The sequence below is a fragment of the Actinopolymorpha sp. NPDC004070 genome (assembly GCF_040610475.1).
In the GTDB taxonomy this organism is placed as follows: Bacteria; Actinomycetota; Actinomycetes; order Propionibacteriales; family Actinopolymorphaceae; genus Actinopolymorpha.
The window spans coordinates 113530-171200 of the sequence record NZ_JBEXMJ010000007.1 but is presented as its reverse complement, the minus strand read 5'-3'; the positions used below and the strand labels follow the sequence as shown (position 1 = coordinate 171200).

The window sequence follows — 57671 nt, the reverse complement described above, 5'->3', positions numbered from 1 at the left end:
GCCCAGCGGCAACCAGGAGTAGATGCCCGGGGCGACCCGGCGGATGTAGCCCGCGCGGACGAGCAACCGGTGACTCGGGACCTCCGCGTCGGCCGGATCCTCGCGCAGCGTGCGCAGGAACAACGTCGACATCCGCAGGATCACGGGAAATCTCCTCCGATGGCGGTGCGGGACGGCGGCGTCACCACCGCCGGGACCGAGCCGAGGATACCGGCTGGGTGCGGCCGGACCGGCGCACGGCCCGCCGCACGGCGTTCGGCGAGGAGGAGCTCCGGACAGAAGCGATGCCAGGCAGGCAGTGCCCCGCCAGGTTTCTGTCCACAGGTAGCGGATCGGCGTGTTTTCGGGGTCGCGTTGTGGACAACGGGTGAGCTGCCGGTGGCAGCCGGTAGAGTTCGAACATGTATTCGACGACGCAGGACCTTCCCGGTGCAGGCGGCAATGGCGCCGCTGCCCGGTTGAGGGCTGCGGTCGCCCTGTTCCGCGCCGGGCTCGACGAGGCCCTGGCCACCCCCACCACCAGCCTGGAGGCCCGCGAGCTCGGTGAGCTGATCAGCGAACTGACCGTCGAGGAATCCCGGGCGGCCGCGCTGAAACTGTCCTGGATACGCCAGGCCGAAGCCCGCGACATCGGCAAAACGACCGGTGCGGCGACCACGGCGGCCTGGCTGCGCAACGCCCAGCGGATGGGCAAGAAGGACTCCTACGCCACCGTCGCCCTGGCACGGGACCTGGACCGCACCATCACCCTGACCGCCCGTGCGCTGGCGCGTGGGGAACTGTCGTTCCGGCACGCGCAGGTGATCGCGGGGGCGATCAAGGACCTCCCGAAGTGGGTCGGCCTCGAACAACGCGTCAAGGCCGAGGAGTACCTGATCGAGGAGTCCAAGCGGCGTAACCCCGACGACGTGCGCCTGCTGGGCCGGGCGTTGCTGCACTACCTGGCACCGGAGGAATCCGAACGCCGGCTGGGTAAGGAACTCGACGATGCCGAACGCGCCGCGGAACGCTCCCGTTCCCTGAAATACGCGCCGAACGGGATCCCCGGTTCGGAGACGGTGGTGATCAAGCTGCCGGTGCTGGAGATGGAAGTCCTCCGCAAGCTGGTCGAAGCGCTGGTTGCCCGTGACACCCGTCCCGAGCCCGACGACCGTCCCCTGGACCAAAAACGCGGCGACGCGTTCGCGGAGCTGGTCGCCCAGTGGGCGCAGCACCAGGCCTCACCCAACCGCGGCAGAGGACGCGACTGCGTCACCGTCCTGATCGATCTGCAGAACCTGATGAACGGCGTCGGGTACGGCACCATCGACGACCTCAACCCCGTCCGCCCCATGCCGTGCGGCTGCCAAACCCCCGACGCCCAACGCCAAGCCCAACGCAAGACCAAGCGCAAGGCCAAGGGCCAGGCCCAGGACGAGACCGCCAAGCGCACCGAGGGTTCTGAGGCGGGACAGCCCGGGTCGGGAGAGTCCGGGCCAGACAAGACCCGCCCCGGCACCGCAGAGGCCAAGCCCGCCAACTCCAATCCCAGCAAGCAGAGCGACGACGCCGGAGACACCGCCAGCGAGATGGCCGAGCCCAGCAAACAGACCTGCGACACCGACGTCACCGGGGACGTCAAGCCGCGCGACAACGCCGGGCCGAGCACCAATGCCACCGCGGGCTCCCCGTCGCAATCCGACGTTGACGAAGAAGTCGGCGACCCGGACCTGACGAGGGGCCCGGGCGAGGCAGCCCGGCCAGCAGACACCGGCGCCCCACATCCGGGCGCTGATCCGGGCGGGACGGCAGACCTGCGCGAAACGACCGGGGGCGACGCCGACGACCTGTGCCGGTCCGGTGGCCCGCGGACGACGAGCAGCCGGAATGGTCAACCGGGCAAGGCGAAACTGTCACCGGCCCCGTTCCGCGCACACGACCCACTCGATGCACCCAGCCCACCCGGCCCGGGCATCGCCGCGGACCGAATACCCGGACCGCGAGAACCCGGCCAACCCCCACAACCGAACACCGCAACCGGAACCCGCCCCGATACCGGAACTGACCCCGACGCCGAAAGGGAAGCTGGAACAGGACTCGGATCCGATCCGGAAACAGATACCGGACCCGAGGACTGCGACCTCGGGGCACAAGACGACGCCGACACCGAAACTCAAGGGGGTACGGCGGGGTCGAAGGCTGCTTCCGATCCTGGCGACCCCGATGACGCCACTGATACCGAGGACGCCACTGATCGCGATGACCTCATCGACCCGGACGGCCGCATCGACCCACACGACGGCTGCAGCAAGTGCGGAGGCGGCGGATCAGCCAGGATCCTCGGCCTACGCGGAGAACCCATCTCCGTCGCCACCATCCGCAGGATGGCCTGCGACGCGAACATCATCCCCGTCGTCCTCGGCGGCAACGGCGAAGTCCTCGACGTCGGCATGGCCGACCGCTTCTTCACCGAAGCACAACGCCGCGCCCTCGCCGTCCGCGACGGCAGCCACTGCCACTTCCCCGAATGCCAGGTCCCCGAACGCCGCTGCGTCGCCCACCACATGAACCCCTGGGACAGCTTCGGGCCGACGGACCTGGCGAACGGAGTCCTGCTCTGCAAGGCCCATCACACCTTCGTCCACCACCGCGGCTGGCAGGTCCGCATGGGCGCACACGGCCACCCGGAGTACATCCCGCCGGAGTGGGTGGACCCGCAGCAGAAGGTGCAACGACCGTGACAGGCAGAGTCGGCGCCGAAGTGCGGGCGCCGGGCGATGGTCCAGCCCCCTGGCGCAGTTGGTCGAGCGGGAGAAACGGAGATGCCGCGGGAGGCGTGAAGGGGTCCGCCCTCCCACCGGTGCGTACGAGGGTGCCGCGAAACTCCGCCACGATGTCGACCATGTGCCCTCGCCCGCACGGCCGCTCGGCGAACACGAGCCCGCACCCGGATCGATCGAACCGTACGGGAGCCGCGCGGTCGCATGCGGAAGTTGTCCACAGCCTGCCGATCATGCCGCGCCGGACATCGGGGTGGTGGGCTACAGTCGCTCAGCAGCGAGGATCACCGCGTGCTTTGGGGCACCGGCACCGGGCAGGACGACACCAGGGGGCGGCCGTGCCAGACGTCAGCGCCAACGACTTCGACCGGCTTTTCGACGACGCCATGGCGGCTCTGCGTCCGCTGGCCCAGAAGCCGGATCCCAACGCTGACAGCGATCCCGGCGGCAATCCAGCGGCCGAGCCGGGCACCGCCGGAAGGCCCGCCGACGGCACCGAGGACGCCGAACCCGTCCGCGGCGTGGGTGAGGCACTCGACGGCTACGTCCGGGTGACTGCCAAGCCGGGTGGAGAGCTGGAGACGGTCGAGCTCAACCCGAGGCTGCTGCGTTCTGACTCGGCGACAGTGGCGGAGGCGTTCCGGGAGGCGGCCAACGTCGCGCTCGCCGACCTGCAGGGCAAGCTCACCAGCGCCCTGCCCGCGCTGGCCGACCAGCAGCAGATGCTGGAACGCCTGCAGGAGTTCCAGCAGCAGTCGGTGGTGCAGATGCGGCGCTACCTGCAGGCCATCACCGACGTCCAGGATCGACTCGACAGGGACTGAACGACGAACAGGGACTGAACGACGAACAGGGACTGAACGACGATGGGTGACGAGAACGTCAAGCTCGGGTGGAACCAGCTCAACCTCGCCTCGGGTGACCTCGACAAGGTGGCCCAGGACCTCGCCCGGGACCTGAAGGGCATCAAGGCCGAGCTCGCCGGCTTCGGTGAGCCGTGGGGCGGAGACGAGATCGGGATGCTGATCGGCGTCACCCACCAGGTCGTGTCGGGGTTCGCCTTCGACCAGCTCGAAGGAATCCTCGGTGACCTGACCGCCCACTCCGAGGCCGCCCACCACGTGGCGCGCACCGCGCGCGACAACGAGGAGGGCGGCGGGCAGCTGTTCAGCCAGGTCGGCAACGACGTCGAGGCGGTCTGAGACGACATGGGGCTCCAACTTCCCGGCGAACTCGTCACCGTGCTCGGCATGATCGGCATCAACTGGCCGGAGGGCGACGAGGAGAAGCTGTTCGGGATGGGTCGGACCTGGGTGGACTTCGCCGACCGGCTGAGCACCGTGTCCGGCGGCGCGCAGGGTGCGGCGACCAAGGTCTCCGAAGGACACGAGGGGCCCACCGTCGAGGCTTTCACGAAACTGTGGAACGAACACGGCGGCACCAAGAACCTCGACATCGCCTCCACCGCCGGCACCGGCTTCGGCCTCGGGTTGTTCGTCTACGCCGGGGTGGTGCTGGTCCTGAAGATCAACGCCATGGTCCAGCTGGTGATCCTGGCCTTCCAGATCGCCCAGGCGATCGCGACCGCCGCGGTGACGTTCGGCGGCTCGCTGCTGGAGATCCCGATCTTCCGGCAGATCACCAAGACCATCATCGAGAACCTCCTCTGGATGGCGATCGGCGAGATCATCGGCTGAGGGTACGGCTCAGATCCGGATCCGCCGTCCCGGTCGGCCGACCGCCTTCTGCAGCATCAGGGTCGCCACACCGGCCAGCACGATGGCGGCCATGTTGATGCCGAGCTGGGCCCCGGAGCCGGCGAGTTCGGTGAGGTCACCGAGGGCCAGGGCCGCGGCGAGGTTGCCGGCCGCCGGCACGGTGGTGACCGAGATGAAGACGCCGACGAGCGTGCCGGACTTCGACGCGGTGAGGGACAGTACGCCGGCGATCCCCGCGATGAAGGCGACCACGAACGACCACCGGTCCGGCGTCCAGATGAACCCGGTCAGCGGCCTGGGCCGGTCGATCTGCGCGAGGGTGATCCACCCCGCTGCCCGGGCGAGCAGGCACAGCACCGTGGTGCCCGCGATCGCCACGGCGAAGCCGACGGCCAATGTGAACAGTCCCCGGCGCAGCAGACGGGCCCGGTGATGCACGATCCCGACCGCGATCGCGGCCAGCGCCACGAACTCCGGACCCACCACCATCGCGCCGATCACCAGGATCGAGGAGTCGAGGACGACCGCGATCGCGGCGAGGGTGGTGGCGAGGAAGAGGAACGACAGGAACGTCCACGACAGCGCGGCGTCGTCGGAGGTGTGGCGTACGACCTCCTCCCAGATGACCGCGTCCGCGCCCTCGCCGGGTGCGGCCCGCTCGGCGCGTTCGGCGGCGTCGGAGACGGCGGTGTCGACGGTCTCCATCGCGATCGTCCCGTCGGCCTCCAGGCCGAGGTCTCGCAGCCCGCCCAGGACCCCTTCGACCGATTCGCGGGCGATGTCCGCGTACACCAGGTCACCGGGTGGGCGGATCGACGCACCCGGCACGACGGCGAGGCTGGCGACTCCCACGCAGTCCTCGAGGAGCGCGACGACCTTCTCGGTCCGCTCCGGCGGCGAGGTCACCCGCAGATGCAGCACGCCGGACATGGTAGGTCGCCCACCTACCGTGCTCGGCTCGGGCCGATCAGGTGCACCCCGCCAAGCGCCTCAGGCGGGACCAACCGGCCCGTATCCCCCGCCGCCCGGTGTCTCCACGACCAGCACGTCGCCCGGACCCACCTCCGCCGAGTCGGCGCCGGCCAACTCCACGACGCTGCCGTCGGCGCGTTCGATCCGGTTGTGCCCGAGCGCGCCGGGCTGTCCGCCGGCCATGCCGTACGGCGCGACCCGGCGGTGGCCCGACAGCGTGCTCACCGTCGCCGGCTCCAGGAACCGCAGCCGGCGCACCGCCCCGTCACCACCGCGCCAGCGCCCGGCGCCGCCGCTCCCCCGCCGGATCGCGAAGCTGTCCAGCAGCACCGGCAGCCGCCACTCCAGCACCTCCGGGTCGGTCAGCCGGGAGTTCGTCATGTGCGTCTGCACCACGGCCGCGCCGTCGAAGCCCTCGCCCGCGCCCGACCCGGACGCGACCGTCTCGTAGTACTGGTGCCGCGCGTTCCCGAACGTCACGTTGTTCATCGTCCCCGAGCCCTCGGCCTGCACGCCGAGCGCGGCGTACAGCGCACCGGTCACCGCCTGCGAGGTCTCGACGTTGCCGGCCACCACGGCCGCCGGGAACCTCGGCGCGAGCATGCTGCCCTCGGGTACGACGATGCGCAACGGCCGCAGGCACCCGTCGTTGAGGGGGATGTCGTCGTCGACCAGGGTGCGGAAGACGTACAGCGCGGCCGCCGTCGCCACCGACGCCGGGGCGTTGAAGTTGGTGTCGAGCTGGGCCGAGGTGCCGGTGAAGTCGATGGTGGCGGTACGCGCCGAGCGGTCCACCTCGACCCGCACCTCGATCCGGGCGCCGGAGTCCATCTCGTAGCTGTACGACCCGCCCTCGAGTGTGGCGAGCACCCGGCGTACTGCCTCCTCGGCGTTGTCCTGCACGTGCCGCATGTACGCCTGTACGACGTCCAGCCCGAAGTGGTCGATCATCTTCGCGACCTCCTCCACACCCTTCTCGCTGGCGGCGATCTGGGCGAGCAGGTCGGCGAGGTTGGTGTCGGGGTTGCGGGAGGGGTACGCCGCCTCGGTGAGGAGCCGCCGCGTCTCGTCCTCACGCAGCCGGGCGTTCTCCACCAGCAGCCAGTTGTCGAACAGCACCCCCTCCTCCTCGACCGAGCGGCTGGTCGCCGGCATCGAGCCGGGGGTGAGGCCGCCGATCTCGGCGTGGTGTCCGCGGGAGGCGACGAAGAACAGCACCGTCTCCCCCGCCTGGTCGTACACCGGCGTCACCACGGTCACGTCGGGCAGGTGGGTGCCGCCGTGGTAGGGGTCGTTGACCGCGTAGACGTCGCCGCGTTTCATCGCGTTCCCGCGCCGGCGGATCACCTCCTGCACGCTCGCGCCCATCGAGCCCAGGTGCACCGGCATGTGCGGCGCGTTGGCGATGAGGTTGCCGTCGGGGTCGAACAACGCGCAGGAGAAGTCCAGTCGCTCCTTGATGTTCACCGACTGCGCGGTCGAGGACAGCCGGGCACCCATCTGCTCCGCGATCGACATGAAGAGGTTGTTGAAGATCTCCAGCAGGACCGGGTCGACCTCGGTGCCGACGTTGTCCACGTCGGCGCGGGCGCTGACGCGTTCGATCCGCAGGTGGCCGGTCGCGGCGACGGTGGCCGCCCAGCCGGGTTCGACCACGGTGGTGGCGTTCGCCTCGGTGACGACGGCCGGTCCCGTGACGGTGGTGCCGGCGGCGAGCCGGTCGCGGCGCAGGAGGGGCACGTCGTGCCAGCCCTCACCGGCGTACATCCGTACCGTCGGCTCCTCGACTTCGGGAGCGGTCCCCGCGGCCGGGTCGGCCGGTGCCAGGGCGTCCAGGTCGGGCGGATCGGTGGCGCCGACCGCCTCGACCGACACCGCCTCCACGACCAGCGGCCGGTCCATCAGGAAGGAGTACGTACGCCGGTAGGCCGCCTCGAACTCGGCCACCATCGCCGCCGGGTCGGCCGGCTCGGCCAGCGCCACCGGCACCGCGGTGTCGGTCCCGTCGTAACGCAGGTGCGCGCGGCGAACCACCTCGATGCGTTCGGCCGGCACGTCCTCGGCGAGGAGTTCCTCGCGCGCGGTGCGGGCGAGATCGGCCGCCACCGCCTCGACCCGCTCGATGCCGTCGGCGTCCAGCCCGCACTCGACGGACTGCTCGCGCATGGTGGTGGTGTCGGCCAGGCCGATGCCGAGAGCGGAGAGCACGCCCGCCATCGGCGGCACCAGGACCGTGCGGATGCCGAGCGCGTCGGCCACCGCACAGGCGTGCTGGCCGCCCGCGCCGCCGAAGGTGGTGAGGGCGTACTCGGTGACGTCGTGGCCCTTCTGCACCGAGATCTTCTTCACCGCGTTGGCCATGTTGGCGACCGCGATCGCCACGAACCCGGCGGCGACCTGTTCGGGCGTACGGTCGTCACCGGTCGCGGCGGCGATCCGCTCGGCCAGGTCCGCGAACCCGTCCCGCACGACGGAGACGTCCAGCGGCTGGTCGCCGCCCGGTCCGAAGACGTGCGGGAAGTACGCCGGCTGCACCCGGCCCAGCATCACGTTGGCGTCGGTGACGGTGAGCGGGCCGCCGCCCCGGTAGCAGGCCGGCCCGGGATCCGCACCCGCGGAGTCGGGTCCGACGCGGTAGCGGCTGCCGTCGAAGTGCAGGACCGACCCGCCGCCGGCCGCGACGGTGTGGATGTCGAGCATCGGCGCGCGCAGCCGCACCCCCGCCACCTGGGTGTCGAAGACGCGTTCGTATTCACCGGCGTAGTGCGACACGTCGGTGGACGTCCCGCCCATGTCGAAGCCGATCACCTTGTCGAACCCGGCCAGCCGCGACATCCGCACCATGCCGACGATCCCGCCCGCCGGTCCGGACAGGATGGCGTCCTTGCCGCGGAAGTGGCCCGCCTCGGCCAGCCCGCCGTTGGACTGCATGAACATCAGGCGTACGCCGGACAGCTCGGCGGCCACGTGCTCGACGTAGCGCCGCAGCACCGGGGAGAGGTAGGCGTCGACCACCGTGGTGTCACCGCGAGGGACCACCCGCATCAGCGGGCTGGCCTCACTCGACAGCGAGACCTGTGGGAAACCGATCCGTGCGGCCAGTTCGCCGACCTGCCGCTCGTGCGCGGGGTGGAGGTAGCTGTGCAGGCAGACCACCGCGACCGCGCGGATGCCGTCGGCGTACACCTCGCGCAGCTTCTCCTCCAGCGCGTCGAGGTCCGGAGGGCGCAAAACGGTGCCGTCGGCGGTGACACGTTCGGCCACCTCGACGACCCGCTCGAACAGCATGTCCGGAAGCACGATGTGCCGGTCGAAGATGCGCGGGCGGTTCTGGTAGCCGATCCGCAGCGCGTCGGCGAACCCCTGGGTGATCACCAGCGCGGTCCGCTCGCCGCGGCGTTCGAGCAGCGCGTTGGTGGCCACCGTGGTGCCCATGCGTACCGCCTCGATCACCTCGGCGATCGGCCTCGCATCCGGTTCCTCACCGGCCGCCTCACCAGCTTGGTCGAGCAGCGCCCGGATGCCGGCCACCGCGGCGTCGGCGTAGCGGGCGGGATTGTCGGAGAGCAGCTTGTGGGTCAGCAGCGCACCGGTGGGGGTGCGGGCCACCACGTCGGTGAACGTGCCGCCCCGGTCGATCCAGAACTGCCAGCCTGCGCCCACTGTCCCGCGTGCCACACCGCTCCCTACCGCTTCGTGGAGGACGGCCTCCGGAACAGCACGGGTCCGTAGGGTCCGTCTAGAACAGCACCGTCATGAAGGTGTCGGCGTGGCTGAAGCCGACGCGTGCGTAGGTGTGCCGTGCCGCGTGGTTGAAGTCGTTGACGTACAACGTAGCCACCGGCGCCACGTCGCGCAGACCGGCCGCCGTCACGGCCGCGACCCCGGGCGCGGCCAGCCCTTCGCCCCGCCGGTCCGGGCGCACCCACACACCCTGGATCTGGAACGCCCGCGGGGTCGCCACCCCGATCTCGGCCTTGAAGACGACCTCGCCGTTCTCGAACCGCGCGAACGCATGCCCCCGGGCGATCAGCTCCGCGACCCGGGCGCGGTAGTAGGCCCCGCCGTCGCGCTCCTCCGGGCTCACCCCGAGCTCCTCGCGGAAGAACGCCACGCTGGCGCGGTAGAGCGCGTCGAGCTCGTCGATGCGGACCCTGCGCACGGCCGGGTCGGCCGGCACCGCGGGCTGGTCACGGGTGGTGAGGAACGGCTGCTCGCCGCGCACGCCGCGGGCCGGTCCCCAGGTCGGCTCGAGCGCGTCCCACAGTGGCGCCACCGCGTCGCGCGGACCCCACACCGAGGAGCAGTTACGGCCGTACCGCAGGGCCAGCTCGGCGAACGCCGCGACCGCGGACGGTGTGGCGGCGACGGGTACGAGGTTGGCGCCGGCGAAGCACAGCGAGGTGAGCCGGCCGCCCTCGCCGTACCCCCACAACTGGCCACCCATCCGGCGCAGGTCGCTGCCGGCGGCGCGCACCCGGGCGTCGATGAACACGTTGGTCACCGGGTCCGCGTCCAGCAGCCGCCGGACCGCGCGCAGGTCGGACGTGCGCAGGAGCCGGACCCGCTCGGTGGTGTCGAGCATCCCCCGCCTCCTCGCGATCGTCACCGGCCGGCTTCGCAAAGCACCGGCTGCGCCCCGGCCGGTCCCGACGATCATCGTTCCCGGCCTAGCGCACCGAGACCTCGGGTGCACCGGATGCTACTCCGGCGCCCTTCATCTCCTCACCGATGCGCATGGCCTCGTCGATGAGGGTCTCCACGATCTCACTCTCGGGAACGGTTCGCACGACCTCGCCCTTGACGAAGATCTGGCCCTTGCCGTTGCCGGACGCCACGCCGAGGTCCGCCTCGCGCGCCTCGCCGGGGCCGTTCACCACGCAGCCCATCACGGCGACGCGCAGCGGCACCTCCATGCCCTCAAGGCCCGCGGTCACCTCGTCGGCGAGCTTGTAGACGTCGACCTGGGCGCGTCCGCACGAGGGGCAGGACACGATCTCCAGCTTGCGCGGGCGGAGGTTCAGCGACTCCAGGATCTTGATGCCGACCTTGACCTCCTCCGCCGGCGGGGCCGACAGGGACACCCGGATCGTGTCGCCGATCCCCTTCGACAGCAGGGCGCCGAACGCCACCGCGGACTTGATCGTGCCCTGGAACGCCGGGCCGGCCTCGGTCACGCCGAGGTGCAGCGGGTAGTCGCACTGCTCCGAGAGGAGTTCGTACGCCCGCACCATCACCACCGGGTCGTGGTGCTTCACCGAGATCTTGAAGTCGTGGAAGCCGTGCTCCTCGAACAGGCTCGCCTCCCACAGCGCCGACTCGACCAGCGCCTCCGGGGTCGGCTTGCCGTACTTCTCCAGCAGCCTGGGGTCCAGCGAGCCGGCGTTGACGCCGATCCGGATGGACACGCCCGCGTCGGCGGCGGTGCGGGCGATCTCCTTCACCTGGTCGTCGAACTTGCGGATGTTGCCGGGGTTGACCCGCACCGCGGCACAACCGGCCTCGATGGCGGCGAAGACGTACTTCGGCTGGAAGTGGATGTCGGCGATCACCGGGATCTGCGACTTTGCGGCGATGGCCGGCAGCGCGTCGGCGTCGTCCTGGCTGGGTACCGCTACCCGCACGATGTCGCACCCGGTCGCCGTCAGCTCCGCGATCTGCTGCAGCGTCGCGTTGATGTCGGTGGTCGGCGTCGTCGTCATCGACTGCACCGAGACCGGCGCGTCACCGCCCACCAGCACCTTGCCGACGCGGATCTGCCGGGTCTTGCGGCGTTCGGCGAGGACGGGCGGGGGTGCTGCGGGCATGCCGAGGTCGATGCTGGTCACGAGTTGTCCTTCGCTGCTCGTCGCACGGCTTCCCGTGCGTACGTCTGGATCATTACCCGGCTGGCCGCCCGGATCACTTCTCCGGAGGCGTCGCGGGCCGCTTGCTGGATCACTGGGTACGGCACCTCAGTTCGATATCCGTACCGGATTGACAATGTCGGCGTACAACAGCAGGACGCCCATCACGATGAGCACGCTCGCCACCGCGTACGCCACCGGCAGCGCCCGCGCGACGTCGACGTAGCCGGGGTCGGGGCGCCGCCGCAGCCGCGCCACGGCGCGCCGCAGCGCTTCGTACAACGCGCCCGCGATGTGGCCGCCGTCCATGGGCAGCAGTGGGACGAGGTTGAACAGCGCGACGAAGAGGTTCAGCGCGCCGAGCCACTGCAGGAACGTGGCGATCCGGTCGCCGACCGACACCTGCGACGCGGAGGCGATCTCGCCCGCGACGCGGCTGGCGCCGATCACGCTCATCGGGCTGTCCATCGCCCGCTTCTCCCCGAACGCCGCCTTGGCCACTCCGACCATGCGTTCGGGGATGTGCACCATGGCCTGCGCGGTCGCGGCCGTGAGCCGGCCCATCTCACCGACCACCGCGGCCGGCCCCTGGCGCTCGCGGACCACGGTCGGGCTCACTCCGAGGAAGCCGACGCGCTCCAGCTTCGCGGGGTTGTTCGGGTCGGGCCGGTCGGCCGCGATCAGCGTCGTGTGCAGGGTGCGGCGCGCGCCGTCGCGTTCCACCGTGATCGTGACCGGCCCCGCGCCGGCGTCGCGGATCAGCGCGGACGTCTTGTTCCAGGAGTCGACCGGAGTGCCGTCGAAGGCGACGATCTCGTCGCCGGGCCGCAGGCCGGCCTTCTTCGCCGGCGACAGCGGGTCGGCGGGCGTGCACTTGCGGGCGCCGTCGGCGGCCGGGACCACGCAGTCGGGCACCGCGCTGATCGTCGGCTTGGGCACGTCGGTGCCGAAGCCCATCAGCACGACCCCGAACAACAGGACCGCCAGGATGATGTTCATGAGCGGGCCGCCGCTCATGATGATCAGCTTCTGCCACCACTTCTTGGTGTAGAAGAGGCGGTGCTCCTCACCGGGCGGCGTCTCCTCGGCCGAGGAGTTGCGGGCCTCCTCGATCAGCGTCTGGAACGGCCCGGTGCTGGCCTTGCGCATCCGCCCGTCGGGAGCGGGAGGGAACATCCCGATCATCCGGACGTAGCCGCCGAACGGGATGAGCTTCAGGCCGTACTCCGTCTCGCCGCGCCGGCGCGACCAGACGGTGCGGCCGAACCCGACCATGTACTGCGTGACGCGGACGTCGAACCACTTGGCCGGGGCGAAGTGTCCGACCTCGTGCAGGGCGACCGAGGCCAGGACGCCGACGAAGAAGACGACGGCACCGATGATCGCGATCAGGTCCATGGCACGTCCATGTCAGGTCGATCCCAGGTCGATCGGAGGTTCATGCGGAGGAGCCCTCCCGGTCAGGCGATGCGGCGTGGCCCTCGATGAGTTCGGCGGCGCGGGCACGTGCCCAGGTCTCCGCCTCCAGAACCTCCGGGAGCGTACGGGGGTTCCCGCCGGCTCCGGGGCCCGCCTGGTGAGCGTACTCCCCGACGATCGCGGCCACGGTGTCCACGATGCCGAGGAACGGCAGCCGACCCGCCGTGAACGCCGCGACGCACTCCTCGTTGGACGCGTTGTAGACGGCCGGTGCGAGGCCGCCCCGCTCCCCCGCCTCCCGGGCGAGGCGCACGGACGGGAACGCCTCGTCGTCCAGCGGCTCGAACTCCCAGCTGGCTGCCTTGGTCCAGTCGCAGGCGGGCGCGGCGTCGGGCACGCGGTCCGGCCAGCCGAGCGCGAGCGCGATCGGCAGCCGCATGTCGGGCGGGCTGGCCTGGGCGATCGTGGACCCGTCGGCGAACTCCACCATCGAGTGCACGATCGACTGCGGGTGCACGACCACCTCGATGTCGGCGTACGGGACGTCGAAGAGCTCGTGCGCCTCGATCACCTCCAGCCCCTTGTTGACCAGGGTGGCGGAGTTGATCGTGACCACCGGGCCCATGTTCCAGGTGGGGTGGGCCAGCGCCTGCTCGAGCGTGACGTCGGCAAGCGAGGCTCGGGTGCGGCCACGGAACGGGCCGCCACTGGCGGTGACCACCAGCTTGCGCACCTCCGCCCGGCTGCCGGAGCGCAGGCACTGCGCCAGCGCGGTGTGCTCGGAGTCGACCGGGACGATCTGGCCGGGCTTGGCCGCCGCCCGCACCAGCGGGCCGCCCGCGATCAGGGACTCCTTGTTGGCCAGCGCGAGCGTGCGGCCGGCGTTCAGGGCGGCGAGGGTGGGCGCCAGCCCGACGGAGCCGGTCATGCCGTTCAGAACGGTGTCACAGGGCCAGGTGGCGACCTCCGCGGCCGCGTCCGGGCCGGCGAGGATCTTCGGCACGCTGAACTCGCCGCGGGAGTAGCCCTGCCGCTGGGCCTCGGCGTAGAACGCCAGCTGGAGGTCCTGGACGACGGTCGAGCGGGCCACCGCCACCACGTCGACCCCGAGGTCGAGCGCCTGCCGGGCGAGCAGGTCCACCTGCCCGCCGCCGGCGGCGAGGCCGACGACGCGGAACCGGTCCGGGTTGCGGCGTACGACGTCGATCGCCTGGGTTCCGATCGAGCCGGTCGAGCCGAGGAGCACCACCTCACGCATGAGCACCAGTGTCCCCTATCGGAGTGGGCGGGTGGCGTACGGTCGCGTCTCGGTGGGTTTTTGACCGATCGGTCATATACTCATACCCGTGTCCGTCATCGCCCTCGCTCCGCCGAGCACACGTAGCAGGCCGCCCGGCCGGCCGCGCTGCTTCGACCCGGGCACCGCCCTGGACGCAGCTGTCGAGGCGTTCCTCGCCCGGGGCTACCACGCGACGTCGCTGACCGACCTCACCACCGCCACCGGGCTCCACCGGGGCAGCCTGTACGCCGCGTTCGGCGACAAGCACAGTCTGTTCCTGGCGGCACTGCGCCGGCACGCCGAGCGCAGCCTGGCCGCGCTCGACGCCACGATCACCACCGCGCCCTCGCCGCTGGAGGGCGTCCGGAGGTTCGTCCGCGACCACGCCGAACGCGTTGCCGGGCATCTGGACGGGCAGAGCGAGGGGCAGAGCGAGAAGCGCGGCTGCCTGGTCGCCAACACCACGCTCGAACTACTGCCCGGCGATCAGGAGGTGGCGCGGGAGATCGAGGCCTACCAGCAGCGGATGGCGGCCCGGGTCGCACAGGCTCTGGACCAGGCGCGGGCGGCCGGCGAGCTCACCGCACCGGGCTCGACGACGGCGCTGGCGCGCTACCTCTTCGCGGTGGTCGAGGGGATGTGGCAGCTCGGGCGTACGACGAGCGGCGCCGCCACGCTGCCCGACGTCGCGGAGGTCGCCCTCGCCGCCCTCACCGGGCCGGCCCCCGAAACACAGACACACCGAGACACCGACATCCACCTACCCACGAAAGGTCTCTTCTGATGGCACCCCTGTCCGGCAATGCGGCCCGGCCCGACACCTGGAAGGAGCGGCTGGGCTCCGTCGGCGTCTGGAGCAGCGCCCTGAACTGGGCGTCCGCGGCCTCCGCCCGCGAGGCCGCGGCCGAGATCGAGGAACTTGGCTACGGCTCCCTGTGGGTCTCCGACACCCCGCTGTCGAAGGAGCCGTTCGCCAACGCGGCGGTCCTGCTCGGGGCGACCGCGCGCATCCCGATGGGCACCGGGATCGCCAACGTGTGGGCCCGCGACGCGACGGCCTCCCGGGCCGCCGCGCTCACGCTGGCGGAGTCGTTTCCAGGCCGGTTCGTCCTCGGGCTCGGCGTGAGCCACCCGCCCGCGGTCAAGGCCAGAGGCGGAGAGTACGAACGTCCGCTGGCCAAGATGCGCGACTACCTCGAGCAGATGGAGGACGGTGTCCCCTACGAGGCGGCCCGCCCCTCTGACGACCCGCCGGTGGTGCTCGCCGCCCTGCGCCAGAAGATGCTGGAGCTCGCCCGCGACCGTACGCAGGGCGCGCACCCCTACTTCGTACCGCCCGAGCACACCGCTCGTGCGCGCGAGGTGCTGGGTGCCGGCCCGCTGCTCATCCCCGAACAGGCGGTCCTGGTCGAGAGCGACCCCGAGCGGGCGCGTGCCCTGGGCCGGGAGCACACGTCCTACTACCTCGGGTTGCCCAACTACACGAACAATCTCCGGGCGCTCGGCTTCGCCGACGAGGACTTCGACAAGGGCGGCAGCGACCGGCTGGTCGACGCGATCGTGGCGTGGGGTGACGTCGACGCGGTACACGCGCGGGTGCGCGCACACCTGGACGCCGGCGCCGACCACGTGCTGCTGCAGGCGGTCGCGCCCGAACACGGCCTCGGGCTCGACCAGCTGCGCGAGCTCGCGCCGGCCCTGCTCGGCTGATCGAGGCGGCCGGCCGCTCCGACCGGTCAGCGGGAGGCGGCCGCCGCTTCCGCTGCTTCGACCACGTTGGTGAGCAGCATCGCCCGTGTCATCGGGCCTACCCCGCCGGGCATCGGCGCCAGCCAGCCGGCCACTTCGCGCACACCCGGGTCGACGTCGCCGACCAGGCCGGCGTCGGTCCGGGTGATGCCCACGTCGAGCACCGCCGCGCCGGGCCGCACCATGTCGGCACGGATCAGCCCGGGCACCCCGGCCGCCGCCACCACGATGTCCGCGGCGCCCACGTGCGCGGCCAGGTCCTTCGTCCGGGTGTGGCACAACGTCACGGTGGCGTTCTCCGACCGCCGGGTGAGAATCAGCCCGAGCGGACGGCCGACGGTGATGCCGCGGCCGATCACGCAGACCTCCGCACCGGCCAGCTCCACGTCGTAACGCCGCAGCAGTTCGACGATGCCGCGCGGCGTGCACGGCAGCGGCGCCGGGTTGCCGTGCACCAGCCAGCCGAGGTTCGCCGGGTGCAGCCCGTCGGCGTCCTTGGCCGGATCCATCAGGGCGAGCACGCGGTTGGCGTCCAGCCCCTTCGGCAGCGGCAGCTGGACGATGAACCCGGTGCAGGCAGGGTCGGCGTTCAGCCGGCGTACCTCCGCCTCGACCTCCTCCTGGGTGGCGTCGGCGGGCAGCTCGACCTGGATGCTCTCGATCCCGACCTGCGCGCAGTCGCGGTGCTTGCCGCGGACGTACGCGTGACTGCCGGGGTCGTCACCGACGATCACCGTGCCCAGTCCGGGTGCGGCACCCTGCGCGCGCAGCCGGGCCACGCGTTCGGTCAGCTCGGCGCGGATGGCCGCCGCCGTCGCCTTGCCGTCCAGGATCCGTGCGCTGCTCATCGCTCTCCTCGTTCGGGGCCTGTCGGTCACGTCTGTGCGCACTCGCGTACGCCCGTACGTCGTTCCTACTAGGTGGGCGCCGCCCGGCGGCAGGCGGGGCTCACCGGAAGATGACCGTCCGCATGCCGTTCAGGATCACCCGGTGCTCCAGGTGCCAGGTGACCGCCCGGGCCAGGGCGAGGCTTTCGAGGTCGCGGCCCACGGCGGCGAGCTTGGCCGGGGTCAGCGAGTGGTCGACCCGGGCCACCTCCTGCTCGATGATCGGGCCCTCGTCCAGCACCTCGGTGACGTAGTGGGCGGTCGCGCCGATCAGCTTGACGCCGCGCTCGTACGCCTGGTGGTACGGCTTGGCGCCCTTGAAGCTCGGCAGGAACGAGTGGTGGATGTTGATCGCCCGGCCGACCAGCTTCTCGCACAGGTCGTGGGACAGCACCTGCATGTAACGGGCCAGGACCACCAGGTCGACCCGCAGGGCGGACACCAGGTCGAGGATCGCCTGCTCCTGCGCCTGCTTGCTGTCCGGCGTCACCGGCAGGTGGTGGAACGGCAGCCCGGTCTTCTCCACCATCGGGCCCACGTCGGGGTGGTTGGACACCACGGCGGCGATGTCGGCCGGGATCGCGCCGACCCGGCAGCGGTACAGCAGGTCGTTGAGGCAGTGGTCCTGCTTGGAGACCAGCACCAGCAGTCGCTGGCGGGCGCCGAGGTCGCGCAGCTGCCAGTCCATCCCGAAGGTGGCGCCGATCGGGGCGAAGCCGACCTGCAGGTCCTCCAGCGTCGTCTGCGCGGACTCCGCCTGGACGTGCACCCGCATGAAGAAGCCGCCGTCCAGCCGGTCGCTGAACTGCTGGCTGTCGACGATGTTGCAGCCGCGCTCGGCGAGGAACCCGGCCACGGCCTGCACGATGCCGAGGCGGTCGGCACAGGAGAGGGTGAGGACGTACTCCGGCCGGTCGGTGGTGTTGCTCATGGGTCCGATTGTCCCGGGCACCGGCTGCCGGCACGGCCCGACCCCGTCAGCTGCCGGTCACACCGCCCGGCTACGTGGCCGAGACGTGGCCGGCTCCGTGGCCGAAACCTGCCCGGTCAGCCCCGGCGAACCAGACGAACGGGAAATTCCCACCCCTCGGGTCTGGCGTGCCTGATCGGCTGGGTGCTGCTCGTCGGCACCTGGTGGGACGCGTTCCTGTGGCTGCCGCTGATCGCCGTACCGATCATGGTCGCCCAGCTCGTCCTCGGCCGCCGGGTCAACCTCGAGCGGGTGATCGCCTGGATCGAGCTCTCCCTGGCGATCATCTGCGTCGGCTGGACGGTTACGGTGCTGGCGATGATCTGGATCAGCTCACCGGCCTCGGCCTGGGCGGTGCTCATCGCCTGGGGGCTGTTCCGCAACTCGCCGTTCCCCGTGGCGTACGCGCTGGTCGTCGACTCCACGCCGCGGGCCGCGTCGTCGGGGATGGGCCTGGTGGTCGGGATCGCCCTCGGCGTCTCCGGCATCATCGTGCCCACGGTGTCCGGGTGGATCATCGACCACTACGGCTTCACCTGGGACTACGTGATGCTGGCGGCCGCGTGCCTGCTGGCGTTGCTGCCGATCGTGGCGATGCGGGAGACGGTACGCCAGAAGGCGGCGGGGCCGGCCGGGCAACCCGTCGCCGGCTGACTCACGCCCCTCCGTCTCGCGGCCGCGTGTCCCCGCCGGTACCTACTCGTCGAAGGCGGTGGTGTCGAACATCTCCGCCTGGGTCATTGCCCACCAGTCGGTGGCGAGCTCGCGCCGGACGTACTCGTACGGCAGCCAGCCGTAGCCGCCGTCGCCCCAGCTGTCCCCCCACGAGTTGCGGATGAGGAACGCGCCGGTCTGCGTGGTGTTGTCGCCCGGGTTGGTCACCTTGCGCTTGTCGTCGTACCCGACGGCGGCGATCGCGTGACCGCCCAGGACGTTCTCCTTGGCGCTCGGGAACGGGATGTCGCCCGCGCTCGCGGGCTTCTGGATCGACTCGTAGACGGTGAAGCCGAACATTGCCGGGATCCCGGCGGCGAGGTGGCTGCGCACCTCCGCGAGGGCGTCCTCACCGTTCGTGCCGGCCGGGTCGAGCCGGAAGTACTGCAGCGCCTGGTAGCTCTGCGCGAAGGCGAACGCGAACGCGGGCGGGTCCTCGTCGAACTTCTCCACGTCGTAGGGCCAGTACTTCTCCGGCGGGGAGCCGAATGCCGCCAGCGCACCCATCACCGAACGCAGGTAGGCACCCGTGTCGCCTTTCACCCCGAGGAAGTCCCGGGTGACCTTGTAGAGGAACAGCCGGGACAGGTCGATGTACTTTCCACTGGCCCGGCGCTGGTAGTACTCCATGATTCCGCACGCGGCGTTCGCCGTGCACGACCCGAGCTCACCCTGGTCCTCCACCGACGAGCACCACGGCCGCAGGTCGACCTTGGCCGGGAGCTTGTTGGTGGCCCGGCCACCGCCGGCGGTCGTCATCCGGTCCGCCAGCCCGCGCAGGCTGGCCGAGGAGGAGTTCTTCAGCTTGTCCAGCACCGGCGTGGACCGGCTGGTCAGGTCGCGGACGTCGGGGCGGTCGGGCAGCCAGCCCGTGCCGACCGGCCGGGACCGGCCGGGCAGGACGATCGTCTCCATGGCGGTGTCTCCCTGGCGATGCTCTCGTGGCTCTCGTGGAGCGAGAACGGGGCGAACGCGGCCGGGATGACCGCGAACCACCCCGTCACCAGGTGTCTTCCCAGGACGGACCGCGGATATGTCGCCCAGTGGTCCGCCCGCGTCTCCTGGTTGTGCCCGCGCCCGCGGATGCCCGGGCTGCGCGGTGCAGGCGGTCCCGGGCATGATGCGGACATGGGCAGCATGGACAGCACGGACAGTTCCGGACCGGGCCGCCCCGGGCCCCGCCGTCCCCTGCGGCCGGGTGAGACCCGGGTCCAGCGGGCGGACCGGAACTTCGCCGAGATCCTCGGCGAACTGCGGGTGCTGCAGACCGGTGTGCAGATCCTCTTCGGTTTCCTGCTGATCCTCGCGGTGCAGCCGAGGTTCGCCGAGACCTCGAGCTTCAGCCGGGTCACCTACGTCGTCACGTTGCTGCTGTGCTGCGTCGCGACCGCGTTGCTGATGGGACCGGTCGCCTACCACCGCGCGCTGTTCGCGAAGGGCCTCAAGCCGGAGATCGTACGGGTGTCCAACCGGTTCGCGCGGGCGGGCATGCTCGTGCTGCTCCTCGCCATCGACGGTGCCGTGCTGCTGGTGATGGACTTCGTGTTCGGCCTGCCCGTCGCGCTGGCGCCCGCGGCGTTCGTCCTGGTGATGTTCGCGGTGGCGTGGTACGTCCTTCCCACCAGGCGGCTGGCGGCCCTGGACCGGAAGTTGCGCGCGCAACGGAAACTACCCGAGCAGGGGTCCGGGGACGCCGACCATGGCTGACCCGACTCCTGGGCCGACTCGTGGGCTCCGGGTGGCCGTCGTCGCCGACGACCTCACCGGCGCGGCCGACACCGGTGCCGGCTTCCTGCGGGCCCGGATGACCACCACCGTGACCTGGGCCGAGGAGCTTCTCGCCGGCGGGGTCACCGAGTCCTCCCATGGCCACACCGACGTGCTCGCCATCGACGCCGGTACGCGCCGGGTGGCCGCCGGCCGGGCCGCGTCCACGACGGGGCGGGTGGTCGAGGCGCTTCGCGTCGCCGGGACCCGCGTGCTCTACCAGAAGGTCGACTCGATGGCCCGCGGTCATCTCGGGACCGAGGTCGCCGCCGCGTTGCGGGCCTGGCATCCGGACGCGGTGGCGGTGGTGGCGCCGGCGTTCCCGGCCGCGGGCCGCAGCACGGTCGGGGGCGTCCAGCGGGTGCACGGCGTCCCTGCCGAAGGGGGCGATCTCGCGGTCCGGCTGGAAGGCGCCGGCGTGCGCACGGGGCGCGTCGGTCTGGCGGCCGTACGAAGCACCGACCCGCGGACGGTCCTCGAACGCTCCCTGCGGTCCGGCGTTCGGGCCCTGCTGTGCGACGCCGAGACCGACGCCGACCTGGCCGCGATCGCCGGGGCCGCGGCCGCGCTGGCGCGTCCGGTGGTGTGGGTGGGCTCGGCCGGCCTCGCCCACCTACTCCCCACCGCGCTGGAGCTCACCGACGTCCATGACGCCGACGGCACCGATCCGGCTGACAAGCCCGGCTTGACAGGACCAGGCAAGGATGGATTGACAGTCGATCCCGAGCTGAGCGGGTACGGACGCGACGTCCACCCGGCCGGGCCGGTTCTGGTCGCCGTGGGCAGCGTGCACGCGTCGGCCCGCGAGCAGGCTCACCACCTGCTGGCCGACGGGGCCGGCCACGTGGAGGTGCCGGTCCCCACTCTCGACTACCACGTCGAGGTGACCCTCGCGGCGATCCGGCGGCACCTGCACGCGGGCACCGACGTCGTCCTCACCCTCGCCGACGACCTCGGCGCCGCCGGGCCGGACGACCACCGGCTGACCGCCCGGCTCGGTGAGCTCACCAGGCCGTGCGCCGACCTGGTGGCCGGGCTCGTCCTCACCGGCGGGGACACCGCCACGGGTCTGCTGCGCGCCTGGGGTGTACCCGGACTGCGCCTGTACGCCGAGGTCGAACCCGGCGTACCCCTGTCGGTGACGACCGGACCACGGCGGCTGCCGGTCGTCACCAAGGCCGGCGCGTTCGGCGATCCGGCGACGCTGCGGCGCGCCCGGGCCCGGCTCGCCGCGTTCACCGCCTCGCACGTCCCCTCGTCCACCCACTCGTCCGCCCACTCGCCATCCGCCGAAGGAGAACGATGAACCGTCCTGTCATCGCGATCACCATGGGAGACGCCGCGGGCATCGGCCCCGAGGTGGTCGTCAAGGCCCTCGCCCACCGGGAGACCTACGACCTCCTCCGCCCGGTCGTCGTCGGGGATGCCGGCCGGCTGCGGCGCGCGGTCGAGCTCACCGGCACCGGCCTGGACGTACGCGAGGTCGCCTCCCCCGCCGACGCGGCGTACACCGCGGGCACTGTCGACTGCATCGACCTCGGGCTGATCCCGGCCGACCTGGAGTTCGGCAAGCTGTCCGAGGTCGCCGGAAACGCCGCGTTCCGCTACATCGAGCGGGCAGTCGAGCTCGCCACGACCGGCGACGTGGACGCCATCTGCACCGCACCGCTGAACAAGGAGGCACTGCACGCGGCCGGGCACCGCTACCCCGGGCACACCGAGATCCTCGCCGCGCTGACCGGCACGCCCGAGGTGTCGATGATGCTGAGCGCGCCGAAGCTGCGCGTGGTGCACTGCACCACCCACATCGGCCTGGTGGACGCGGTGGAGCGGATCGAGCCCGGGCTGGTCGAGCGTACGATCCGGCGCGGCCACGAGACGCTGGTGCGGTCCGGGGTCGAGGCGCCGCGGATCGCGGTCTGCGGCATCAACCCGCACGCGGGTGAGAACGGCCTGTTCGGCAACGGCGAGGAGGAGACGAAGGTCGCACCCGGCATCGCCGCCGCGCGGGCCGACGGGATCGACGCGCGTGGTCCGCTGCCCGCCGACACGGTGTTCTTCCGGGCCGTACGCGGCGACTTCGACCTGGTGGTCGCGATGTACCACGACCAGGGACACTGCCCGGTCAAGGTGCTCGGCCTGGACTCGGGCGTCAACATCACCGTCGGGCTTCCGGTGGTGCGGACCTCGGTCGACCACGGTACGGCGTTCGACATCGCCGGCACCGGGGACGCGGACGAACGCAGCATGTTGGAGGCGCTGCGGCAGGCGGCCGAACTCGCACCCGAACGCCACGCCGCCTGAGGGTTCGTACGGCTGGCGTCGGCGGCCGTACCGTCCGGTCACCGGCCGGATGGGGTCTGTTCACGGCCGTTCACCGCCTTACCCGCGCGCGATGTCGGCGGTAGCCGCTAGCGTTCCGGCGAAGATCGTTTCCGGCCGGAAGGACGCCCGATGTCGCCTCGCCCCGACCTGGTTGTGCGCGCGTCCCTGGCACCCGCCCTGCGGCGGCGGCGGTTCCTCACCATGGCCGGTGCTCTCGGCGGCGCGGCAGCGGGGTGGGGCGGGCTGGGCGCTTCCGGCACCGCCTGGGCAGCGGCGTCCGGAGCGGGTGTGACCGGTCCGGCGGCTTCGGGCGCAGGTGCCGCCGCCGGATCCGGCGCGCCGCTGTCGTTCGCGGTCCTCACCGACACCCACGCCAACGTCGACGCGACCGCAGGGCTCGCCACCCTGCGCCGCACCTTCGCCTCCGTCGAGGCGGCCGACCCGACGTTCGTCCTCAACTGCGGCGACATCACCGACTACGGCGCCGACGACGAGTTCGAGGCCTACTTGTCCACGATCCCGGCGGGGCTGCGCGACCGGCTCCACCACGTGCCCGGCAACCACGAGGTGCGCTGGGACGTGCACGGCCGCGAGCTCTACCACCGGCTGTTCGGTCCGGCGCCGTACTCCTTCGACGTCGGCGGGCTGCACGTCGTCGGCCTGGACCCGACGCAGCTGCTGCAGGAGCCGGGCCACTTCGGTCGCGACGGCCTGCGCCGGCTCGCCGACGACCTGGCCGCGGCCGGGCCGAGTGTGCTCTTCCTGCACTACCCGATGGGTGGTGAGCACTACTACGTCAACGACCAGGACGCGTTCTTCGAGACGGTGGCCGACCTGCCGGTGCGGGCGATCTTCGCCGGGCACATCCACCGCGAGCAGGTCGTACGCACCAACGGCCTGACCCAGGTCGCGGCCAACGCGGTGAAGAACGGCGCCTACTACTACTGGGTCGACCGGGTGGCCGAGGCCGGGCACACCGTGCTGAAGGTCTCCGCCGTGGCCGTCGCCGCCGACGGCACCGAGACCCGGCGCGACCTCACCACGATCCCGCTGGAGGAGGACCGCGCCACCCGGCAGCTCCGGCCGGTACGCATCGACGTCGGCGCGCCCTCCGGCGGCCGGGTGCGGGTCGACGTCCGGGTGCCCTCGACCGGCTCGACGGGCACCCAGGCACAGGTCTATCCGCAGGAGATCTTCGGCGGTGGCTCGGCCGGCACCTGGGCCGACCTGACCCGCAGCCGCGGCGGCTGGTCCGGCTCGGTCGACGTGGCCGCGCTGGCCGCCGGCGTGCACCGGCTGCAGGTAAGGGTGCTCGGTGCCGGCGGTGCCCGCTGGGACGCGACCCGGCCGTTCACCGTCCCCGCCGACGGCGACGCACCCCGCGACCGGTGGCAGGCGCGGCTACCCGGCAGCATCCAGGGCGCGCTGGCCGAGCATGACGGCCTGGTCGTGGCCGCGACCACCAGCGGCGCGGTCGAGGCGTTCCGTCCCACCCGCGCGGGTCGCGAGGTGGCCTGGCGGAGCACCGTCGGCGCGGTCCACCGGGGTCCGGCGTTCACCGCGGACGGCGGCACCGTCCTGGTGCCGTCCGCCGACCATCACCTGTACGCCCTGGACACGGCGGACGGCAGCGTGCGCTGGCGCTTCGGCGTGCCCGACCCAGTGCTCAGCTCGCCCCTGGTGACGTCGGTGGGAGACGTCGCGACCGTGGTCTTCTCCGCCGGCACGACGTTGTACGCCGTGCACGCCGAGACCGGCGAGCAACGCTGGAAGGCCGACCTGCACGGCTTCTTCGCCGGCCGCGCGGCCTGCGACGGCGAGCGCGTCTACGTCGGCGGCGGGGACGGCCGTGCGTACGCCTTCGACGCCGCGACCGGGACCCAGGCGTGGTCCTACGACACCACCACCCGGCAGGACTCCTACGGCCGTCTGCTCTACGGGCCGTGGGACGACACGGTCGAACTGCTGCCCGGCGGCGGGGTCCTGGTGTCCACCGTGTCCTCGGCCGCCGCACTCGACCGCGCGTCGGGCGAGCGGCGGTGGAGCGTGCCGGGCAGCTACGTCTACTCCCCCTCGCCGGTCACCGAGCGCGGCGTGGTGCTGATCGACGAGTGGGGCCGGGTGCAGCTGGTCGACCCGGCGACGGGGACGCCGGTGTGGAAGGCCGAGATCGGTGCCCGGGCGCTGAACGCCGGGCCGGTCGTCGTCGACGGCCTGATGTGGAACGTCGCGGTGACCGGGTTGCTGGCCTGCGTCGACCTCGCCGACGGGACCGTGCGGCACCGCCGCCAACTCGGACCCGCCAACACCTTCAGCACACCCGTGCTCGTGGACGGCGTACTCGTCACCGGCGACCAGGACGGCACCCTGCGCGGCATCGACCTTCCGTAGACCTGAACGAAGTCGCGGGGGTGTACGGCTCGACAGCGTGGGTCATCGTCCGCCTTCCTGCCTCAGTCGATGCGGGTGCCGGCGAAGTCGAGCATGAGGTCGACCTCGGCGGCGGAGTAGTGCCGGATCACCCAGTCGACCATGCGCAGGCTCATCGACGCCCAGTAGAGGCGCAGGGTCGCGGGCTCGATGGTCCGGTCGATCACGTCGTCCAGCCAGCGCGCGGCGTCCGGGTCGCCGTTCCGGGACGCGACACCGAACCGCAACGTCACCAGGTCGAACCTCCGGTCGCCCCGGCCGATGCCGTCCCAGTCGACGATGCCGCTGATCGCGCCGGTCTCGTCGACCAGCACGTTGCCGGCGTGGAAGTCGAGGTGCACGAGGTCGTCGCCGGTCATCCGGGCGTCGTCGTCGGCGCCGACCTCGCGGATCCACGACAGCAGCCCCCGGGTCCGGGCGTCGTAACGCGCGAGGGGTTCGTGCAGGCAGAAGCCCGGACCGCTGTGCCGGAGGTACAGATCGGGTGGCTCCAGGTCGGTGCAGCCGGCCAACAGGCCGGCGAAGCGTTCGTTGAGCTCGACCATCGCCTGCACGGTGCGGAGATCGTCCCGGGCGGGCGGGGAACCCGGCAGCCGTTCCTGCACGATCGCCACCGCATCGGGCACCTCCGCGATCAGGTCGTACGCCGGAACAGGCACGCCCCGCGCCCGCGCCGCCGCGAGGATCTCCGCGGTGGTGCGGAGTTGGTCGGCACTGGTCCCGGGACCGATGGTGAGTACGCCGTCCCGGCCGTCGGGCCAGCGGACGTACGCGGCGCCGACCTCCCCTCCGGGTGCCGCGCCGAGCAGGGTCAGCCGGGCGTCGGTGTGCTCGTTGACCAGGGCGACGAGGTGGGCGGGGTCGAGGCGGCGTACGGGCGCCAGATCGGGGTGATCATCGGGCATGACCGCAGACGTTACCCTGCGGCCGTACGGATGCCGGCGAGCGCGACGTCGACACCGCGCCGAGCGGCCGCCCGCACCTCCGCCAGCGACTCGCCGTCGGCGATGGCGGTCAGCGCCGCCGCCTGCGCGGCACCCGTGAGCGCGCCCACGAACGCCGCGGCGCTCACCCGGTCGAGCCGGCCGGCGTATGCCTGGCACAGGGCGTCGGTCAGCTGCCGCTGGGCGTCGAAGAGCACGTGCAGCGCCCGGGCCTGAAGCGCCGGCACCGACATCACCAGACGCGCGCGCACCGTGTAGATCAACTCGGCGTGCGCCTCGTCGGCCGGATCACCCGAACCGTCGGCGGCGCCCATCAGGGCCATCAACCCCTCGGCCGCCCGGGCCAGCAGGTCGCCGACGTCCTCCTCGCCCGCGTGGTCGGTGATGATCGAGACGGCGAGGCCGATCCGCTCCCCGGCGTCGGCGAACAGGACCGCTTCCTTGCTCGGGAAGTAGTTGAAGAACGTCTTGGTGGAAACGTCCGCGGCGGCAGCGACCGCGGCGACGGTGGTCTCGTCGTACCCCTGCTCGTCGAACAACCTGAGAGCGGTCTCGATCAGGGTCCGGCGGGTCTGCCGCTTCTTCCGTTCCCGCAGTCCGGCGCCGTCCGACATGCGGACACGTTACCCCAGCTGTATTCCTACACTCGCTGTAATCCTGCGGCCGGCGGAGGTCGGTCGAAGCCCGCCGTCAGGACTCCTTCGCGGCCAGCTGCCCGCAGGCTCCGTCGATCTCCTGGCCGCGGGTGTCGCGGACGGTGACGGGCACGCCGTGCGCCTCCAGCCGGCGGACGAACTCCCGCTCGTCCTCGGGCCGGGAGGCGGTCCACTTCGACCCGGGCGTGGGGTTGAGCGGGATGAGGTTGACGTGCACCAGATGTCCGGCCAGCAGCCGGCCCAGCAGGTCGGCGCGGAACGCCTGGTCGTTGACGTCCTTGATCAGGGCGTACTCGATCGAGACCCGGCGCTTCGTGCGGTCGGCGTACTCCCACGCGGCGTCCAGCACCTCGCCGACCTTCCACCGCGTGTTGACCGGCACCAGCTCGTCGCGCAGCTCGTCGTCGGGCGCGTGCAGCGACAGGGCCAGCGTCACCGCCAGCCCCTCCTCGGTGAGCTGCCGGATCCGCGGGACCAGCCCGACGGTGGAGACGGTGACGCCGCGCTGGGACATCCCGAGACCGTCCGGAACCGCCTCGGTGAGCCGGCGTACGGTGGAGATCACCGTCTTGTAGTTGGCCAGCGGCTCGCCCATGCCCATGAACACGACGTTGGAGACCCGGCCGGGACCGCCGGCCACGGCACCACTGGCGAGCAGTCGCGCACCGGCGACCACCTGCCCGACGATCTCCGCGGCGGAGAGGTTGCGGGTCAGACCCGCCTGGCCGGTGGCGCAGAACGGGCAGGCCATCCCGCATCCGGCCTGGCTGGACACGCACATGGTGACCCGGCCCGGGTACCGCATCAGGACGCTCTCCACCAGTGCGCCGTCGAACAGCCGCCACACCGTCTTGACCGTCGCCCCGCCGTCGCAGGTGAGCGTGCGTACGGGCGTCAACAGGTCCGGCAGCAAACCGGCACCGATGCGTTCGCGGCTGCCCAGCGGCAGGTCGGTCATCTCCTCGGCGGAGTCGAGGAACCGGCCGAAGTAGTGCTTCGACAGCTGGCGGGCGCGGTAGGCCGGCTCGCCGAGCTCGACCAGCGCCTCCCGGCGTTCGGCCGGAGTGAGGTCGGCGAGGTGGCGGGGCGGGCGGCCGCGGCGCGGCGGGGCGAAGACGAGATCAACAGGAGCAGCCATGACGGCTCCCAGTGTCACACAGGGCGCCAACCGGGCCGGTCACTCGCTCGTCGTACGCCTCTCCGGCGCCTGCTTCCTGGCTGCCGCTCCACCGGGTGCCGCTCCACCGGGTGCCTCTCCCCCGGCCGGCTCTCCTGGGAGAGGTACGTCCGGAACGCCCCGCCACGTCCCGCAGGTAGCCCAGGATGATCTCGCGTTCGTCCGGCGAGCGCTCCTCGGTGACCGAGAGCACCTGCCGGCGCCGGTCGGCGGTTCTGGTGGCCCGGCCGCCGCGAAGCACACCGGGCCTGAGCGGACGCGGGATCGACGGGTGAAAATTGGGGTCGGCGGCGAATTCTCGCCGAATTCCCGCCGACTTTCCGGCAAGGCGATTTCCGAGAATTCAATGAATGCCCCGAATTCCCGGGCCGGAGCTCCGGGTCCGGCCGCGGTCGGCAATTAGCGGGCCGTGACCTCCCGCCGCAGCTCTCATTTCCGTACGGCAGTACGGAGTTCCCCCTTGCCGGCGGCCGGACGGGATACGCTCCGGCGGAGAAGCTACCGGCAGGAGGAGGGGCACCGATGCGGCTGACCGGCGAGGAGGCGCGACGGCGGTTCGCGGCGAGCCGCACCGCCGCCCTGGCCATGGTGGACGCGGACAGCCGACCCCACGTGGTGGTGGTGACGTTCGCCGTGGCAGGCGATCTGGTCCTCACCGCCGTCGACCACAAGCCGAAGACGACGCCGCGCCTGCACCGGCTTCGCCTGGTGACGGAGAATCCGCAGGTGTCGCTGCTCGCCGACCACTACGACGACGCCGACTGGACCCGTCTGTGGTGGGCACGGGCGGATGGCCGGGCGCAGGTGGTGACCGAAGCCGCCGAACGCGCCGAGCCGGTCCGGTTGCTCAGCGGGAAGTACGCGCAGTACGCCGAGACGCCGCCGGCCGGCCCGGTGATCCGGGTACAGGTCGACCGCTGGACCGGCTGGGCCTACACCGATGGATCCGAATAAGCCGAACGAGCCAAGAATGAGCCGGCCCGGGTTCGACACCGACGAGATTCGGGCGTCACCGCGGGGGTTCCCCGGGGCACGTTCCGGACGAATTCAGCAGCGGTTGGAATTCGCTCTTCCGGCGGGCAGAGAATTCGTGTCGGGCACCTTACCAGCGACCACCGACAACTCGACTTTCTCGTGAAATCCCCTTGGCGGGCAGCCCAGGTTTCGTGCTAGAAAGTCCTGGTCTCACGCGCGGCGCCGGCACCGGACACGATCGTGCGACCATCCACCCCGTTGGTTCGTCGGAGGAAGCTCGTGCCCACGCCCAGATCGGAGTTCACCGTCGCCGACCAGCGCCGGTCCGACCTACGCGGTCCGGTTCGCTGGATCCTGTCCCACCCCCTGCGGCACCGCCGCTACGCCACCGGGTTCCTGCTCGGTTCGCTGCTCATGGTGGTGCTCAACTCCGCGATCCCGGGGCTGACCGGTTCGGCGTTCGACGCAGTGGTGACCGGCGGCGACGAGGGGCGGCGCAAGCTCGCCGGCGTCGTGGTCGCTCTCGTGGGCCTCGTCCTCCTGCGCGGGGTCTTCGACCTCATCGCCCGGCTGTGCACCGAGGTGCTCGCCAAGCGCATGGAGCGCGACGCGCGCGAGGAGCTCTACACCAGCCTGCTCGGCAAGAGCCAGACGTTCCACAACCGGCAGCGGGTGGGCGACCTGATGGCCCGCGCCGCCAACGACGTCCGCCAGCTCAGCACGATGATCTCCCCCGGCTTCGACCTGATCGTCGACTCGATGCTGCAGGGGCTCGTCCCGATCGTCTTCATCGCGTTCATCGACCCCCGGCTACTGCTGGCACCAGTGCTGTTCGCGGTGTCGTTCTACTTCGCGATCCGGCACTACATGCGCCGGCTCAACCCCGTCTCCACCGCGATGCGCGACCAGTTCGGCAATCTCAACGCCGGCCTGAACGAGGCCGTACGCGGCATCGAGGTGGTCAAGGTCACCGCGCAGGAGGAGCAGGAGAGCCGCCGGTTCGAGAGCAACGCCCGCAGCTACCGCGACTCCTTCGTCAAGCAGGGCATGATCCAGGCGCGCTATCTCCCGACGCTGCTACTCGCGGTCGCCACCGGCGGCGCGCTCCTGCACGGGCTGGTTCTCTACCGTGCGGGCGACCTCTCACTGGGTGATCTGGTCGCCTACCTCGGCCTGATGGGTCTGCTCGGGTTCCCGACCGGCATCTCCATCTTCTCGTTCTCCCTGGTCCAGATCGGGGTCGTCAGCGCGCGGCGCATCCTCACCCTGATCCAGGAGGAGACCGAGCTCGACCAGAACACCGCCGGTCACCAGGGCACGATGCGAGGCGAGATCGTCTTCGAGAATGTCTCCTTCGGCTACGGCGGTGAGCCGGTCGTACGCGACCTCAGCTTCCGCGCCGAGCCCGGCCAGACGGTGGCGATCGTGGGCGAGACCGGCTCGGGCAAGAGCACCCTCACCAAGCTGGTCAACCGGATCTACGACGCCGACCAGGGCCGGGTGCTGATCGACGGGGTGGACCTGCGCGACTGGAACCTCGACTCGCTGCGGTCCCAGATCTCCACGATCGAGCAGGACATCGTGCTGTTCTCCCGGCCGATCGCGGAGAACATCGCGTTCAGCCTCGGCCAGCGCGCGCACCGCGACGAGGTGATCCGGGCGGCCAAGGACGCCCAGGCGCACGCGTTCATCGAGGAGCTCGAGGACGGCTACGACACGGTGATCGGCGAGCGCGGTGTCACCCTGTCCGGCGGTCAGCGCCAGCGGCTGGCCATCGCCCGGGCGCTGCTCACCGACCCCGCGGTCCTCATCCTCGACGATTCAACCAGCGCCATCGACAGTGCCACCGAGGACGAGATCCAGCAGGCGATCCGGCGGATCCTGCAGGGCCGCACCACGCTGCTCATCACCCACCGGCTGTCCCAGATCCGCTGGGCCGACAAGGTGCTGCTGATCCAGCGCGGCGCCCTCGTCGACCAGGGGACCCACGACGAACTCCTCCAGCGGTGCGGGCTGTATCGCCGGATCTTCGCCCACTACGACGAGGTGGCCCATCCCGAGGCACTGCCCGCCGAGGTCGAGTCCGACGGGTCTCTTACGACCGACGGGGCCGTGGAGCTCCACGGCCTCGGGGGGCGCGACGAGGCGTTCACGGACGGAGTCCTGCAACCGGCACCCGCGGGCGTCCCCGGGCGCACGGCCGGTCTGGACCACGATGGCGAGGAACTGTAATGGGCTTCTTGATGGACGGCCTCTCGGCCGAGGACTACGACCGCACCTACTCCGACCGCGATCTCGTCGGGCGCATCCTCGGCTACTTCCGGCCCAAGCTGGCGGCCATGGGGGTGGTCGCGGCGATGCTCGTCCTGACCTCGCTGCTGCAGGCGGTGCTACCGCTGGTGATCAGCTGGGGCCTGGACCGGGTGGTCAAGGACGACTCCGCCAACTTCATCGCGGTCCTGGTCGGGCTCATCCTGCTCTCCGGCGTCTTCGCCTGGGTCACCAACTTCGTCCGGCAGGCGTTCAGCGCCCGGGTCGTCGGTGACGTGGTGCTGCAGCTGCGGGAAGACGCGTTCGCCGCGATCCTCAAGCGCGACCTGTCCTTCTACGACGAGAACCCCTCCGGCAAGATCGTCAGCCGGGTCACCTCCGACACCGACGACTTCGCCAACGTCGTCACCCTGACGATGAACCTCCTGAGCCAGCTGCTGCTGGTCGGGGTCATCACCGGCCTGCTGTTCTCCCGCGACGTCGGCCTCGCGCTGCTCACCCTCGCGCTCACCCCGGTGGTCATCGCGCTCGCGCTCGCGTTCCGGCGGATCGCCCGCGACACCACGCGAAAGGCGCAGCGCTCCCTGGCCAGGGTCAACTCCAACGTCCAGGAAACGATGGGCGGCATCGCGGTCGCCAAGAACTTCCGCCAGGAACAGACCATCTACGACGAGTTCCGGCCGATCAACGAGCAGAACTACCGCGTGACCCTGCGCCAGGGAATGGTCTTCGGGGCGATCTTCCCGCTGCTGTTCCTGGTCGCCGGGCTGGGCACGGTCATGCTCGTGCACGTCGGTGGCCACAGCGTGCTCGACGGCAGGGTGTCGGCCGGTGACTGGTACCTCTTCCTGCAGGCCGTGGCGCTGTTCTGGTTCCCGCTGACCAGCATCGCGTCGTTCTGGTCGCAGTTCCAGCAGGGCCTGGCCGCCGCCGAGCGCGTCTTCGCCCTGATCGACGCCACCCCGCGGGTGCTGCAGTCCAACCCCGGTCCGGTGGGCCGGCTCAGCGGCGATATCGAGTTCACCGACGTGACGTTCGGCTACGTGCCCACCCAGCCCGTGCTCAAGCACTTCTCCCTGCACATCCGGGCCGGGGAGATGATCGCCCTGGTCGGGCACACCGGGGCGGGCAAGTCCACGCTCGGCAAGCTGATCACCCGCTTCTACGAGTTCCAGGGCGGCCACATCTACCTCGACGGTCGCGACATCCGATCGCTCGACCTGCACGACTACCGCCGTCAGCTCGGTGTGGTCCCGCAGGTGCCGTTCCTGTTCGGCGGCACCGTGGCCGACAACATCCGCTACCCCCGGCCTGAGGCCAGCGACGAGGAGGTCCTCCAGGCGGCACGGCACATCGGCAACGGCGACTGGCTGGCCGCGCTGCCGAACGGCCTGGCCACCGAGGTGGGCGAACACGGGCAGGCCCTGTCCATGGGGCAACGCCAACTGGTCGCGCTCGCACGGCTGCTGATCCAGGACCCCGCCATCGTCATTCTCGACGAGGCGACTGCGAGCGTCGATCCGCTCACCGAGGCGCAGATCCAGGAGGGACTCGACGTCGTCCTCGAAGGGCGTACGTCGATCGTGATCGCCCACCGGCTGTCCACGATTCAGCACGCCGACCGGATCGTCGTGCTCCGTGACGGTGGGATCGTCGAGGAAGGCGACCACGCGTCGCTGATGCGTCGGGGCGGGCAGTACTGCGAGGTCTACAACACGTACTTCCGCCACCAGTCACCGAACTACCGGCCGGGCACCGGGTTCGTACCCGTCGGCGCCTAGCGTCTGTCCAGCGGGTCACGATCGGTTCCCATGCCCTTGCGCGCCGGGGACCGGTCCTGATCCGCTCAGGACGGCCGGTAGGGGCCAGGCCCGGGAGAAGTCGGGACGGGCTCGTCGACTCCCCAAGGCGCGATGATCTCGGCGTCCTCGCCGTCGAGCCGGAGGACGCAGTGGTCCGGCATCCTCAGCCGTTCCCACGCCTGCAGGTCGGGCGGGCGCCGCGTCAGCGCGGCGACCACCAGAGTCCAGGCCGTCCCGTGACCGACCAGCACCACGTCGTCGTCGGGGCAACTGTCGACGATCCGCCGGACGGCGCCCACCACACGCTCGGTGGTGTCGACGGCTGCCTCCCACCCCGGCGCCGCCGGGACGTCCGGCTCGGTCATGCAACGCCGGACCAGGGCCGACCACGCCGCCGCGTCCAGCCACGGCCCCGCCGGCCGCGTCATCTCCCGCAGCCCGTCGACGAAGCCGACGGAGGTATCCGTCAGCGCCCGGGCGGTGGCCCGTGCCTTCGGCTCCGGCGAGGAGAACCACCGCGCCCGCACCGGAAGCCTCCCCGACTCGAGCAGGGCCGTCAGTCCCGCGCCGGCGTCGGGATGCAGCGGCCACTCCTCCGCCGGACGGGACTCCTCCGGCGCGGACCGGCCGTGGCGTACCAGATGGATCGTCTGGGCCACGGTCAGCTCACCACCGGAACCAGCAGGCTCAGCACCAGCCAGCTCACCAACGCGGTCGGCAGCAGCGAATCCAGCCGGTCCATCACCCCGCCGTGCCCGGGCAGCAGGCTGCCCATGTCCTTGATGCCGACGTCCCGCTTCAGCATGGACTCCACCAAGTCTCCCAAGGTGGCGGTGACCGTCGCGGCCGCTCCGAGGATCAGCCCGGCCCACCACGATCCCTCCAGCAGGACCATCACGCCGGCGACGCCGATGGCCAGGCAGAAGACGGCCGAACCGGCCAGCCCCTCGTAGGTCTTCGCCGGACTGATCGAGGGCGCCAGCGGATGGCGGCCGAAGAGTACGCCCGCGGTGTAGCCGCCGACGTCGCTGGCGACGGTGACGGCGACGAAGACGACGACCCGGAGCGGACCGTCCTCGGGCCGGAGCATCAGCATCGCGAAGCCGGCGAGGAACGGAACGTACATCGCCACGAAGACACCGGCGGTGACGTCGCGAACGAAGCCGTCACGTCCCCCGGTCAACCGGCCCATACAGAGGGCGAGCGCCGTCAGCCCGAACGCGCCGGCGAGCGCCGGGGTCTGCCCGACGTAGGCACCGACCAGCATCCCGACCACCCCCGCCAGGAGCGGCACCAAGGGAAGGCGCACACCGGCGGGCTGGAGAGCACGGGAAAGCTCGATGACGGCGACGCAGACGGCGACCACCACGAAGCCGACGAACACGGCCTTGACGATGAACAGGGAGGCGAGCACCACGACGCCCAGCAGCAAACCGACACCGATCGCGGCCACCAGGTTGCGGCCCGGACGGGGCCGCGGACGCGCCGGAACGGCGTCCGGCCCGGGGTCGGTGTGGGACGCGTCGCCGCCGGAGGAGGGATGGGTCACGATGTCCTGCACCGGCAGCTTCCTCGCAGGTCTTGCGGATGTGGAGCCACGACTAGACCTCGAGGATCTCTTCTTCCTTGTGCTTGAGAACACCGTCGACCTGCTCGACGTACTTGCGCGTCAGCGAGTCGAGGTGCTTCTCCGCGCGAGCCACGTCGTCCTCGCCGGCCTCGCCGTCGCGGGACAGGCGGTCCAGCGCCTCCTTCGCGTGCCGGCGGACGCCGCGGACCGAGACCCGCGCCTCCTCCGCCTTCTGCCTGGCGAGCTTGACGTACTCCTTGCGGCGCTCCTGGGTCAGCTCAGGCAGCGCGATCCGGATCACACTGCCGTCGTTGGCGGGGTTGACGCCGAGGTCGGAGTCGCGGATCGACTTCTCGATCGCCGCCATGGAGTTCTTGTCGTACGGAGAGATCACAACAAGCCGGGCCTCCGGAATCTGGAAGGAGGCAAGCTGCTGGATCGGCGTGGGCGTGCCGTAGTACTCCGCCTGGATCTTCGCGAACATGGCCGGATGCGCACGGCCGGTCCGAATCGCGGCGAACTCGTCTTTGGCAAAGTCAACGGCCTTGCCCATCTTCTGTTCCGCGTCGCGGAGAGTCTGGTCGATGGTCACGGTCGCGGTCTCCTTCGTCCTCGGTTGCCCGGCCTGCGGCCCCGGGGGCGCTCCGGCTGGGGTTTGGCCTTCACGAGTGCTTTCTGCGGGTGGCGCGTTCGGCACGTCGTTCGCTTCGTGGCCGGAACCGCGCACGCGCCGCGAGGCCGACCACTTCGCTCACTGCGACCCGAACTGCTCCGTCAGGAGTCGGCCGAGACGAGTGTTCCGATCCTCTCACCCCGGACGACCCGAGCGATGTTGCCGTCCTCGAGCAGGTTGAAGACGATGATCGGCAAGCGGTGCTCCATACACAGGCTGAACGCGGTCGCGTCCGCGACCCGCAGCCGCCTGCGCAGGCACTCGCCGAAGCTGATCTGCTCGAATTTCGTCGCTTCGGGCACCTGCTTGGGGTCGGCGTCGTAGACCCCGTCGACGGAGGTGGCTTTCATCAGCACCTCGGCACCGACCTCGAGTGCGCGTTGCGCGGCCACCGTGTCGGTGGAGAAGTACGGCATCCCGGATCCGGCGCCGAAGATGACGACCCGGCCCTTCTCCATGTGGCGGATCGCCCGCCTCGGGATGTAGGGCTCGGCGATCTGTCCCATGGTGATCGCCGTCTGCACGCGGGTGTCGACGTGCTCCTTCTCCAGGAAGTCCTGGAGCGCGAGGCAGTTCATCACCGTGCCCAGCATGCCCATGTAGTCGGCGCGGACCCGGTCCATGCCGCCCTGCTGAAGCTCGGCGCCGCGGAAGAAGTTGCCGCCGCCCACCACGACCGCGACCTGGACGCCGCTGCGCACGACGTCGGCGAGCTGCTTGGCGATGCTCGCCACGACGTTCGGGTCGACTCCGAGCCGCCCGCCACCGAAGACCTCGCCGGACAACTTCAGGAGTACGCGGTCGAAGGGGCGCTCCTGGGGGGCGGAGGGCGGGATGGCTGCGGCCGTCATCGGCAGGTTTCCTTCGGTACGGCCTTCACGATCCCGCCTCCAGTGAGGGTTGAGGTCAGTCGCACCGGCGGGGTACGGGGCGCGCACCCCGCCGGTGCGACTGGACGGCTCAGGACTGGCCGACCTCGAAGCGCACGAAGCGCTTCACGGTGACCCCGGCGTCGCTGAGGAGCTGGCCGACCGTCTTGTGCTGGTCGTGGACGGAGGGCTGCTCCACCAGAACCGCGTCCTTGAAGAAGCCGTTGACCCGGCCCTCGACGATGCGCGGGAGCGCCTGCTCGGGCTTGCCCTCGGAGCGGGCGGTCTCCTCGGCGATCCGCCGCTCGCTCTCGACGACCTCTGCGGGTACGTCGTCGCGGATGGCGTACTGCGGGCGCATCGCGGCAACCTGCATCGCCGCGCTCTTCGCGGCCTCCTCGTCGGCACCTTCGTACTCGAGGAGAACGCCGACCTGCGGCGGCAGGTCGGTGGCGCGCCGGTGGAGGTAGACGGCGGTCGGCCCGTCGAAGACCGCAACGCGGCCGATCGCGAGCTTCTCACCGATCACCGCGGCGAGGGCGTCGACCGCCTCGTTGGCGGTCTTGCCGTCGGGAAGCGTCGCCGCGGCCAGCGCCGGAGCGGAGTCGGCCTTCGAGCCGGCAGCGGCAGCGGCGAGCTCGGCGCCCAGCGCCTGGAACTGTTCGTTCTTGGCCACGAAGTCGGTCTCGCAGTTGAGCTCGACCAGGGCGCCGTCCTTGGCGACGACGATGCCGTTGGCGGCGGTGCGCTCGGCTCCGCGCTTGGCGGCCTTGGCCGCGCCCTTGACCCGCAGAACCTCGACGGCGCGCTCGAAGTCGCCGTCGGCTTCCTGAAGGGCGTTCTTGCAGTCCATCATCCCGGCCCCGGTGGCTTCCCGGAGCCGCTTCACGTCGGCTGCTGTGATGGTGCTCATCTGAAGTGGATCGCTCTCTTGCTCAGTGGGCGTCAGTGGATGCCTCGAACTCGGGCGGCTTGCGCTGCCGAGCTCAGGCGTTGCCGTCGGACTCGCCGGCCGGAGCGTCGGCGGTGGCCGTGGCCTGCGCCGGAGCGGCCTGCTCGGTGCTGGCGGCCTCGGTGCTCGCAGCCTCGGGGGTCGCAGCCTCGGGGGTCGCCGACTCGGTGCTCGCGGCAGCCTGCCCGCCGTTCACGGCCTTCTCACCCTCGCCACCTGCGGCGGCCTCGGCCTCCGAGCGCGCCAAGAGCTCCCGCTCCCACTCCGGCAGCGGCTCCTCGGCACCGAGCTCGGCGCCGACCTGCGTCTCCTCGCCACCACCGGCACGGGCCATCAGCCCGTCGGCGACCGCGTCGGAGATGATCCGGGTGAGCAGCGAGACCGAACGGATCGCGTCGTCGTTGCCCGGGATCGGGAAGTCGACTTCGTCGGGGTCGCAGTTGGTGTCCAGGATCGCGATGACCGGGATGCCGAGCTTCTTGGCCTCGTCGACGGCGAGGTGCTCCTTCTTGGTGTCGACGATCCACACCGCGCTGGGCAGCCGCTGCATCCGGCGGATACCGCCGAGGGTGCGGTCGAGTTTGTCCCGCTCGCGGCGAAGCTGCAGGAGCTCCTTCTTGGTCATGCCCGAGCCGGCCACGTCGTCGAAGTCGAGCTCCTCGAGCTCCTTGAGGCGCTGCAGCCGCTTGTAGACGGTCTGGAAGTTGGTGAGCATGCCGCCCAGCCAGCGCTGGTTGACATAGGGCATCCCGACCCGGGTCGCCTGCTCGGCGATGGCCTCCTGGGCCTGCTTCTTCGTACCCACGAAAAGGATCGAGCCGCCGTGCTCCACGGTGTCCTTGACGTACTGGTACGCACGATCGATGTACGACAGCGACTGCTGCAGGTCGATGATGTAGATGCCGTTGCGCTCGGTGAAGATGTAGCGCTTCATCTTCGGGTTCCAGCGCCGGGTCTGGTGTCCGAAGTGAACGCCGCTCTCGAGCAGCTGCCTCATCGTGACGACGGCCATGGCCGTATGTCCTCCTCTGCGCTCCGTGGGAGCGCGCTCTCGGTTCGGTGGCCTCGACCCGGTTGGTCGTGCCCCTGACGCCCGCGCACACCCAAGCCCCGCCTGGCTTCATGCCCGCAGGGACCGAGAGGTGTGCCCGCGTCGTCGGAACGACTTGGAGAGCGGGCGTGCGTAATGTGTTGGTCTGATATCGGTGATGTCGCTGATATCGAATTGTGGTGCTTCGTCGTGCTTGCTGTGCCGTGCAACCCGTTCGGACCGGCAGGCCCAGCACCGGCCCGGGCTACGCGGTGGCGTACTCCGAGACGGCGGGTAGACGGATTGCCCGGTGAAGTGTACTCGATCGCCGGAGTTGGTCCCGGCGCCGCGTCCGGGCGGCCGATTTCGTCCACAGCCTCCCGACCGGCGGCCCCGTCCACAGTGGCTGCGTTCCTTCGGGCAGGGCCTCCCGCCGCCCGAAACGATCAGCCCATGACTCCCTCCCACCTCTTTTCCGCACGTCCGGCGGTCCCACGCCGCACCGCCCTGTTGATCACGGCCGGCCTGGCGCTCGTGGTGCTTCTGGCGGACGCGGCAGCCGCGTCCGCGGTGGCGTTCGCGACGTCTTCCACTCATGCGTCTGCGGCGGCCTCGGCCGCGGCCCCGTCACGCTGGGTGTGGCCGCTGTCACCGCGCCCGGAGATCGTCCGTCGCTTCGATCCGCCCGACGCACCGTGGGGCCGGGGGCACCGCGGTGTCGATCTGCTGGGCTCTGACGGTCAGCCGGTCCGCGCCGCCGGTGCGGGCGTGGTCACCTACGCCGGTCTCCTCGCCGGGCGCGGAATGGTCACGGTCCGGCACGGAGACCTCCGTACGACCTACCAACCGGTGACCCCGGAGGTCTCGGTCGGTGCCCACGTCGACGCGGGCACCGAGGTGGGCCTGCTGCGTACGGCCGGCGGTCACTGTGCGCCGCGAACGTGCCTGCACTGGGGGCTACTTCGCGGCGACGACTACCTCGACCCGCTGTCGCTGCTCGGTACCGGCCCGCCGCGCCTGCTCCCCCTCGACGGGCACCGGTCCACCGAGGCGGTGGCGCCGGCCCTGCGGCCACACCGAGCCGGTCGCGGGGACCGCCGAGATCTAGGCCCTGCGTCGGCAGCACCGACCACGACGGCCACGCTGGTAGCCGGCCCGTCGGGCCCCTCGGCTTCGTCGAGCTCGTCGGGTCCGGCGGCAGCATCGTTGCTGACGAACGTGCGCTGGACCCCGTTCACCCTTCCGCCACCTTCCGCCATCCGGCCGGCGGCGAACTCGCCGAGCGTGCCCTCCCCACCGGACGAGCCCGCCCGAAGGGGCGAGTCAGCCCCGGGGACCGGGGCCACGCGGCCGAAGTACGTCCGAGGGGCCGAGTTCTCTCCAGCAGCGATACCGATGGCGCTGTCCTCGCTCGCGACACCGTCCCCGCGTGCCGATGACACGGCCGGCCAGGACCGCCGGCTCGGCGCCTCGAGGACCGGGATGCCGACGCTGCTCACCACTGTCATGGCTCCCGCGGCAGGTGCCCTCGCCGGTGCGGTCGCGGCGGGTCTGCTGGTCCGTCGCAGCGGCGCCCCGATGGTCCGGCCACCGCTGCCGCCCCGGCCGCCCTCTGCGCCGCCCGCCCCGGCGTTCGGCTCCGCGCTCGGGCCGGCACCGTCCCGGAGACGACGGCCGGCACCGGTCGTGGACCTCGCCTCGATGCGCCGCCGGTCCGGGCGAGCCGCCTGACCAGGCAGGGTCCGGCGGTGCTCAGCCCAGGAGGTGGGCGAGGCCGGTCGCGAGGCGTTCGTACTCCTCGGCCGCGTTGTACGCCTGGGCCGAGACCCGCACGAAGCCGCGTTCACGCCAGCAGGTGACCGCCACCTCGATGCGCAGGTCCTTCGCGATGCGGCCGGACAGTGCGTGCGCGCCTTCCTGGTCGGTGGCCACTCCCGCCGGCAACGGAATGATCCGCATGGACAACTCGGGCGCACCTCCGCCGGCTTCCGGTGCGACGCCGAGGGCGGCGCCCACCACCTGCTGTCCGTACGCCGCGAGCGCGTTGTTGTGGTCGCGCAGCCGCTGCGGCTGCCAGGCGGTGAAGAAGTCGAGGGCGTCGGGAACGGCCAGCCAGGCAGAGTCGTCCGCGGTCCCCTGCTGGTCGAACGCGGCCGGGAACTCGTGTTCCTCGCTCCAGGACGCGACCAGCGGACGGATCCGGTCGCGCCACGGCTGGGCGATCCACAGGCCGGCCACCCCGCGCGGGGCGAATGCCCACTTGTGGAAGTTGCCCACCCAGAAGTCGGCTCCGAGCCGCTCGACCTGGACCGGCAGCATCCCCGGTACGTGCGCGCCGTCGACCAGGGTCGCGACGCCTCGTTCCGTCGCGGCGGCGGCGAGAGCCGCGACCGGGAACAGCCGCGCTGTCTGGGACGTGATGTGGTCGATGATCAGCAGGCGCGTCCGGCTGGTGAACGCGGCGAGGACGGCGCTGGTCACCTCCTCGTCGGAGGCGAGCAGATCCACCGGGGCCGTCACGACGCGTGCGCCCGCCGAACGTGCCCAGCGGTGAGCGGCGAGGGTCACCGCTCCGTAGCTGTGGTCGGTCAGGATCACCTCGTCGTCCGGTCCGAGCGGGAACGACGCGAGCACCGTGCTCACACCCGCGGTCGCGTTGCCGACCAGCCCCAGGGAGTCCGGCGCGGCACCGAGGAAGGCCGCGGCGCGCACCCGAGCGGCCTGGACGGCAGGGATGCGGATCTCGCGGTAGTAGTTCATCGGGTTCGCGTCGGACAGGTCGCGCCACCGGGCCTGGGCGGCTCGAACCGTCCGCGGGACGGCGCCGAAGGACCCGTGGTTGAGGTGCGCGACCTCGGGATCGAGGTCCCATGCCGCCCGGGTGTCTCCCCAGTCGGGCGAGCCTGCCGGATCTGACTTCGCCGTCGGCGCCTCACCGGTCATCGCCGTCACGTCCCAGGTCACGACGGGCGATTGTGCCACGCTCACCAGGGCGGACGTACGTCCCACGCTCAGTTGCCTCCGGCACACCCGAGTCGCCGGGGGCTGGACCCCGGTGGACAGAACACCTACGCGCGTGGATGTGCTTGTTGGTAGACCTTACGCAGCCGATCCGCGGAGACGTGGGTGTAGATCTGCGTGGTCGCCATCGAGGCGTGCCCGAGGAGTTCCTGCACGCTGCGCAGGTCGGCGCCACCCTCGAGCAGGTGGGTCGCGACGGAGTGGCGCAGGCCGTGGGGCGCGAGGTCGGGCGCGTCGGGAACGTCACCGAGCCGGGCGTGCACCAGTCTGCGGACCGCCCGCTGGTCGAGCCGGCCACCACGCGCCCCGAGGAACAACGCGGGCCCGCTCCTGTCGCTGCACAGCTTTCCGCGGGCGGTCCGCAGGTAGTCGCTCAGCGCCTCGGCCGCCGGGACGCCGAACGGCACCGACCGCTCCTTCCGCCCCTTGCCGAGCACTCGCACCAGCCGGCGTCCCTGGTCTACGTCGTCCACGTCCAGGGCGACGAGCTCACCCACCCGGACGCCCGTCGCGTAGAGAACTTCGAGGACGGCGCGGTCACGGCAGCCGACCGGCGACCCGTCGTCACTGGCGACGGCGGCGACCCGCAGCAGTTGGCCGGCCTCTTCCTGGCGCAGCACGCCGGGCAGCGTGCGGTGTGGTTTGGGCGAGCCAAGAAGCAGCCCGGGATCCTCGGCCAGCAGTCCGGTGCGGTGTGCCCAGGCGGTGAAGGTCCGGGCCGCTGCCGCGCGGCGGGCGAGGGTGGTTCGAGCTCGTCCGCCGGCCTGGATCCCGGCCAGCCAGTCGCGCAGCAGGTGGATGTCGACCAGGCCGAGCGGGCCGTCCATGCCGTCCATGCCGTCCATGCCGTCCATGCCGTCCATGCCGTCCATGCCGTCCATGCCGTCCATGCCGTCCACGTCTTCCGGGTCGTCCCGGACCGACTGCACGTGGTCGAGCAGACTCCGGATGTCCCCCAGGTAGGCACGAACCGAGTGCTCGGACAGGTCACGCTCGGCCCGGAGGTGGCGGGCGAAGGCAGCGAGGGTGGGCTCGGCCCACCGGGGGGCGGGCCCACCGGAGGTGCGTTCGGCGTTCACGACTACGACCATGCCGCATTCGACGGCTTCACGGGTGAGCGACCGGCCGGGCAGGCGCGGCGTCATGGTCCGCTCGACTGGTGCCGGCGGGTGTCGCGCTCCCGGGACGACAGCCGCCAGCCGGTGCCCTGGCGTTCGACGAACCCGAGCAGGAACAGCTCCCCGAGTGCGGCGAGGACTTCGTCGGCTGCCACCCCGGCTGATTGGGCGATGGACGCCACTCCCCCCGCCCGCAGGACCGGCACCGCCTCCAGGACCTGGCGCGCCCGTGCGTCCAGACCGTCCCGTGACCGGCTGACCCCGGTCTTCGGTGGCGCCAGGTCGACACCCAGTCGGCCGATCTGCTCCACCACCTCCTCGGCGTCGGTCACCAGGACGGCACCGCCCTCGCGGACCAGCCGGTGCACTCCTGCCGAGGCCACGGAAGTCACCGGCCCCGGCACGCCCATCACCTCCCGATGACAACGGTCGGCCCAGCTCGCGGTGTTGAGCGCCCCACTGCGCAGTGCCGCCTCCACCACGACGGTGCCGAGGGTCATCGCCGCGATCAGGCGGTTGCGGATGAGGAACCGCGGCCGGCGCGGTGTCGATCCGGGTGGCACCTCGCTGACCACCAGTCCGGCGTCGGCGATCCAGCCCAGGAGCTGTTCGTGCGCGCGGGGATAAGGAACATCGACGCCGGAGGCGAGTACGGCGACCGTGCAGCCGCCTGCGGCGAGCGCACCGCGGTGCGCGGCCGCGTCGATCCCGAACGCGCCGCCGGACACGATCGTCACGGCGTGGTCGGCCGCGCCGGAGGCGAGTTCGGCCGCGACGTAGAGGCCGTATTCGGTGGCCGCCCGGGCTCCCACGAACGCACAGGACCGATCGGTCACGACCCGCAGGTCCGCGCGGCCGCGCACCCACAGCGCCAGCGGCGGACCACCGCGTCCGTCGATGGTGCCGGCCACGTCGAGCACGTCCAGCGACGGCGGCCACTCGGCGTCGCCAGGACACACCAGCCGGGCGCCGACGGCGGCGGCGGTCTCCAGGTCGCGGTCGGGGTCGACGGACGCCAGCCGGGACTGGTAGTCGCCGAGCCTGCGGCCCGGGAATCGGCTCGTGCGGATGGCGTCGTAGGCGGCCTCGGGTCCGTGCTCGGCGACGAAACGAGCGAGGGCCAGGTCACCGGGTTCACCGAGGCGGGTCAGAGCGGCCCGGGCCCGGCGTTCGGCCAGGGAGACCTCGCCTCCGCCTTCCTGTGTGGAGTAGTCGACAGCGCCCGCTCCGGGAGAACCCGGCGAATCCGGAGAGCCCGGAGGGCACGGGAAGCCTGAAGAGCCAGAGGGCCCCGCGGAGCCGGGTTCACCTACGCCGTCCAGGCCGAGTTGGCCGGACGCGTCGCCAGCTGGGTGGGTCACGTCACCGGCTCCATCGTTTCGTCGTGGGTTCCCCCGCCTCCACGGACGGCACCGGTGCGGCAGGGGATGCCGCGCCGCGCCGTCCGGTGTCCCGGCGGAAGGGCTCCCTGCCCAGCCGCAGGGTCAGCGCCGCGAACACGTCCTGCCGTCCGGGGCGGTCACGTCCGGCCAGGTCCGCCAGTGTCCAGGCCAACCGGAGCACCCGGTCGGCACCCCGGGCGGTGATCCACCCGGAGCTGAGCTGACTCTCCACGGCGGGCAACGCGTCCGGCTCGGGCGGCCAGTGCCGCCGCAGCTCGTAGCCGGGCACGTGGGCGTTCAGCGACCACGGATCGTGCACGAAGCGGTGGGCCTGGCGTTGTCGAGCCGTTCGTACCCGCTCCGCGACGACGGTGCTGGGCTCGACCAGGCTCTGGTCGGCGACCATCTCGGCCCGGGCGACCGGCTCGACGAGCTGCATGATGTCGATCCGGTCCTTGATCGGACCGGACAGCCGATGCTGGTAACGGCTCCTCGCCTGGGGAGTGCAGGTGCAGTAGAGGCCCTTGCCGTAGGCGCGTCCGCACGGGCACGGGTTGGACGCGATCACCAGCTGGAAGCGGGCCGGGAACCTTGCCGTCCCGGCAGCCCTGGCGATGACCACCTCGCCGTGCTCGAGCGGCTGGCGCAGCGCGTCCAGAACCGTGGGCCGGAATTCGGGAGCTTCGTCCAGAAACAAAATGCCCCGATGTGCCAGCGACACCGCGCCGGGCCTGGCCATCCGGGCACCTCCACCGACGATCGCCGGCAGGGAGGCGGAGTGGTGGGGATCGCAGAACGGCGGGCGCACCACCAGCGGAGCGCTCGAGGGCAACAGCCCGGCCACGGAGTGGATGGCGGTCACCTCCAGCGCCTCACGCTGGTCGAGGTCGGGGAGCAACCCGGGCATCCGCTCGGCCAGCATCGTCTTGCCCGCGCCGGGCGGCCCGGACATCGCGAGGTGATGTCCACCCGCGGCGGCCACCTCGACCGCCCTCCGGGCGCCGGCCTGCCCGAGCACCTCGCCGAGGTCGAGACCGGCCAGCCGGTCCGAACGCGGCAGCACGCTGTTCTCGGCGGCCGCGGGATCGTCCTCGGCGAGATAGGGCGGCTCGTCGGGCAACTCCTCCCCGCACAGCAGAGCCAGCGTCTGCCGCAGCGACCGCACACCGAAGACCTCCACCCCGGCCACCAACCTGGCCTCACCGACGTTGGGCTCGGGTACGACGAACCTCGTCCGGCCCACCGTGGCCGCGGCCAGCACGGACGGCAACGTGCCCCGGATGGGCTTGAGGCGGCCGTCGAGTCCGAGCTCACCGAGCAGCACCACGTCGTCGAGCCGGTCCTGCGGAACCGCCTGGGTCGCCCCCAGCACCGCCATCGCGATGGCCAGGTCGAAATGGGCGCCGGCCTTGGGCAACGTCGCCGGTGACAGGGCCACCGTCAGCTTGCGCTGCGGCCAGCCCTGCCCGGAGTTGGCGACGGCGGCCCGCACCCGCGAACGCGCCTCGGCCAGGGCGGCGTCGGGCAGGCCCACCAGGCTGAACCCGGGCAGGCCGTTGCCGATGTGGGCCTCCACGTCGACGACGTGTCCCTCGACCCCGGACAGGGACACCGATCGTGCTCGGGCGAGCGTCATCCGTCGATCCCCCGTACGTGCTCGATGTGGGCGGGAGCGGATCCGCGGCGCAGCACGCCGACCACGTCGATCCGGACCGACCGCGGCCGAAGGTCGTGGTCGGCGAGGAAACGCGCGGCGAGCCGGCGCAGCCGCGCGGCCTTGTCCGCCGTCACCGCCTCCAGCGGGGTCCCGAACATCACGCCGGACCTCGTCTTGACCTCACACACCACCAGGGTCTGCTCGTCCCGCGCGACGATGTCGATCTCGCCGATGTCGCAGCGCCAGTTGCGGGCCAGGACGACGAACCCTGCGTCTTGCAGATGCCGGGCAGCCAGCTCCTCGCCGTGGCGCCCGACCAGGTCTTTCACTCGCATCGGTGCTCACCTCCGCGACCACTGTGGCCGGGCGGGCGGGCTGGTTTCGGGGCGGCGAGGCGGGCTGTGGACAAGACCGCCGGCGTACCGACTGTGGACAGAAACCGGTCGCCGCCCGGGTGTTGTGGGTGAGGGCTGATATGACGGGACTCCGCGCAGGAGGGAGGCGCCGATGGCCCAGACCGTCGCCGGGGCGGCCGTTCGCCAGCTGGTCGAGGCCGGCGTCCGGACCGCGTACACCGTTCCGGGGGAGTCCTTTCTCCCCCTGCTCGACGCCTGGGAGGCCGAGCCCGGTGTCCGCCTGGTCTCCACCCGGCACGAGGCCGGCGCGGCGTTCATGGCGGAGGCGGAGGGCAAGCTGACCGGGCGGCCCGCCCTCGCGCTGGCCAGCCGCGGCCCCGGTGCGGCCAACCTCGCCATCGGCGTACACACCGCGCGGCAGGACCAGACGCCGCTGGTCGCGATCCTCGGCCAGGTGGAGTCCGGGGCGCTGGGCCGGGAGTCGTTCCAGGAGGTCGACCTCGCCGCCATGTACGCCCCGCTCACCGGATGGGCGCGGGAGGCACGCACCGCCGAGGAGGTCCCCGGCCTGCTGGCCGAGGCCCACCGGGCGGCGACCGGCCCATGCCCCGGACCGGTGGCGCTCGCCGTGCCCGCGGACTTCTGGACCGCGGCGTACGACGGCGCGGTCCGGCTCACCACCGGACACGACCGGCACGGCGACACCGGCGACTCCACCGCCACATCGGCTGACCGGTTCGCCGAACACCTCGCCGGCCTGTTGTCCTCGGCTCACCGGCCGGTGGCGATCTGCGGTCCCGGCGACCGGGTGGGCCGGGACACCCTGCGGGCCGCCGGCGAGGTCGCCGGCTTCGGGGTCTACTCGGCGTTCCGGCGGCAGGACTGCTTCGACGAGGACCACCCACACTTCCTCGGCCACCTCGGCCTCGGCGTACCCGACGACGTACGCGAGGCGCTGGAGAACGCCGACTTGGTGATGGTCCTCGGCACCCGCCTGGACGCGATCACCTCCCAGGACCACCGCTACCCGCTACCCCACCAGCACCTGGTCCTGGTGGGCATCGGCCTGCCCAGGCCCCGGCATCCGGGCCTCACCACCGTCCTGGAAGCCGACCCGCACGCCGTCCTGAATGCTCTCGTCCGGCGCGCTACCGAGCCGACCTCGGCCGGCCCGCGCACCCAATGGGCGTCGGTCTGGGAACGCCACCACACCGCCGCGGTCAGGTACGCCCGCGCCACCGGAGAGTCCACCCGGCCCGGCACCGTGCACCCGGCCGAGGTGGTCGCCACGCTGCGGCGGCTCGTCCCGGACGACGTGATCCTCACCAACGACGCCGGCAACTTCTCCGCCTTCTTCCACCGGCACTGGGGGTTCCGCACCACCCACCGGCTGCTGGCACCCTGCAACGGCGCGATGGGGTACGCCGTCCCGGCCGCCGTCGCCGCCAAACTGCACCGGCCGCTGAACACCGTCGTCGCGCTGGTCGGGGACGGCGGCGTCCTGATGACCGGGCAGGAGATCGAGACAGCGGTGCGGTACGCCGCGCCGATCGTCGTCCTCGCGTTCCAGAACGGCATGTACGGCACCATCGCCATGCACCAGGCGACCTCGCACGGGCGGCTCGCCGGCGTGGACATCGGCCGGCTCGACCTGGCCACCTGGGCCCGCGGCCTGGGTGCTGCGGGCTTCGTCCTCGACGACCCGTCGCATACGGAGGCCGTCCTGACCGAGGCCCTGCGCTCTGACCGGCCCTGCGTGGTGGACGTCCGCACCGACCCCGACGTCATCGCGCCGGGCCGGCGGCTCTCCGGCCTGCTCGACCCACCGGGCACCCGCTCGTAGTCCCCAGCGACAACCCCTCAGCAAGCCTGCAGAAAGGGAGACACCGTGACCCGCCTTCGCCCCGAGGACCTGCGCAGCCACGCGTGGTACGGCGACCCCGGCCTGCGCGCCTTCGGCCACCGTTCCCGCACCCGCCAGATGGGCATCAGCGCCGAGGAGCACCTGGGCAAGCCGGTGATCGGGGTGATCAACACCTGGAGTGAGATCAACCCCTGCCACACCCACCTGCGCCAGCGGGCCGAGGAGGTCAAACGCGGTGTGTGGCAGGCGGGCGGCTATCCGGTCGAGATGCCCGCGATCTCGTTGTCGGAGCCGTTCCAGAAGCCGAGCACGATGCTCTACCGCAACCTGCTCGCCATGGAGACCGAGGAACTGCTGCGGTCGTACCCCATCGACGGCGCGGTCCTGCTCGGCGGCTGCGACAAGACCACCCCGGCGCTGCTGATGGGCGCGGTGAGCATGGACGTGCCGTCGGTGTTCGTCCCGGCCGGGCCGATGCTGCGCGGCAACTGGCGCGGCACCGTCCTGGGCAGCGGCAGCGACGTGTGGAAGTACTGGGCGGACAAGCGGGCGGGGGTGATCGGCGACCAGGAGTGGAGCGAGCTCGAGGACGGCATCGCGCGCTCCCCCGGGCACTGCATGACGATGGGTACGGCGTCCACGATGACCTCCGCTGCGGAGGCGCTCGGCATGACGCTGCCGGGCGCGGCCTCGATCCCGGCGGCGGACTCCGCGCACGCCCGGATGGCCGCGGCCAGTGGCCGGCTCGCGGTGGAGATGGTGTGGAACGACCGCAAGCCGTCCACGATCCTCGATCGGCGCGCCTACCTCGACGCGGTGACCACGGTGCTCGCACTCGGCGGCTCCACCAACGCCGTCATCCACCTGATCGCGATGGCGGGCCGGAGCAGGGTGGAGTTGACGCTGGACGACTTCGACGAGCTCTCCCGGCGGGTGCCCGTGCTGGCCAACATCCGCCCCACCGGCGCCTACCTCATGGAGGACTTCTTCTACGCCGGTGGGCTGCGCGCGCTGCTCGCCCAGCTTCGCGACCTGCTGCACCTGGACCGGATCAACGTGACCGGCCGGACGCAGGCCGAGGTGCTGGAGGGCGCCGAGGTGTACGACGCGGACGTGATCCGCCCGTTGGACAAGCCGGTGTGGCCCGAGGGCGGCCTGGCCGTGCTCCGCGGCAACCTCGCCCCGGCCGGCGCGGTGGTCAAGCACGCGGCGGCCGACCCGCGCTTCCACCGGCACACCGGGCCGGCGGTGGTCTTCGACGGCTACCAGGACCTGCAGCGCCGGATCAACGACGAGTCGCTGCCGATCACCCCGGACACGGTGCTGGTGCTCCGTGGCGCGGGACCGCACGGCGGTCCGGGAATGCCGGAGTACGGCATGCTGCCGATCCCCGACCGGCTGCTCAAGCAGGGCGTGCGGGACATGCTGCGGATCTCCGACGCAAGGATGAGCGGCACGAGCTACGGCGCCTGCGTTCTGCACGTCTCGCCGGAGTCGCACGTCGGCGGGCCGCTCGCCCTGGTCCGCGACGGTGACCTGGTGACCCTCGACGTCGCCGAACGCCGGCTGAGCCTGGAGGTGTCCGACACCGAGCTGGCCGAACGCCGAGCCGCGTGGACGCCGCCGACCCCGGCGTACGGGCGAGGCTACGGCGCGTTGTACCTCTCCCACATCACCCAGGCCGAGGAGGGGTGCGACTTCGACTTCCTCGCCCGCGAGGGCGAGGTCGCCGCGCCCGAGGCCCACTGAGTGGCGTAGGACCTCAGGGCACAGGACCTCACTCAGGCCGGGGCGGGTTGCCCTTCGCCCAGGCGCGGTAACGCTCCCTGGTCTGCTCGTTCGGCGGGTAGATCCCGGGCAGCGCCGCGCCCGCCTCGATCTCGGCCTGAACGAACTCCTCCAGGTGCTCCTGCGCGACCGCGTCCCGGGCCACCTCGGCGGCCAGCTCGCGCGGGACGCACACCACGCCCTCGCCGTCACCGACCAGCACGTCGCCCGGATACACCGGAACCTCCGCGCAGCCGATGGGGACCTGCAGGTCGACGGCGTGGTGCTGGACGAGGTTGGTGGTGGCCGAGACTCCCGCGGCGTACGCCGGCAGCCCCAGCGTGGCGAACGTCGGCGAGTCGCGGACCGAGCCGTCGGTCACCACGCCGGCCGCGCCGCGGCGCAGCAGCCGGGTGCCGAGAATGCCGCCCAGCGAGGCCGCCCGGCCCTGGCCCCGGCAGTCCATCACCAGCACCTGACCGGGCCCGACCGACTCCACCGCCTTGCGCTGCGGGTGCTCGGGGTCCTTGAAAACGGTGAGTACGTCGAGATCCTCCCGCGCCGGGATGTAGCGCAGGGTGAACGCCGTGCCGACCATCCGCGCCGCGCCGGGGTTCAGCGGCCGCAGGCCGAAGAGGAACGTGTTGCGCAGCCCACGCGACATCAGTTGGGTGGTCAGCGTCGCGGTCGACACCTGCCGCAGCGCGGCGATCGTGTCCGGTGCCAGCGGGTCGGAAGCGGACTCACGAACGTCGGTCATCTCCAGCGGTCCCCTCTCGGCCGGGCGGATGGATCCCTCGCTCGCTCAGCGGTCCTGCAGCGCGTCCAGGGCGACCGCCATCGCGCACGCCAGCCGCCGGTCGAGGGCGGGGTCGCGCACGGTCACGTCGTAGTGGTCGCGGAACCCGAACCGGCGTACGACCGACATCACCGGCCGGCCGTCCTCGGCTGCGAAGTCGAAGTGGTACGGCAACGGGAAGTTGTCCTGCATCCGGCGCAGGACGGCGATCAGCTGGCTGCGTTCGCGCCCGACACACTCCCCCACGCCCGGCTGGGACAGGTGCCACGTCGAGCGCAGCAGCGACCGGCGGAAGTCCTTGCGGAACGACCCGACCACCGAGCCGTCGGCGGCGGTCACGTCGTAGGTGGCGCCGAGGTCGACGACCGAGCGAGCCTTGAAACCGAACAGCGGCGTCTGCATCGCCTCGTCGGCGTACAGCGTCACCTGCTCCCGGAACGCCATCCGCTTCTGCTGGGCCACCGCGACCAGCTCGTCGCCGGTGCGGATCTCGTAGCGGTTGACGGTCAGCCGCAGCTGCTGGCGTACCTCGAAGTGGTCGTTGGATCCGAACCTGGCCTGGAAACCGCTCGGATCGGTCACCGGCTGCCGCCGCCGCCGAAGGGGCCGTCGTCCTTGGGCACGTCGAAGTCGCTCTTGGCCAGCTCCTCGACGTTGACGTCCTTGAACGTCACCACCTTGACGTTCTTCACGAACCGGGCAGGGCGGTACATGTCCCACACCCAGGCGTCGGACATGGTGACCTCGAAGTAGGTCTCCCCGCCCTCACTGCGGACCTTCAGGTCGACGTGGTTGGCGAGGTAGAACCGGCGGTCGGTCTCTACGACGTACTTGAAGATTCCGACGACGTCGCGGTATTCGCGGTAGAGCTGGAGCTCCATCTCGGTTTCGTACTTCTCGAGGTCTTCGGCGCTCATCGCGCGCGCTCCCCTCCCCGAGCTCGGTTCCCCGTGGTCACGCTCACCAGGTCCTCGCAGTCGGTCGGTTGGTCGTCGGTCTGCCGGTCGCCGTCCGGGACGGAGGCCGTCCCGGAACCATTCTGGCCCATGACGCTGGACCTGCCCGGCACGGACCCGGCCGGGGCCGATCCGTCCGATTCGTCCCCTGCTTCCTGCTCGTCCGCGGAGGCCGGAACCGATCCGGTGCGGTCGACGCCCGCGGCGCGCATGACGTTGATGTAGCGCAGCCGGTGCTCCGGACACGGTCCGTGCCGGTCGAGGGCCGCCTGGTGGTCGGCGGTGCAGTAGCCCTTGTGGGTCGCGAAGTCGTACGCGGGATAGCGCTCGGACAGCTCGCACATCAGCCGGTCGCGGGTGACCTTCGCGATCACCGAGGCGGCGGCGATGCAGGCGATGACCCGGTCGCCCTTCCACACCGCGAGACCGGGGGCGCCGAGCCCGTCGACCGGGAAGCCGTCGGTGAGGACGTACGCCGGTCGGGTGTCCAGCGCGAACAGCGCCCGGCGCAACGCCTCGATGTTGACCCGGTGCATGCCGAGCCGGTCGCACTCGGCCGGGGGTACGACGACGACCGACCAGGCGACCGCCCGCCGGACGATCTCGGCGTAGCAGCGTTCGCGGGCCGCGGCGGTCAGCAGCTTGGAGTCGGCGAGCCCGCGTACCTCACCGCGACTTCCCTCCGGCAGGATCACCGCCGCGGACACCAGCGGACCCGCACAGGCGCCCCGCCCGGCCTCGTCGACGCCGGCCACGGGGGTGAGTCCGCCGCGGACCAGGGCGCGTTCGTACGCGTAGAGGCCCGAGTCTCGCCGGACCACCACTCGGCGTACGGCTGGCATTGTGGCCTGACCTCCCGGTCAGCGGCCCGCCCGGGACCGGCGGCGGCGTCGCTGCACCCCGCGCCGCAGTCCGGCGAGCGGGAACACGACACCCGCCCCGGCGAGGACGGGCACGGCGTCGGTCAGCGGGGACCCGACGGTCGCGGTCGAGACGGTCGAATCCCTCGGCGCGGCTGGCCCGCCGGCCAGGCCGGCGTCGCCGTAGGCGCCCGGCCGGGTGAGCAGGTCGACCCGGTTCAGCGGCCACACGATCACGAACGCGCGGCCGACCACGTGGTCGACCGGGATGGTTCCGCCACCGGGGTCGCCCAGGTGGGAACGGGAGTCGGCGGAGGCGGAGCGGTGGTCGCCCATCACCCACAGCCGGTCGGCCGGCACGCGGATGTCGAACGACATCGCCGACGGCGGGTCGCCCGGGTGGAGGTAGCCGCCCTCGGTGATCGCCTTGCCGTTGACCGTCACGCGGTTCTGCTTGTCACAGCAGACCACGTGGTCACCGGGCAGGCCGATCACCCGCTTGATGAAGTCCTTCTCGCCGACGGTGGAGAAGCCGAACAGCTCGCCCACCCTGTGCAGCAACTTCTGCACCGAACCGCTGGGCGGAGCGAGGTCGACCTCGCTCTCCCAGGAGTCGGCGCCGTTGAACACGATCACGTCGCCGCGCTGGATCTCGCCCAGGCGGTAGGACAGCTTGTTGACGAGCACCCGGTCGCCGGGGACGAGGGTGTTCTCCATCGACTCCGACGGGATGTAGAACGCCTGGACCAGGAAGGTCTTGATCAGGAGGGCAAGACCGAGAGCCAGGACGACCAGGACGGGGAGCTCGCGCCAGAAGGAGCGCTCCTTGCCACGGTTGCGCCGGGCGTCACCCGTGTCCGACTCCTTGGACTCCACAGTCGACGCCCTCCCGGTTGCCGGCTCGCGGCCGGCAGCGATCTCCCGTTCATCCACCCGTCGAGCCTAGTCCGACAGGCTCAGTGCGCGGCGGTGGACTCGCGCTTCTCCTTGATCTTCGCGGCCTTGCCGCGCAGACCCCGCACGTAGTAGAGCTTCGCGCGGCGCACGTCGCCGCGGGTGGCGACCTCGATCTTCTCGATGATCGGGGTGTGCAGGGGGAACGTGCGCTCCACCCCGACGCCGAAGCTCACCTTGCGGACGGTGAAGGTCTCCTTCAGCCCGGCACCGGCGCGCTTGAGGCAGACGCCCTGGAAGACCTGGACCCGGGTCCGGTTACCTTCGACGACCTTGACGTGCACCTTCAGCGTGTCGCCGGCCTGGAACGCGGGAACGTCGGAACGCAGGGAGGCGGCGTCGACGGCATCGAGCGAACTCATGTCTTCTCCTCGTGGTGCCACAGGTCACCATCGGTAGATGGTTGGTACGTGGGTGTTGCGATCGGGCCAGTGCCCGGCGCTCCCCCTGAGGCAGGAACGCTTGCCGGCTGGACCCGCAGGTGGGCAGCCAGCGGCCAAGTCTGGCATACCGAGCTGGGAACGCCCACAGCGACCCGGAAAGCCGGAGCCGGTTCGCCCGACCTGAGCGGATCTCGGCCGGGTTCAGCCGGATCGGCCCTCCGCCCCGTGGTCCGGCTCCCCGCCCGGCTCCCCGCCCGGCTCGTCGCCGGCCGGCGCCTGCTCCGCGATCACCTTCCGGTCCTGGGCGTCGAGCTCCTCCGCGGGCAGCCGGTGCAGCAGGTCGGGCCGGCGCCTCGCCGTCCGGCGCAGCGCCTCGTCCCGGCGCCAGCGGGCGATCCGGCCGTGATGGCCGGACAGCAGGACGGGCGGAACCTCACGCTCCCGCCAGGTCGCCGGCTTGGTGTAGACGGGGTACTCCAGGAGCCCCGCCATCGACCCGGTGCCGTGGGACTCCTCGGTCAGGGACTCCGGGTTGCCGAGCACGCCGGGCAGCAGCCGGGCAACCGCCTCGACGATCACCAGGACCGCCACCTCCCCGCCCGCGAGTACGTAGTCGCCGAGAGACACCTCGTCCACGCGCATCCGGGCGCCGGCGTACTCCACCACCCGCTGGTCGATCCCCTCGTACCGTCCGCAGCCGAACACCAGCCACGGCTCGGCGGCGAGTTCGGCGGCGAGGTCCTGGGTGAACGGCCGCCCGGACGGCGTGGGTACGACGAACCTCGGCTGGGCGCCGTCGGGCGGCGCCAGGGCGTCCAGCGCCTCGCCCCACGGCTCGGGCCTCATCACCATGCCGGCGCCGCCACCGTACGGAGTGTCGTCGACGGTGCGGTGCCGGTCGTGGGTCCAGTCGCGCAGGTCGTGGACGCGCAGGTCGAGGATGCCGCTGTCGACCGCCTTGCCCACCAGCGACAGCCGGAGCGGGGCGAGGTAGTCGGGGAAGATCGAGACGACGTCCAGCCTCACCGGGAACCCTCCGGCCCCTGGCCGGACCCGTCGGCGGGCACCTCACCGGACACGTCACCGGACACGTCGTCGGACACGTCGTCGTCCTCGAGCTCACCGAGGAGCCCCGGCGGCGGGTCGATCAGTATCCGCCGGTTCTCGAGGTCGACCTCCGGAACGATCGCGGCGACGAACGGCACGAGCACCTCGCCCGCGTCCGGCGTGCGGACGGCGAGCAGGTCCTGCATCGGCAGGTGCACGACCTCGGTCACCTCCCCCACAATCTCCCCGGCGACGGTCAGGGCGGCGAGCCCGACCAACTGGTGGTCGTAGAACTCGTCGGGGTCGTCAGGGCGCTCGTCGTCGGAGACCACGGCCACCAGGTCGGTCCCGCGCAGCCCTTCGGCGGCGGTCCGGTCGCGTACGCCGTCGAAGCACACCAGCAGCCGGCCGCTGCTCCAGCGCACCGCGGCGATCCGCAGCTCACCCTTGTCGGTGGTGAACGACGCGCCCGGCACGAACCGCTCCTCGGGCGCGTCGGTGCGGACCTGCACCGCGACCTCGCCACGGAGCCCGTGGGCACGGCCGATCCGGCCGACGAGCAACTCCATCAGGACAGCCTCCGGGGACAGGACGACGAGTCGGAACGAGCGAGTCAGGACGTGCGAAGGGCCGGCGGCGCCGCGTTCGGCCGAACCGAACGGGACGCTGCCGGCCCCAGGCCCTGCTGTCTGGTCAGCGGCCGCGGCCACCGCGCGCGGCGCCGACCTCTACGAAGTCGATGCGCGGGCTGCGGCCCTTGTCGAGAGCGCCGACCACCGTACGGATGGCCTGCGCGGTGCGGCCGCGACGTCCGATCACCCGGCCGAAGTCCTCCGGATGGACGCGGACCTCGAACGTGCGACCGCGCCGAAGCTCCCGCGTGCTCACCCGGACGTCATCGGGGTGGGCGACGATGCCGCGGACGACGTGCTCCAGCGCCTCGACCAGCATGGATCAGGCCTCGCTCTCGCCCTGCGCGGCCTCGGTGCCGGCGGACTCGCCGGTGGTCTCGGCCTGGTCGGCGGGCTTGTCCTCGGCCTTGGGCTTGCGAGCCGCGGACTTCTTGCTGACGGCCTCGCCCTGCGGCTCGGAGTGCGCGTCGCGCAACGCGTCGTCGAACAGCGCGCGCTTGTCGGCCTTGGGCGCCGGCGTCTTCAGCGGCTCGGGGGCGGGCTCGCCCTTGAACTTCTGCCAGTCACCGGTGCGCTTCAGGATCGCGAGGACCGGCTCGGACGGCTGCGCCCCCACGGACAACCAGTGCTGTGCACGCTCGGAGTCGACCTCGATGAAGCTGGGGTCGCTCTTGGGGTGGTACTTGCCGATCTGCTCGATCGTCTTTCCGTCGCGCTTGACGCGCGAGTCGGCCACGACGATGCGGTAGTAGGGCGCACGGATCTTGCCCATGCGCTTCAGCCTGATCTTGACGGCCACGAGTGTGGAGTCTCCCTGTGTGGTCGAAAGGGTGAGCGGGCGGCACCGCGTGGGGTGCGGAACCGACCTCTCGAAGGGAGCCGGCCGGCCGCGGAGGTGAGAGGGCTACGCGACAGACGGACTCGGCCGACCATTGTGCCAGACGGGGCGGAGTACGTGGTCCACACGGGTGGACGCCGGCCGAACGACGACGAGACGGTACGCGCGAACGGGGGCGAACCGGACGTTTCCCGCCCCGGCTGCAGGCGCTCGGGCTCTACGCCACGACCCGGCCGCGCAGCACCACCCGGACGGGATCGGCCAGCGTGCGGAGGTCGGCCACCGGGTCGCCGGCGTACACCACGAAGTCGGCCGGTGCGCCCTCCTCCAGCCGCGCCGGCCGGCCGAGCCACTCCCGGGCCCGCCACGAACCGGCCGCCAGCGCGTCGGCGGGCGACATCCCGGCGCACTCGGCGAGCATCCGGATCTCGGTCGCCACCAGACCGTGCGGGAGTACGCCACCCGCGTCGGTGCCGGCGTAGATCGGCACCCCGGCCTCGTAGGCGGCTCGCAGCGTGTCGTCGACCCGGGCGTGCAGGTCGCGCATGTGCCGGGCGTACGCCGGGAACTTCGCCTCGCCCTGGGCGGCGTACTCCGGGAAGTTGTCGATCTGCCGTCGGGTCGGCACCAGCGCCACCTGGCGGCGGGCCATTTCTGCGATCAGACCCTCGGTCAGCCCGGTGCCGTGTTCGAGGCAGTCGATCCCGGCGGCGAGCAGGTCGGGCAGCGCGTCCTCGCCGAAGACGTGCGCGGTCACCCGGGCGCCGAGCTCGTGGGCCTTCGCGATGCCGGCGGCCAGCGCGTCGCCGGGCCAGCAGGGCGCGAGGTCGCCCACACCCCGGTCGATCCAGTCGCCGACGAGCTTGACCCAGCCGTCACCGCGGGTGGCCTGCTCGGCCACGGTGCCGACGAGTTCGAGCGGCTCGACCTCGGCGCCGTAGTTGCGGATGTAGCGCTTGGTGCGGGCGATGTGCCGGCCGGCCCGGATGATGCGGGGCAGGTCGTCGCGGTCGTCGATCCAGCGGGTGTCGGCGGCGCTGCCCGCGTCCCGGATCAGCAGCGTGCCGGCGTCGCGGTCGGCGACCGCCTGCTGTTCCTGCACCGGGGGCGGCACGGCACCGTCGGCGTCCAGGCCGACGTGGCAGTGGGCGTCGACCAGCCCGGGTACGACGTATCCCTCGCCGATGAGGTCGGCGTCCGGCACCGGCGTGTAGCTGATCCGGCCGCCGACGACGTACAGGTCGCGGTGCTCGCCCTCGGGCAGGACGACACCGCGAACCCGCAACGCTCCCTCAGACCTCGTGCCGCTCACTTGCCGTCTTTCGGCAACAGGTCGCGCAGCTCCTTCGGCAGCTCGAAGCCCTCCGGGACCTCGGTCGGGGAGTTCAGGTCGGGCAGGCCGTTGCCGCCGAACGCGGCCGGAACGCCGCCCTGCTCCTCGCCCTGGTCGCGGGCGGCCACCGCGTCGGCGGCGGCCTGCCGCGCCCGCTTGGCCGGGTTGCCCGAGCGCCCGCCGGCGCGCTGGTTGGCCTTGCCCTTCTTGCCCTTCTTGCCCTTGCGGTTGCCGCCGCCCATGCCGCCGCCCATGCCCGGGATGTTGGGCATCCCCGGGATGTTGGGCATGCCCTTGCCCTGGCTGAGCTGACTCATCATCTTGCGGGCCTCGAGGAACCGCTCCACCAGCAGGTTGACGTCGGAGACCGTGGTGCCCGAACCCTTGGAGATGCGCAGCCGGCGCGAGCCGTTGATCAGCTTGGGGTCGTCCCGCTCGGCCGGCGTCATCGAACGGATGATCGCCTCGATCCGGTCCAGCTCCCGGTCGTCGATCTGCTCGACCTGGTTACGGACGTCGCCGAGGCCGGGGAGCATGCCGAGGATCTTCGACAGCGACCCCATCTTGCGGACGGCCTGCATCTGGGCGAGGAAGTCCTCGAGGGTGAAGCCGCGCTCGGTCTTGAGCTTGTCCGCCACCCGGGCGGCCTGCTCCTCGTCGAAGGCCTTCTCGGCGGTCTCGATGAGGGTGAGGACGTCACCCATCCCGAGGATGCGGGAGGCCATCCGGTCGGGGTGGAAGACGTCGAAATCGTCCAACTTCTCGCCGTTGGAGGCGAACATCACCGGCCGGCCGGTCACGTGCCGCACCGACAGCGCGGCGCCACCGCGCGCGTCGCCGTCGAGCTTGGACAACACCACGCCGTCGAAGCCCACGCCGTCGCGGAACGCCTCGGCGGTGGTGACGGCGTCCTGGCCGATCAGCGCGTCGACGACGAACAGGATCTCGTC

Annotated in this window: 52 protein-coding genes and 1 pseudogene (2 of these 53 only partly in view); 17 read left to right on the top strand and 36 right to left on the bottom strand. The window is 71.6% G+C overall.

Annotated features, from left to right (window positions below):
- Positions 1-144, bottom strand: partial view of a proline--tRNA ligase gene (locus tag ABZV93_RS14860; RefSeq protein ID WP_354935260.1) — the 5' end (the start) only. It extends 1626 nt beyond the left edge of the window; the window shows 144 of its 1770 coding nt (coding positions 1-144); its start codon is at positions 142-144; its stop codon lies beyond the left edge, outside the window.
- A gap of 257 nt (positions 145-401) precedes the next feature.
- Between ABZV93_RS14860 and ABZV93_RS14855 the strand changes: the two genes are divergently transcribed.
- The 4 genes from ABZV93_RS14855 (at position 402) to ABZV93_RS14840 (ending at position 4456) form a co-directional block, all read left to right on the top strand.
- Positions 402-2720: a DUF222 domain-containing protein gene (locus ABZV93_RS14855; RefSeq protein ID WP_354935257.1), complete on the top strand. Its 2319-nt coding sequence runs from the start codon at positions 402-404 to the stop codon at positions 2718-2720.
- 377 nt (positions 2721-3097) lie between these two features.
- On the top strand, positions 3098-3583 hold the full coding sequence (locus ABZV93_RS14850; RefSeq protein WP_354935254.1) for a YbaB/EbfC family nucleoid-associated protein: 486 nt from the start codon (positions 3098-3100) through the stop codon (positions 3581-3583).
- 42 nt (positions 3584-3625) lie between these two features.
- Positions 3626-3961 (top strand): hypothetical protein, encoded by a 336-nt coding sequence (locus ABZV93_RS14845; protein WP_354935251.1) that lies wholly within the window; start codon positions 3626-3628, stop codon positions 3959-3961.
- Between the two features lie 6 nt (positions 3962-3967).
- Positions 3968-4456 carry a hypothetical protein gene (locus ABZV93_RS14840; protein ID WP_354935248.1) on the top strand — a complete coding sequence of 163 codons (489 nt, stop codon included), beginning with the start codon at positions 3968-3970 and terminating at the stop codon, positions 4454-4456.
- 9 nt (positions 4457-4465) lie between these two features.
- Here ABZV93_RS14840 and ABZV93_RS14835 read toward each other — a convergent pair whose 3' ends face one another.
- From ABZV93_RS14835 to dxr, 6 genes are all read right to left on the bottom strand, one after another.
- Positions 4466-5398 carry a DUF389 domain-containing protein gene (locus tag ABZV93_RS14835; protein ID WP_354935245.1) on the bottom strand — a complete coding sequence of 311 codons (933 nt, stop codon included), beginning with the start codon at positions 5396-5398 and terminating at the stop codon, positions 4466-4468.
- 69 nt (positions 5399-5467) lie between these two features.
- Positions 5468-9127, bottom strand: a complete 3660-nt coding sequence (locus ABZV93_RS14830; RefSeq protein ID WP_354935242.1) for a hydantoinase B/oxoprolinase family protein — start codon at positions 9125-9127, stop codon at positions 5468-5470.
- A gap of 61 nt (positions 9128-9188) precedes the next feature.
- Positions 9189-10034, bottom strand: a complete 846-nt coding sequence (locus ABZV93_RS14825) for a GNAT family N-acetyltransferase (RefSeq protein ID WP_354935239.1) — start codon at positions 10032-10034, stop codon at positions 9189-9191.
- Between the two features lie 85 nt (positions 10035-10119).
- Positions 10120-11256: a flavodoxin-dependent (E)-4-hydroxy-3-methylbut-2-enyl-diphosphate synthase gene (gene ispG / locus ABZV93_RS14820; protein WP_354935666.1), complete on the bottom strand. Its 1137-nt coding sequence runs from the start codon at positions 11254-11256 to the stop codon at positions 10120-10122.
- A 147-nt stretch (positions 11257-11403) separates the two neighbouring features.
- Positions 11404-12693 (bottom strand): site-2 protease family protein, encoded by a 1290-nt coding sequence (locus ABZV93_RS14815; protein ID WP_354935236.1) that lies wholly within the window; start codon positions 12691-12693, stop codon positions 11404-11406.
- A gap of 40 nt (positions 12694-12733) precedes the next feature.
- Positions 12734-13972: a 1-deoxy-D-xylulose-5-phosphate reductoisomerase gene (gene dxr / locus ABZV93_RS14810; protein ID WP_354935233.1), complete on the bottom strand. Its 1239-nt coding sequence runs from the start codon at positions 13970-13972 to the stop codon at positions 12734-12736.
- Positions 13973-14060: 88 nt separating this feature from the next.
- On the opposite strand from dxr, the gene ABZV93_RS14805 reads away from it, so the two are divergent.
- Positions 14061-14777, top strand: coding sequence for a TetR/AcrR family transcriptional regulator (locus ABZV93_RS14805; protein ID WP_354935230.1), 717 nt, complete (start codon positions 14061-14063; stop codon positions 14775-14777).
- A complete protein-coding gene (locus ABZV93_RS14800) occupies positions 14777-15703 on the top strand; it encodes a TIGR03620 family F420-dependent LLM class oxidoreductase (RefSeq protein WP_354935227.1) in 927 nt (308 codons plus the stop codon). The genes ABZV93_RS14805 and ABZV93_RS14800 overlap by 1 nt, the downstream gene beginning before the upstream one ends.
- A gap of 26 nt (positions 15704-15729) precedes the next feature.
- Here ABZV93_RS14800 and ABZV93_RS14795 read toward each other — a convergent pair whose 3' ends face one another.
- Together ABZV93_RS14795 and purU are read right to left on the bottom strand one after the other, a co-directional pair.
- Positions 15730-16590, bottom strand: a complete 861-nt coding sequence (locus ABZV93_RS14795; protein WP_354935224.1) for a bifunctional methylenetetrahydrofolate dehydrogenase/methenyltetrahydrofolate cyclohydrolase — start codon at positions 16588-16590, stop codon at positions 15730-15732.
- Positions 16591-16690: 100 nt separating this feature from the next.
- On the bottom strand, positions 16691-17560 hold the full coding sequence (purU, locus tag ABZV93_RS14790) for a formyltetrahydrofolate deformylase (RefSeq protein WP_354935221.1): 870 nt from the start codon (positions 17558-17560) through the stop codon (positions 16691-16693).
- A 183-nt stretch (positions 17561-17743) separates the two neighbouring features.
- On the opposite strand from purU, the gene ABZV93_RS14785 reads away from it, so the two are divergent.
- Positions 17744-18253, top strand: a complete 510-nt coding sequence (locus ABZV93_RS14785; RefSeq protein WP_354935218.1) for an MFS transporter — start codon at positions 17744-17746, stop codon at positions 18251-18253.
- Between the two features lie 42 nt (positions 18254-18295).
- On the opposite strand, the gene ABZV93_RS14780 is transcribed toward ABZV93_RS14785, so the two are convergent.
- Positions 18296-19228 carry a C1 family peptidase gene (locus tag ABZV93_RS14780; protein ID WP_354935215.1) on the bottom strand — a complete coding sequence of 311 codons (933 nt, stop codon included), beginning with the start codon at positions 19226-19228 and terminating at the stop codon, positions 18296-18298.
- 213 nt (positions 19229-19441) lie between these two features.
- Between ABZV93_RS14780 and ABZV93_RS14775 the strand changes: the two genes are divergently transcribed.
- From ABZV93_RS14775 to ABZV93_RS14760, 4 genes are all read left to right on the top strand, one after another.
- Complete coding sequence (locus tag ABZV93_RS14775; protein WP_354935212.1) at positions 19442-20020, top strand: DUF6328 family protein; 579 nt, start codon at positions 19442-19444, stop codon at positions 20018-20020.
- Entirely contained in the window at positions 20013-21386 is a 1374-nt protein-coding gene (locus ABZV93_RS14770; RefSeq protein ID WP_354935209.1) for a four-carbon acid sugar kinase family protein, read from the top strand. The genes ABZV93_RS14775 and ABZV93_RS14770 overlap by 8 nt, the downstream gene beginning before the upstream one ends.
- On the top strand, positions 21383-22384 hold the full coding sequence (gene pdxA, locus ABZV93_RS14765) for a 4-hydroxythreonine-4-phosphate dehydrogenase PdxA (RefSeq protein ID WP_354935206.1): 1002 nt from the start codon (positions 21383-21385) through the stop codon (positions 22382-22384). The genes ABZV93_RS14770 and pdxA overlap by 4 nt, the downstream gene beginning before the upstream one ends.
- A 150-nt stretch (positions 22385-22534) precedes the next feature.
- Positions 22535-24796 (top strand): PQQ-binding-like beta-propeller repeat protein, encoded by a 2262-nt coding sequence (locus tag ABZV93_RS14760; protein WP_354935203.1) that lies wholly within the window; start codon positions 22535-22537, stop codon positions 24794-24796.
- 62 nt (positions 24797-24858) lie between these two features.
- On the opposite strand, the gene ABZV93_RS14755 is transcribed toward ABZV93_RS14760, so the two are convergent.
- The 3 genes from ABZV93_RS14755 to rlmN all read right to left on the bottom strand — a co-directional run bounded on the left by ABZV93_RS14755 (position 24859) and on the right by rlmN (position 27573).
- Positions 24859-25740, bottom strand: coding sequence for an aminoglycoside phosphotransferase family protein (locus ABZV93_RS14755; RefSeq protein WP_354935200.1), 882 nt, complete (start codon positions 25738-25740; stop codon positions 24859-24861).
- 11 nt (positions 25741-25751) lie between these two features.
- Positions 25752-26393, bottom strand: coding sequence for a TetR family transcriptional regulator (locus ABZV93_RS14750; protein ID WP_354935197.1), 642 nt, complete (start codon positions 26391-26393; stop codon positions 25752-25754).
- 76 nt (positions 26394-26469) lie between these two features.
- A complete protein-coding gene (rlmN, locus tag ABZV93_RS14745) occupies positions 26470-27573 on the bottom strand; it encodes a 23S rRNA (adenine(2503)-C(2))-methyltransferase RlmN (RefSeq protein ID WP_354935194.1) in 1104 nt (367 codons plus the stop codon).
- Between the two features lie 561 nt (positions 27574-28134).
- Here rlmN and ABZV93_RS14740 point away from each other — a divergent pair.
- The 3 genes from ABZV93_RS14740 (at position 28135) to ABZV93_RS14730 (ending at position 32639) form a co-directional block, all read left to right on the top strand.
- Complete coding sequence (locus ABZV93_RS14740) at positions 28135-28566, top strand: TIGR03668 family PPOX class F420-dependent oxidoreductase (protein ID WP_354935191.1); 432 nt, start codon at positions 28135-28137, stop codon at positions 28564-28566.
- A gap of 300 nt (positions 28567-28866) precedes the next feature.
- On the top strand, positions 28867-30819 hold the full coding sequence (locus ABZV93_RS14735; RefSeq protein WP_354935188.1) for an ABC transporter ATP-binding protein: 1953 nt from the start codon (positions 28867-28869) through the stop codon (positions 30817-30819).
- Positions 30819-32639 carry an ABC transporter ATP-binding protein gene (locus ABZV93_RS14730; RefSeq protein ID WP_354935185.1) on the top strand — a complete coding sequence of 607 codons (1821 nt, stop codon included), beginning with the start codon at positions 30819-30821 and terminating at the stop codon, positions 32637-32639. The genes ABZV93_RS14735 and ABZV93_RS14730 overlap by 1 nt, the downstream gene beginning before the upstream one ends.
- Positions 32640-32704: 65 nt before the next feature.
- Here ABZV93_RS14730 and ABZV93_RS14725 read toward each other — a convergent pair whose 3' ends face one another.
- From ABZV93_RS14725 to rpsB, 6 genes are all read right to left on the bottom strand, one after another.
- Entirely contained in the window at positions 32705-33319 is a 615-nt protein-coding gene (locus ABZV93_RS14725; RefSeq protein WP_354935182.1) for a histidine phosphatase family protein, read from the bottom strand.
- 2 nt (positions 33320-33321) lie between these two features.
- Positions 33322-34221 (bottom strand): phosphatidate cytidylyltransferase, encoded by a 900-nt coding sequence (locus tag ABZV93_RS14720; RefSeq protein ID WP_354935179.1) that lies wholly within the window; start codon positions 34219-34221, stop codon positions 33322-33324.
- A 40-nt stretch (positions 34222-34261) separates the two neighbouring features.
- Entirely contained in the window at positions 34262-34816 is a 555-nt protein-coding gene (gene frr, locus ABZV93_RS14715) for a ribosome recycling factor (protein WP_354935663.1), read from the bottom strand.
- 188 nt (positions 34817-35004) lie between these two features.
- On the bottom strand, positions 35005-35754 hold the full coding sequence (gene pyrH, locus ABZV93_RS14710; RefSeq protein WP_354935176.1) for a UMP kinase: 750 nt from the start codon (positions 35752-35754) through the stop codon (positions 35005-35007).
- A 109-nt stretch (positions 35755-35863) separates the two neighbouring features.
- On the bottom strand, positions 35864-36685 hold the full coding sequence (gene tsf / locus ABZV93_RS14705) for a translation elongation factor Ts (RefSeq protein ID WP_354935173.1): 822 nt from the start codon (positions 36683-36685) through the stop codon (positions 35864-35866).
- A gap of 73 nt (positions 36686-36758) precedes the next feature.
- Complete coding sequence (rpsB, locus tag ABZV93_RS14700; RefSeq protein ID WP_354935170.1) at positions 36759-37736, bottom strand: 30S ribosomal protein S2; 978 nt, start codon at positions 37734-37736, stop codon at positions 36759-36761.
- A gap of 471 nt (positions 37737-38207) precedes the next feature.
- Here rpsB and ABZV93_RS14695 point away from each other — a divergent pair, with 471 nt between their 5' ends.
- Positions 38208-39485 carry a M23 family metallopeptidase gene (locus tag ABZV93_RS14695; protein WP_354935167.1) on the top strand — a complete coding sequence of 426 codons (1278 nt, stop codon included), beginning with the start codon at positions 38208-38210 and terminating at the stop codon, positions 39483-39485.
- A 21-nt stretch (positions 39486-39506) separates the two neighbouring features.
- Here ABZV93_RS14695 and ABZV93_RS14690 read toward each other — a convergent pair whose 3' ends face one another.
- From ABZV93_RS14690 to ABZV93_RS14670, 5 genes are all read right to left on the bottom strand, one after another.
- Positions 39507-40718, bottom strand: a complete 1212-nt coding sequence (locus tag ABZV93_RS14690) for an aminotransferase class V-fold PLP-dependent enzyme (RefSeq protein ID WP_354935164.1) — start codon at positions 40716-40718, stop codon at positions 39507-39509.
- Positions 40719-40822: 104 nt separating this feature from the next.
- Positions 40823-41854, bottom strand: coding sequence for a tyrosine-type recombinase/integrase (locus ABZV93_RS14685; protein WP_354935161.1), 1032 nt, complete (start codon positions 41852-41854; stop codon positions 40823-40825).
- Positions 41855-41916: 62 nt separating this feature from the next.
- On the bottom strand, positions 41917-43254 hold the full coding sequence (dprA, locus tag ABZV93_RS14680; protein ID WP_354935158.1) for a DNA-processing protein DprA: 1338 nt from the start codon (positions 43252-43254) through the stop codon (positions 41917-41919).
- 1 nt (position 43255) lies between these two features.
- A complete protein-coding gene (locus tag ABZV93_RS14675) occupies positions 43256-44911 on the bottom strand; it encodes a YifB family Mg chelatase-like AAA ATPase (RefSeq protein ID WP_354935155.1) in 1656 nt (551 codons plus the stop codon).
- Entirely contained in the window at positions 44908-45267 is a 360-nt protein-coding gene (locus ABZV93_RS14670) for a YraN family protein (protein ID WP_354935152.1), read from the bottom strand. The genes ABZV93_RS14675 and ABZV93_RS14670 overlap by 4 nt, the downstream gene beginning before the upstream one ends.
- A 172-nt stretch (positions 45268-45439) precedes the next feature.
- Between ABZV93_RS14670 and ABZV93_RS14665 the strand changes: the two genes are divergently transcribed.
- The gene (locus ABZV93_RS14665) at positions 45440-47131 is read left to right on the top strand and encodes a thiamine pyrophosphate-dependent enzyme (RefSeq protein WP_354935150.1); all 1692 of its coding nucleotides are present in this window, start codon (positions 45440-45442) and stop codon (positions 47129-47131) included.
- A 45-nt stretch (positions 47132-47176) separates the two neighbouring features.
- Entirely contained in the window at positions 47177-48901 is a 1725-nt protein-coding gene (gene araD / locus ABZV93_RS14660; RefSeq protein ID WP_354935147.1) for an L-arabinonate dehydratase, read from the top strand.
- A gap of 28 nt (positions 48902-48929) precedes the next feature.
- On the opposite strand, the gene ABZV93_RS14655 is transcribed toward araD, so the two are convergent.
- The 12 genes and pseudogenes from ABZV93_RS14655 to ffh form a co-directional block, all read right to left on the bottom strand.
- Positions 48930-49679 (bottom strand): ribonuclease activity regulator RraA, encoded by a 750-nt coding sequence (locus ABZV93_RS14655; RefSeq protein ID WP_354935144.1) that lies wholly within the window; start codon positions 49677-49679, stop codon positions 48930-48932.
- A gap of 45 nt (positions 49680-49724) precedes the next feature.
- Positions 49725-50300, bottom strand: a complete 576-nt coding sequence (locus ABZV93_RS14650; RefSeq protein ID WP_354935141.1) for a hypothetical protein — start codon at positions 50298-50300, stop codon at positions 49725-49727.
- A complete protein-coding gene (locus ABZV93_RS14645) occupies positions 50297-50635 on the bottom strand; it encodes a DUF2469 domain-containing protein (RefSeq protein ID WP_354935138.1) in 339 nt (112 codons plus the stop codon). Before ABZV93_RS14645 ends, ABZV93_RS14650 begins: the two co-directional genes overlap by 4 nt.
- Positions 50636-50865: 230 nt before the next feature.
- Positions 50866-51516 (bottom strand): annotated as a pseudogene (locus ABZV93_RS14640) (ribonuclease HII); the annotation flags it as partial.
- An 18-nt stretch (positions 51517-51534) separates the two neighbouring features.
- The gene (gene lepB / locus ABZV93_RS14635; RefSeq protein WP_354935135.1) at positions 51535-52467 is read right to left on the bottom strand and encodes a signal peptidase I; all 933 of its coding nucleotides are present in this window, start codon (positions 52465-52467) and stop codon (positions 51535-51537) included.
- Positions 52468-52490: 23 nt separating this feature from the next.
- Positions 52491-52850, bottom strand: a complete 360-nt coding sequence (rplS, locus tag ABZV93_RS14630) for a 50S ribosomal protein L19 (protein WP_354935132.1) — start codon at positions 52848-52850, stop codon at positions 52491-52493.
- 222 nt (positions 52851-53072) lie between these two features.
- Positions 53073-53897, bottom strand: coding sequence for a tRNA (guanosine(37)-N1)-methyltransferase TrmD (trmD, locus tag ABZV93_RS14625; protein WP_354935129.1), 825 nt, complete (start codon positions 53895-53897; stop codon positions 53073-53075).
- Entirely contained in the window at positions 53894-54487 is a 594-nt protein-coding gene (rimM, locus tag ABZV93_RS14620; protein ID WP_354935126.1) for a ribosome maturation factor RimM, read from the bottom strand. The genes trmD and rimM overlap by 4 nt, the downstream gene beginning before the upstream one ends.
- A 124-nt stretch (positions 54488-54611) precedes the next feature.
- Positions 54612-54869: an RNA-binding protein gene (locus tag ABZV93_RS14615; protein WP_354935123.1), complete on the bottom strand. Its 258-nt coding sequence runs from the start codon at positions 54867-54869 to the stop codon at positions 54612-54614.
- A 3-nt stretch (positions 54870-54872) separates the two neighbouring features.
- Positions 54873-55349 carry a 30S ribosomal protein S16 gene (rpsP, locus tag ABZV93_RS14610; RefSeq protein ID WP_354935120.1) on the bottom strand — a complete coding sequence of 159 codons (477 nt, stop codon included), beginning with the start codon at positions 55347-55349 and terminating at the stop codon, positions 54873-54875.
- Positions 55350-55605: 256 nt separating this feature from the next.
- Positions 55606-56700 (bottom strand): amidohydrolase family protein, encoded by a 1095-nt coding sequence (locus ABZV93_RS14605; protein WP_354935117.1) that lies wholly within the window; start codon positions 56698-56700, stop codon positions 55606-55608.
- Positions 56697-57671: the 3' portion of a signal recognition particle protein gene (gene ffh, locus ABZV93_RS14600; RefSeq protein ID WP_354935114.1), read on the bottom strand. The gene runs 648 nt beyond the window's last position; only the last 975 of its 1623 coding nucleotides appear in the window; its start codon lies off the right edge, out of view; its stop codon occupies positions 56697-56699. Before ffh ends, ABZV93_RS14605 begins: the two co-directional genes overlap by 4 nt.

Coding starts and splice junctions, on each gene's coding strand:
- ABZV93_RS14695 (WP_354935167.1), top strand. CDS start 38,208: ATGACTCCCTCCCACCTCTTTTCCGCACGTCCGGCGGTCCCACGCCGC.
- ABZV93_RS14800 (WP_354935227.1), top strand. CDS start 14,777: ATGGCACCCCTGTCCGGCAATGCGGCCCGGCCCGACACCTGGAAGGAG.
- ABZV93_RS14740 (WP_354935191.1), top strand. CDS start 28,135: ATGCGGCTGACCGGCGAGGAGGCGCGACGGCGGTTCGCGGCGAGCCGC.
- rlmN (WP_354935194.1), bottom strand. CDS start 27,573: ATGGCTGCTCCTGTTGATCTCGTCTTCGCCCCGCCGCGCCGCGGCCGC.
- pdxA (WP_354935206.1), top strand. CDS start 21,383: ATGAACCGTCCTGTCATCGCGATCACCATGGGAGACGCCGCGGGCATC.
- ABZV93_RS14730 (WP_354935185.1), top strand. CDS start 30,819: ATGGGCTTCTTGATGGACGGCCTCTCGGCCGAGGACTACGACCGCACC.
- ABZV93_RS14665 (WP_354935150.1), top strand. CDS start 45,440: ATGGCCCAGACCGTCGCCGGGGCGGCCGTTCGCCAGCTGGTCGAGGCC.
- ABZV93_RS14750 (WP_354935197.1), bottom strand. CDS start 26,393: ATGTCGGACGGCGCCGGACTGCGGGAACGGAAGAAGCGGCAGACCCGC.
- ABZV93_RS14770 (WP_354935209.1), top strand. CDS start 20,013: ATGGCTGACCCGACTCCTGGGCCGACTCGTGGGCTCCGGGTGGCCGTC.
- ABZV93_RS14780 (WP_354935215.1), bottom strand. CDS start 19,228: ATGGAGACGATCGTCCTGCCCGGCCGGTCCCGGCCGGTCGGCACGGGC.
- rimM (WP_354935126.1), bottom strand. CDS start 54,487: ATGGAGTTGCTCGTCGGCCGGATCGGCCGTGCCCACGGGCTCCGTGGC.
- purU (WP_354935221.1), bottom strand. CDS start 17,560: ATGAGCAACACCACCGACCGGCCGGAGTACGTCCTCACCCTCTCCTGT.
- ABZV93_RS14840 (WP_354935248.1), top strand. CDS start 3,968: ATGGGGCTCCAACTTCCCGGCGAACTCGTCACCGTGCTCGGCATGATC.
- ABZV93_RS14645 (WP_354935138.1), bottom strand. CDS start 50,635: ATGAGCGCCGAAGACCTCGAGAAGTACGAAACCGAGATGGAGCTCCAG.
- ABZV93_RS14775 (WP_354935212.1), top strand. CDS start 19,442: ATGGGCAGCATGGACAGCACGGACAGTTCCGGACCGGGCCGCCCCGGG.
- ispG (WP_354935666.1), bottom strand. CDS start 11,256: ATGCCCGCAGCACCCCCGCCCGTCCTCGCCGAACGCCGCAAGACCCGG.
- ABZV93_RS14825 (WP_354935239.1), bottom strand. CDS start 10,034: ATGCTCGACACCACCGAGCGGGTCCGGCTCCTGCGCACGTCCGACCTG.
- dxr (WP_354935233.1), bottom strand. CDS start 13,972: ATGCGTGAGGTGGTGCTCCTCGGCTCGACCGGCTCGATCGGAACCCAG.
- ABZV93_RS14655 (WP_354935144.1), bottom strand. CDS start 49,679: ATGACCGACGTTCGTGAGTCCGCTTCCGACCCGCTGGCACCGGACACG.
- tsf (WP_354935173.1), bottom strand. CDS start 36,685: ATGAGCACCATCACAGCAGCCGACGTGAAGCGGCTCCGGGAAGCCACC.
- ABZV93_RS14675 (WP_354935155.1), bottom strand. CDS start 44,911: ATGACGCTCGCCCGAGCACGATCGGTGTCCCTGTCCGGGGTCGAGGGA.
- ABZV93_RS14855 (WP_354935257.1), top strand. CDS start 402: ATGTATTCGACGACGCAGGACCTTCCCGGTGCAGGCGGCAATGGCGCC.
- rpsB (WP_354935170.1), bottom strand. CDS start 37,736: ATGGCCGTCGTCACGATGAGGCAGCTGCTCGAGAGCGGCGTTCACTTC.
- ABZV93_RS14845 (WP_354935251.1), top strand. CDS start 3,626: ATGGGTGACGAGAACGTCAAGCTCGGGTGGAACCAGCTCAACCTCGCC.
- ABZV93_RS14755 (WP_354935200.1), bottom strand. CDS start 25,740: ATGCCCGATGATCACCCCGATCTGGCGCCCGTACGCCGCCTCGACCCC.
- pyrH (WP_354935176.1), bottom strand. CDS start 35,754: ATGACGGCCGCAGCCATCCCGCCCTCCGCCCCCCAGGAGCGCCCCTTC.
- ABZV93_RS14670 (WP_354935152.1), bottom strand. CDS start 45,267: ATGCGAGTGAAAGACCTGGTCGGGCGCCACGGCGAGGAGCTGGCTGCC.
- rplS (WP_354935132.1), bottom strand. CDS start 52,850: ATGAGTTCGCTCGATGCCGTCGACGCCGCCTCCCTGCGTTCCGACGTT.
- ABZV93_RS14795 (WP_354935224.1), bottom strand. CDS start 16,590: ATGAGCAGCGCACGGATCCTGGACGGCAAGGCGACGGCGGCGGCCATC.
- ABZV93_RS14815 (WP_354935236.1), bottom strand. CDS start 12,693: ATGGACCTGATCGCGATCATCGGTGCCGTCGTCTTCTTCGTCGGCGTC.
- ABZV93_RS14760 (WP_354935203.1), top strand. CDS start 22,535: ATGTCGCCTCGCCCCGACCTGGTTGTGCGCGCGTCCCTGGCACCCGCC.
- ABZV93_RS14615 (WP_354935123.1), bottom strand. CDS start 54,869: ATGCTGGTCGAGGCGCTGGAGCACGTCGTCCGCGGCATCGTCGCCCAC.